Source organism: Achromobacter mucicolens, assembly GCF_902859725.1.
GTDB classification, from domain to species: domain Bacteria; phylum Pseudomonadota; class Gammaproteobacteria; order Burkholderiales; family Burkholderiaceae_B; genus Achromobacter; species Achromobacter mucicolens.
In genome coordinates, this window is record NZ_CADIJP010000032.1 from 1 (window position 1) to 41,588 (window position 41,588).

Annotated in this window: 35 protein-coding genes and 1 pseudogene; 21 read left to right on the forward strand and 15 right to left on the reverse strand. The window is 66.9% G+C overall.

Annotation, left to right across the window (positions count from 1 at the left end; genetic code table 11):
* Both HV786_RS26160 and HV786_RS26165 read right to left on the reverse strand, forming a co-directional pair.
* A partial coding sequence (locus tag HV786_RS26160; protein WP_175212039.1) for a two-partner secretion domain-containing protein occupies positions 1-6,780 on the reverse strand: 6,780 nt, incomplete at its 3' end.
* A 28-nt stretch (positions 6,781-6,808) separates the two neighbouring features.
* Complete coding sequence (locus HV786_RS26165; RefSeq protein WP_128828586.1) at positions 6,809-8,527, reverse strand: ShlB/FhaC/HecB family hemolysin secretion/activation protein; 1,719 nt, start codon at positions 8,525-8,527, stop codon at positions 6,809-6,811.
* Between the two features lie 389 nt (positions 8,528-8,916).
* Here HV786_RS26165 and HV786_RS26170 point away from each other — a divergent pair, with 389 nt between their 5' ends.
* The 7 genes from HV786_RS26170 (at position 8,917) to HV786_RS26200 (ending at position 17,086) form a co-directional block, all read left to right on the forward strand.
* Positions 8,917-9,429 (forward strand): winged helix DNA-binding protein, encoded by a 513-nt coding sequence (locus HV786_RS26170; RefSeq protein ID WP_008160698.1) that lies wholly within the window; start codon positions 8,917-8,919, stop codon positions 9,427-9,429.
* A gap of 9 nt (positions 9,430-9,438) precedes the next feature.
* Positions 9,439-11,292, forward strand: coding sequence for an ABC transporter ATP-binding protein (locus HV786_RS26175; RefSeq protein WP_217472126.1), 1,854 nt, complete (start codon positions 9,439-9,441; stop codon positions 11,290-11,292).
* A gap of 50 nt (positions 11,293-11,342) precedes the next feature.
* A complete protein-coding gene (locus HV786_RS26180) occupies positions 11,343-12,869 on the forward strand; it encodes an ABC transporter substrate-binding protein (RefSeq protein ID WP_128828585.1) in 1,527 nt (508 codons plus the stop codon).
* A gap of 167 nt (positions 12,870-13,036) precedes the next feature.
* Positions 13,037-13,960, forward strand: coding sequence for an ABC transporter permease (locus HV786_RS26185; RefSeq protein ID WP_062840610.1), 924 nt, complete (start codon positions 13,037-13,039; stop codon positions 13,958-13,960).
* A gap of 5 nt (positions 13,961-13,965) precedes the next feature.
* Complete coding sequence (locus HV786_RS26190; RefSeq protein ID WP_062840609.1) at positions 13,966-14,832, forward strand: ABC transporter permease; 867 nt, start codon at positions 13,966-13,968, stop codon at positions 14,830-14,832.
* A 39-nt stretch (positions 14,833-14,871) separates the two neighbouring features.
* A complete protein-coding gene (locus tag HV786_RS26195) occupies positions 14,872-16,611 on the forward strand; it encodes a M14 family metallopeptidase (protein ID WP_175212040.1) in 1,740 nt (579 codons plus the stop codon).
* Between the two features lie 37 nt (positions 16,612-16,648).
* A complete protein-coding gene (locus tag HV786_RS26200; protein WP_056324056.1) occupies positions 16,649-17,086 on the forward strand; it encodes an acetyltransferase in 438 nt (145 codons plus the stop codon).
* Between the two features lie 10 nt (positions 17,087-17,096).
* Here HV786_RS26200 and HV786_RS26205 read toward each other — a convergent pair whose 3' ends face one another.
* From HV786_RS26205 to HV786_RS26225, 5 genes are all read right to left on the reverse strand, one after another.
* Positions 17,097-17,279, reverse strand: a complete 183-nt coding sequence (locus tag HV786_RS26205) for an oxidoreductase-like domain-containing protein (RefSeq protein ID WP_128828587.1) — start codon at positions 17,277-17,279, stop codon at positions 17,097-17,099.
* A gap of 41 nt (positions 17,280-17,320) precedes the next feature.
* Complete coding sequence (locus HV786_RS26210; RefSeq protein WP_128828588.1) at positions 17,321-17,866, reverse strand: GNAT family N-acetyltransferase; 546 nt, start codon at positions 17,864-17,866, stop codon at positions 17,321-17,323.
* Between the two features lie 14 nt (positions 17,867-17,880).
* Entirely contained in the window at positions 17,881-19,419 is a 1,539-nt protein-coding gene (locus HV786_RS26215; RefSeq protein WP_175212041.1) for a lytic murein transglycosylase, read from the reverse strand.
* 94 nt (positions 19,420-19,513) lie between these two features.
* Positions 19,514-19,879: an SEL1-like repeat protein gene (locus HV786_RS26220; protein ID WP_128828589.1), complete on the reverse strand. Its 366-nt coding sequence runs from the start codon at positions 19,877-19,879 to the stop codon at positions 19,514-19,516.
* 39 nt (positions 19,880-19,918) lie between these two features.
* Complete coding sequence (locus tag HV786_RS26225) at positions 19,919-20,653, reverse strand: hypothetical protein (RefSeq protein ID WP_252870185.1); 735 nt, start codon at positions 20,651-20,653, stop codon at positions 19,919-19,921.
* A gap of 141 nt (positions 20,654-20,794) precedes the next feature.
* On the opposite strand from HV786_RS26225, the gene HV786_RS26230 reads away from it, so the two are divergent.
* The 6 genes from HV786_RS26230 (at position 20,795) to HV786_RS26255 (ending at position 27,812) form a co-directional block, all read left to right on the forward strand.
* A complete protein-coding gene (locus tag HV786_RS26230) occupies positions 20,795-21,730 on the forward strand; it encodes a LysR family transcriptional regulator (RefSeq protein ID WP_128828590.1) in 936 nt (311 codons plus the stop codon).
* A gap of 47 nt (positions 21,731-21,777) precedes the next feature.
* Positions 21,778-22,728, forward strand: coding sequence for an adenosine deaminase (locus tag HV786_RS26235; protein WP_128828591.1), 951 nt, complete (start codon positions 21,778-21,780; stop codon positions 22,726-22,728).
* Between the two features lie 138 nt (positions 22,729-22,866).
* Positions 22,867-24,135, forward strand: coding sequence for a carboxylesterase/lipase family protein (locus HV786_RS26240; protein WP_175212042.1), 1,269 nt, complete (start codon positions 22,867-22,869; stop codon positions 24,133-24,135).
* Positions 24,136-24,218: 83 nt separating this feature from the next.
* Complete coding sequence (locus HV786_RS26245) at positions 24,219-25,166, forward strand: Bug family tripartite tricarboxylate transporter substrate binding protein (protein ID WP_128828592.1); 948 nt, start codon at positions 24,219-24,221, stop codon at positions 25,164-25,166.
* 115 nt (positions 25,167-25,281) lie between these two features.
* The gene (locus HV786_RS26250) at positions 25,282-26,670 is read left to right on the forward strand and encodes an amidohydrolase (protein WP_128828593.1); all 1,389 of its coding nucleotides are present in this window, start codon (positions 25,282-25,284) and stop codon (positions 26,668-26,670) included.
* A 338-nt stretch (positions 26,671-27,008) separates the two neighbouring features.
* A complete protein-coding gene (locus tag HV786_RS26255; protein WP_056324032.1) occupies positions 27,009-27,812 on the forward strand; it encodes an aspartate dehydrogenase in 804 nt (267 codons plus the stop codon).
* 15 nt (positions 27,813-27,827) lie between these two features.
* Here HV786_RS26255 and HV786_RS26260 read toward each other — a convergent pair whose 3' ends face one another.
* Together HV786_RS26260 and HV786_RS26265 are read right to left on the reverse strand one after the other, a co-directional pair.
* Complete coding sequence (locus HV786_RS26260) at positions 27,828-29,663, reverse strand: ABC transporter ATP-binding protein/permease (protein WP_175212043.1); 1,836 nt, start codon at positions 29,661-29,663, stop codon at positions 27,828-27,830.
* Between the two features lie 137 nt (positions 29,664-29,800).
* On the reverse strand, positions 29,801-30,688 hold the full coding sequence (locus HV786_RS26265) for a LysR family transcriptional regulator (protein WP_175212044.1): 888 nt from the start codon (positions 30,686-30,688) through the stop codon (positions 29,801-29,803).
* Positions 30,689-30,799: 111 nt separating this feature from the next.
* Here HV786_RS26265 and HV786_RS26270 point away from each other — a divergent pair, with 111 nt between their 5' ends.
* From HV786_RS26270 to HV786_RS26290, 5 genes are all read left to right on the forward strand, one after another.
* Complete coding sequence (locus tag HV786_RS26270) at positions 30,800-31,657, forward strand: amidohydrolase family protein (protein ID WP_128828594.1); 858 nt, start codon at positions 30,800-30,802, stop codon at positions 31,655-31,657.
* Positions 31,654-32,643, forward strand: coding sequence for a tripartite tricarboxylate transporter substrate binding protein (locus tag HV786_RS26275; RefSeq protein ID WP_152384881.1), 990 nt, complete (start codon positions 31,654-31,656; stop codon positions 32,641-32,643). The genes HV786_RS26270 and HV786_RS26275 overlap by 4 nt, the downstream gene beginning before the upstream one ends.
* A gap of 133 nt (positions 32,644-32,776) precedes the next feature.
* A complete protein-coding gene (locus tag HV786_RS26280) occupies positions 32,777-33,160 on the forward strand; it encodes an RNA-binding S4 domain-containing protein (RefSeq protein ID WP_062839065.1) in 384 nt (127 codons plus the stop codon).
* Entirely contained in the window at positions 33,160-33,522 is a 363-nt protein-coding gene (locus tag HV786_RS26285; RefSeq protein WP_175212045.1) for a translation initiation factor Sui1, read from the forward strand. Before HV786_RS26280 ends, HV786_RS26285 begins: the two co-directional genes overlap by 1 nt.
* Before the next feature lie 19 nt (positions 33,523-33,541).
* Positions 33,542-33,892 (forward strand): DOPA 4,5-dioxygenase family protein, encoded by a 351-nt coding sequence (locus HV786_RS26290; protein WP_175212046.1) that lies wholly within the window; start codon positions 33,542-33,544, stop codon positions 33,890-33,892.
* 4 nt (positions 33,893-33,896) lie between these two features.
* Here the strand turns inward: HV786_RS26290 and ppk2 are convergent, their stop codons facing one another.
* On the reverse strand, positions 33,897-35,042 hold the full coding sequence (gene ppk2 / locus HV786_RS26295; protein WP_175212047.1) for a polyphosphate kinase 2: 1,146 nt from the start codon (positions 35,040-35,042) through the stop codon (positions 33,897-33,899).
* Positions 35,043-35,187: 145 nt separating this feature from the next.
* Here ppk2 and HV786_RS26300 point away from each other — a divergent pair, with 145 nt between their 5' ends.
* Positions 35,188-35,673, forward strand: a complete 486-nt coding sequence (locus HV786_RS26300; protein WP_128828596.1) for a hypothetical protein — start codon at positions 35,188-35,190, stop codon at positions 35,671-35,673.
* On the opposite strand, the gene HV786_RS26305 is transcribed toward HV786_RS26300, so the two are convergent.
* Entirely contained in the window at positions 35,648-36,838 is a 1,191-nt protein-coding gene (locus HV786_RS26305; RefSeq protein WP_128828597.1) for a trans-sulfuration enzyme family protein, read from the reverse strand. The two genes, HV786_RS26300 and HV786_RS26305, sit on opposite strands and share 26 nt — an antisense overlap.
* A 140-nt stretch (positions 36,839-36,978) precedes the next feature.
* Between HV786_RS26305 and HV786_RS26310 the strand changes: the two genes are divergently transcribed.
* A complete protein-coding gene (locus HV786_RS26310; RefSeq protein WP_128828598.1) occupies positions 36,979-38,001 on the forward strand; it encodes a hypothetical protein in 1,023 nt (340 codons plus the stop codon).
* A gap of 33 nt (positions 38,002-38,034) precedes the next feature.
* Here the strand turns inward: HV786_RS26310 and HV786_RS26315 are convergent, their stop codons facing one another.
* From HV786_RS26315 to HV786_RS26330, 4 genes are all read right to left on the reverse strand, one after another.
* Entirely contained in the window at positions 38,035-38,691 is a 657-nt protein-coding gene (locus HV786_RS26315; RefSeq protein WP_128828599.1) for a methionine ABC transporter permease, read from the reverse strand.
* Positions 38,672-39,775, reverse strand: a complete 1,104-nt coding sequence (locus HV786_RS26320) for a methionine ABC transporter ATP-binding protein (protein WP_254599523.1) — start codon at positions 39,773-39,775, stop codon at positions 38,672-38,674. Before HV786_RS26320 ends, HV786_RS26315 begins: the two co-directional genes overlap by 20 nt.
* A 6-nt stretch (positions 39,776-39,781) precedes the next feature.
* Positions 39,782-40,543, reverse strand: coding sequence for a MetQ/NlpA family ABC transporter substrate-binding protein (locus HV786_RS26325; protein WP_175212049.1), 762 nt, complete (start codon positions 40,541-40,543; stop codon positions 39,782-39,784).
* A gap of 314 nt (positions 40,544-40,857) precedes the next feature.
* Positions 40,858-41,283 (reverse strand): CopD family protein, encoded by a 426-nt coding sequence (locus HV786_RS26330; RefSeq protein WP_223576143.1) that lies wholly within the window; start codon positions 41,281-41,283, stop codon positions 40,858-40,860.
* Between HV786_RS26330 and HV786_RS27245 the strand changes: the two are divergent.
* Positions 41,282-41,588 (forward strand): annotated as a pseudogene (locus tag HV786_RS27245) (hypothetical protein); the annotation flags it as partial. The gene HV786_RS26330 and the pseudogene HV786_RS27245 overlap by 2 nt on opposite strands.

Consider the following 41,588-nt stretch of genomic DNA (forward strand, 5'->3'; position numbering starts at 1 on the left):
GATGGCGCCCTGGATCAGGCCGCCGGCCTGGTTGACGATGTTGGCGGCGGTCATGACGGTGGCGTCGCGCGCGCCGATGGTGCCGCTGTTGGTGATGTCGCCGTCGGCGGCGAGCTTGACGTCGCGGCCGGCCATGAGGGTGCCGTCGCCCTTCAGGTCGCCTTCGCGCACCAAGAGGTAGACCTGCGGGACTAGCACTGTCTCGGTGGTGCCATCGGGCAGCGTGATGGTCTGCTCGACCAGCCAGACGAGGTCAGTGGTGAGCTGGCGTTGCTGGGCGTCGGTGAGCGCGGCGCCGAGTTTGATGCCGTTGTTCAGGGCGAACTGTGCACCATTGGCGAGCAGTTGCTTGTACTGGCTGTCGTTGTCGCCAAAGCCGTCCAGGAAGCGCTGGCCGGTGGTGGCGAGGATCTGGTCGGAGACGAGTTTCTGTTCGTAGAAGCCGTCGCCCAGGCGACGGGGTTCGCCGGACGGCGTGAGGAATTTTGCGCCGGCGGGGATCAGGGCGTTCAGGCCACCGGGGGTGTTGCCCAAGCCCGTCTTGATGGCGCCGGACGCGCCCGCGTTGCCGACGGGTGCGCCGGGCTGTTGCAGGAGGCCGAACAGGTAGTCGCTGGAAACGGACTCGCGGTTGCCGATGAAACGCGGGTCGGTTGCAACGACGTAGGGGGCATCGGGTGTGCCGCTGACGGCGAAGAGCTGGCTGTCGGGAATCGTGGCCGGGTTGGAGACGGTGCGCACGACGTTGCCGCCGGGCAAGCCGAGGCTGGCAACCAGGACGGGACCGGTTGCGGTGGCGCCGTTGGCGCCAGGCGCCGCGCCGCTGAGTGAGACCGACAGGTTGCCACCGGAGGTACCGACGGGCAGCTCGATGGCTTCGGCGGCGAGGGTGCGGTTGTAGTCCTCAATGTGTTCCTTGCGCTTTCTGCCGCTCGGCTGGGACAAGATGGCGCGGCCAACGCGCGTCACCACGCGCTCGCCTCCCGCTCCAATATTGTTGATGGCCGGCCCGCTTACCGACAGCGTGCCGCCAGCCGCGATCTGGCTCTTATCGTTGGTGACGGTCCCGACGAGCGTCATGGCGCCGCCAGACAGAATCTTTCCAGGATCCGATGAGATGGTGCGGGTTTCGGTGACGGTTTCCTGGACGTCGTAGATCGTGAGGGTGTACCTCATGCGATTCTGGAAATCCAGATTGAACGCCGCTATGCGCGCATCCAGCTCATCGAACGGCACCTTGTATGCGTAATGCGCTTCTTCGTAGGCCTGCCGTCGGACTTTTTCCGCCGCATAGCAAGCGCCGTCGTTCGCGCGGCATGGAGGATCTCGCGGTACCCACTGCGGCTCCGGGCCGACCGGCGGCGTCACACCGAAGACGGCCCAGACTCGCTCATCGGTACCGTACGGGTGTGTTACCGGCGGGTACACCCAGTTGTCCCCAAACCGAGTTTCGGGCGTACAAACTTCGATGTCATTCGTGATTGAACAAAGAATTCTGCGCGGGACCTCGACCCGTGCGATGGGCCCCTCATCATCCGTAATGCCCGTGTACCAAGGCGCGTAATCGAAGGGAGGACCATATCGAGAGGCGGGATAGTTGTCGGACGGAAGCAAGAACCCGTGCTGGGAGTCGTTTTCAAGAAGGTCGACGCCCTTTTCGCACCTTGGGCGATCTTTGACGCAGAACCAGTTGGATTCCATGTCGTACATTTCGGTGGAGCCGGCCGGCGTCACGTACACCTTCGGCACGGTCAACACCGGCACAACTTCGCTGGCGTAATTTGTATTGATGTTCTGCAGCGACACCGCGGATATCACCGCGTTCCCTGCAGCCTCAATCGTCGCCGACGCATTGACGAGCGACGCAGCTTGCCCGATCGCCTTGCGATTCGCGTCCAGCGCGCTCCCGATGCGCATATCCCCGGCCGCGTAGATCAGCCCATGTTCGCGATTCACGAGCGAACCCACGCCGATATCCAGATCACCGCGGGACGCGATGACCGCACCGCCGCCGGGCCCTGCTCCGTTGACCAGTTCCCCCGCACGGATGGCGATGGAATTGCCGTAGATGCGCCCGAAGTTGTCGACGCGGCCTGCGTTGATGTTGGTCGCGCCGCCGTCGATGAGGCCCGAGTTCGTGAGGCCGTTGGTGACGTTGATGGTGTTGTTGCGTCCGGCAAGCAGCTCGCCGCTGGCTTGGTTGTTGAGCGCGTTGGCCGTGATGGTGAGGTCGCGGCCAGCGCTGACGGTGGCGCTGTTGTCCATGTTGCCGCCGACCGACATCGTCAGGTCGCGGCCGGCGGCGAGGTCGCCGGTCTGGTTGAGCGATCCGGTGTAGGTGAAGGACAGGTCTTGCGCGGATTGCAGCAGGCCCAGGCCTTGCAGCGCCTGGATCGTGACCGCGAGGCGTTCGCCGGCCAGCAACTTGCCCTGGTGGTTCTTCAGCATTGCGGCCTTGATGGTCGCGTAGCGCTCAGCGGCGATGTTTCCGCCGGTGTTGTCCAGCTCGCCGGTATCCAGCGTCAGGTCCTGGCCCGCGCTGATGGCGCCGGACTGGTTGTTGATGCCACCGGCGACGATGGTGGCCGTCTTGGCCAGCACGCCTTTGGGCGGGATGCCTGCGGCGGTCAGCGTGGCGCGGTTGTCCAGGCTGGCGGCGTTCAGGGTCAGGGTGTCGTCGGCCTGAATCAGGCCGCCTTGATTGTCGACAGCGCCGGTCGCAACCAGGGTGAGATTCGCGCCCGCCAGCGTGCCGCCGGCATTGCCGATGCGCGAGGCATCGATGCGTGCATCGCCCGCGGCGGCGATCAGGCCGGCGGTGTTATCCAGTTCGCCGCTCAGTTTGACGACTGCCTCGCCGGCAGACGTGATCTTGCCGTCTTGATTGCGCAAGTTGGCGGCGGCGATGTCGACGCTGCCGCCGTGCAGGACGGCATTGCGCGTGGTGATGTCGCCAGAGGTCGTGAGCCCGAGCTTGCCGACGGCCGAGACGTTGCCGCCGGACAGGTCCATGCCGCCTGCGGCCAGGGTCATGTCCTTGCCGGCCGCGCTGATGCCCGGGTGCGTGATAAAGGCTGCGGTCAAGTTGACGCTGCCGGGCAGGCTGAGCGTGCCGTCGTCGCCGACGCCGGCGATGAAGCGGCCGCTGTTATTCAGCGCGTTCTTCGCCGTGGCGGTGACGTCGCTACCCGCGAGCACCGAGCCGGTGTTGTTCAGGCCCGTGTCTGACACCAGGTAGGCCGCGCCTGCCGCGGACACAATGCCTGCGTTCTTCAAGAGGCCGCCGGACTGGAGGTCAATGTCCGCGGCGGATTGGATGCGACCGTTGGCCGTGGTTGAGAGCGCACCCTGGGCATCGATGGTGACGTTGCCGGCCTGGGTGGCCGCGATGCCGCCCAGCGTGGCGTCGCCGCCCGCGCGCAGCGTCATACCTTGTCCGGCGGCAGCCGAACCCATGACGTTCAGCGCGCCGCCCGCGGTGGCGGTCAGCGCGGCGTCCGCTTGCAGGTTGGAGGCCGAGCCCGTGACGAGATCGCCGTGTTCCGTCTCCAGCTTCAGGTCGCCTTCCAACGCGGCCACGGTGCCGTTGAGGGTCATGCCGCTGCCCGCGCTGAGGGTTTGCGTGATGCCGGCGAGCATGCTGCCGGCGGCAAGCAATGTGCCTTGCGCGGTGGACGTGAGCGTACCTGCGGCTTGCGCCAGGCCTGCCGCACCAACCGCGACATTGCGGCCAGTCAGGGTCAGATTCGCATCACTGGCAGCGGTGCCGTCCACGCGCGCATCGCGCGCAGCCGACAGCATCATGTCGCCCACGGACGCCAACGCCCCGGCGGCGCTGACGTCGCGTTGGGCTTGCGCCGTGAGGGTGCCCGCCGCCTGCAACTGCGCGCCCTGCTTGGCGATCACATCGCGACCGGTAACCAGCAAATTGCCCGCGCCCGCCTCGCCCAGCGCGGCCGCCGTGCCGCCCAGGCGTGCATCGCCGGACGCCGCGAGCGTGAGGCCGCCGCCTGCGACGATGACCCCGTCGGACGCCAGGTCGGCGCCCGATTGCGCGGTGAGGTTCTGCGCGGCCTGCATGCGGCCAGTGGCGCCGACGCGCAATTGCCCGCCCGCGTCGGCGGTCAGGTTGCCGGCAAGCGCCGCCACGGTGCCGTCGACGCCCAGATTGCGCTGTGCCGTCAGGCTTGCGGGCGTGCCCGCCGTGACGAGGCCGGTCACAAAGAGATCCCGGGCGGCCTGGGCTTGCAGCAGCCCTGCCTGACCCGCGGCAGGTTCCGCGGTGCCTGCGGTGCCGGCGACGCGCAGGTCCTGGCCTGCGCCTAGGAAAAGATTGGCGTTGCCTTGCGCCAGCCCGCTCTGGCCCACCGTCAGGTCCGTGCCCGCTTCGGCGCGCAGGGTGCCGTTGGCGACCGTCTTGCCGTTCAGTTCGGCGTGGGAATCTGCGGAAAGATGAATGTCGGCTTCACCGGAGACGGCGCCATTTGCGAGCAGGTTGCCGCCAGCCTGGGCAGTCAATTGCTGGGCGGCCTGAAGGGTGCTGGCCGACCCGAGCGTCATGTCGCCGCCGCTAACGGCCTGAAGCGTGCCAGCGTCGGCCAGTAGCGTGCCGTCCACCCGCAGACTGCCTTGCGTAGTGATCTGCGCGGATTGGCCCGCGATGAGGGCACCCGCCAGCGACGCGTCGCCTGCCATGGCCGTCACCGAGCCGTCCGCTTGCTGGCGTGAGGCGGAAGCTGTCGCGAGAGTTTTGCCCGCCTGCACCTGCAGATCGCCAGTCGCGAGCGTTGCGCCATCAAGCGTCATGTCGCGCGCCGCCTGCATCGACAGGTCTTTCAGCGACGTGACCTTGCCCAGGCTTTGCAGGCTGCCGCCAGCCGTCAGGCCAACGGGACCGGCCGCCGCCAACTGTGCATTCGCGCCGAGGGCGACGTCGCCGTCGGTCAAGACGGTCATGCTTCCGGAAGCGGCCGTGATCGCGCCGTCGACCGCTAGCGTCTGGCCCGCCGTCAGCGCAGTGTTGCCGTTGGCGCGGAGCGTGCCGGCCAGCGTCATGCCGGCGCCCGCCTTGGCGGCAATCTCGCCTTCGGCGTCCCACTGCGCGGGCGCGTCCATGCGCAGATCGCGCGCCGCGTCAATGCCGATGCGGCCGGTGGCGGACGCCTTGCCCGTCACCCGTGCGTCGCGCCCGGCCATCAGCGATAAGTCGCCGCGCGCGCCGACAAGGCCGCCCAGGTTCAGGTCCGCGCCCGCACGGACCTGGGCGGGTCCACCCGATTGAATCTGAGCGGTCGCCCCCGTTGTCAGATCGCCGCCAGCCCGCGCGTGCAACGCGCCCGCGGCGGTGACTTGGCCAGGCAGCACCATGTCGCGGCCCGACTTGAGCTCGACCGCGCCCGTGGCGGTGACCAGACCGCTGGAGTTCGTGCCGACTTGCGCCGCGTCGTTGGCGGTGCCCGCCGTGCCGCCGCTCCCCGCGTTCGAACCGCCCGCCGCCGACCCGGAGCCCGAGCCCGAGCCCGAACCGGAACTCGAACCACCGGAGCCCGAGTTCCCCGCGCCTGCTCCACCGCCCGGCGGCATCCCTCCCGGCGCGATCTCGCCGCCGATCCGCACATTGCGCGCGGATTCAACCCGAACGTCTTGCCCGCCCATCAGCAGCGAGCCGCCCAACGACAGATCCTGCCCGGCCGCGACACGCAGCGCGCCCTGCGTCTGCACCGCGGCCTGCGCGGCAACGCTTACGTTGCCTGCCGCGTTCACATCGATCGAACCGCCCGCGCCCACCGCCCCCGTGATCGCGGCATTGCGGCCAGCGGCCAGCGCCACGTTGTCCGCGGCTTGCGCGGCGCCGTCCACCGACACGTCACGCCCGGACGCCAGGCGCAGATCCCGCGCTGCTTGCACGGCGGCGCTGGGCGCGATGCGGACGTCGCCCGACGCGCTGACTTCCAGGTCGCCGGTCAGTGCAACCAGGTTGCCGCCCACGTTCACGCCGACGCCGGCCTCGGTGCCGATCAGCCGGATGCTGTTGGCGTACATGCCGCCCAATGCCGCGGTGTCCAGCGCCACGACGGGCGCCGGGCCCTCGCCGGTGCCAGCGGTCGCGTTGCCGCTGGCGTAGTCCACGCGCGCCGCGCCCGCCGTGACGTTGAGCCGGTCGGCCCAGACGCCAGCGTTGATCTCCAGCGTCCGGGCGATGAGGTCGACCTGGCTGGCGGCGGTGCCGTTCAGCCCCTGGCCCTCGACGCGCAGCTTGCCGCCAGCCACTTCCAGCGCGATGTTGCCGTCAGGCCCCACCTGCGGACGGCCCGTGGTCAGCGTGGCGCGATCGGCGTTCAGAAAGCCGCAACCGTTGCAGGTGATGCCTGCCGGATTGGCGACGATGACATTGGCGCGGTTGCCAGCGACTTCAAGCGTGCCCATCAGTTGCGACGGGTTGGGCGCGGTGACCTGGTTCAGGATGGTGGTGGCGCGCTGGTTGCCCAACATGACATTGCCGGCCACCTGGCCGGCCAGTTGCGTCTGGCTGGCGCCGCCGCTGTTGTTCAGCACCACGCCGGACGGTCCCACGTTGAACTGCGTGTAGCGGTTGTTGGACACGCCGCCCGCCGACGGCGGCGCGATGTTGACGACCGGTACGCCGTTGGTGACGCCCACGATCGGCTTTTGCCCGGCCACGTTCTTGTCGACGGAAATCGGCAGCGTCTGCGCCAGCACGGGCGTCCAGACCTGCGTGAAGACGATGGACCAGACAATCAACGAACGAAGCTTGGACATCATGCGCACCTGACGGGGAACAGCGGATTTAGAACTCGAACATCACGGCCATCGCGAAGACGGTGGACGCGGTTTTGAGCGATTCGGGTTTTTTGAGCGGCCAGCCGGCCGAGAGGTCGTAGCTGGCGCTGACATAGGGAATGGATAGGCGGCCGCGCAATCCCGCGACCGCGCCGACCAGCGTCCGGCCGGACAGGTACTCGGCGGACGGGCCGCCCACGCGCCCGACGTCCAAGCCGGTATAGAGCTGCTGGCCGGCAAGGCCGGTCAGATCGTCCAGGTTGAACGACAGATCGTTGCGCAGCGTCCAGCCGTCTTCGGCGGCGAGCGTCATCTGGCCATCGAAGCCGCGCACGGCGTAGCGGTTGCCGATCGTGAAGTAGTCGGCCGGCACGATGGCCGTCTTGGCGTGCTGGATCTGCCAGGTGGCCTGATAGGCAAGGGATTGTCCGGCAACCTGGAACGGCAGATACGCGCCCGCGTTGGCGGTAAGAATCGTGCTTCGCCCGTTCCAGTCCGGGTCGCCGTAGATGTAGCCGGGCTCGTCGGAGAACTGAGGCAGCGTGCCGCGCACGCCGCCGCCGATGTCCAGCACGGCCCGGCCGACGTAATGGCGATGCCCGTAGCCGATCTCGTAGCCCGTGACGTCGCGCCGCTGCACGTCGATGGCCACGTCGTTCAGGGTGCTGTCGGTGCGCTTGCGCAGCACGGTGAGCGACAGGTTGCCCTTGTAGGAGGTACCCCGGTACGGCACGACCGATACGCCTGCCTGGATCTGCTTGGTGGTGCCGCCGTAGACGATGGGTTCTTCGAAGCCGGCGACCGTCTGGCGGTATGTGGACTTGCTGGCGCCCGCGAAGACGGTCCAGTAGCCGAACGGCACGTTGTAGTTGATGGAAGCTGCGCGCGTGTGGGAGTCGGCGTCGCGCCAGTGCGCATTGCTGTTCCACGAGACCGACAGCTGGTCGTAAAGGAACAGTGGGGAATCAAGGGTGAGGCCGGCATTGATTTGATACTTGCCCACCGTATCCATGCCGCCGTTGTCGCCGCCCAGGTAGCCATGCCAGCGCTTGCCGGTGCCGGGCTTGATGAGAATGTCCGAGTCGCCCAGTTCGGGACCGGGCGCGATATCGATGGCGGCGTCGGCCTGGCTGCCCAGCCGCCTGATGTTCTCAAGCGCCTGGTCCAGATCACGCTGATTCAGTTCGCCGCCGGGGCCGGTCGGCAACGCCGTGCGCCACCAACCGATGCCGTCCTGGCTTTGGACGGCGGAGATGCGGCCTGGCAGATAACGCAGCGTCAGCGACCCGTCCGCAAGCGACTGCTCGGGCACGACGACGCGCGCGGTGACAAGGCCGTCGTCGATCAGCAAGCCGATCAGGTGTTCTTGCAGCGCCCGCAACCCGCGGCCGCCCACGCATTCGCCCAGCACGATGGCCGTGGCGCGCGCCAGGAGATCCGGCGGTTCGGGGCCTTCCCAGATCACTTCCCGCAAGACGAAGCACGGGGTTTCGGGGGGAAGGGTCAACCCGCCCGGCTGGGGCGCCGAGGGCGCTGACAGCACGTCGGGACGCTCTGCCGCCCGAGCGCGTTGAGCATCGATTTCCTGCTCCTGCCTGCGCTGGATTTCTGTCGCGCGCTGCGCGGCCTCAGGGGCGGATTGCGCCCACGCCGAACTGATGCCCGCGCCGGCGCAAAGCGCCGCCCAAATCAACCATGCTCCGTGAAAGTGATGCGATCCGCTCATACGTCTGGACGCTTCGGCCATCCGCCGTGCGTCGTCTCCTGTTGATCGATTGGGGCTGAATTTTGCCGCGCAATACCGTTTATTACAATATATATCTATTGTTTCTTTATTGAATTCTTCGCTATTGCCCCGCTTTGTCGTTCGTATGGCTCTGATTGCCGTCTTTTATTGATATTTCTTAAAGACGGAACTCGGGCACGTAACAAATCGACTTCGCACATGTGCGCTGGCAGCTACATCAGCCGCCTTTTTAAATCGCTGCCTAAGCCGCAGAAATCAGAGAACTCTGAAATATCGGGCCGGGTTAACCCGAATGCCGGCATATCTACAAATCGTCAATAATTCGCCAACGTTTTGTCGTTGATCCGTCCCTTTGCTTTGCCTTGCCCATGCCTGTATCCGTTCGGGACGCCATCGTTTCGTCTTCCCACCTCGCGTCTTCCGCGCCTGAGCTGTCGGAGGTCGAATTCGGCCTGATCATCGCGTCGCATGCCTTTAACCGGTGGATGGTGCGCTGCATGGCCTGCGCGGGGCTGCCCGAACTGACGTCGCTGGATATCCTGGTGCTCAACCACGTATTCCACCGGGGCCGGGGCAAGAAACTGGCTGACATCTGCTTCACACTCAATGTCGAAGACACCCATCTGGTGAATTACTCGCTCAAGAAGCTTGAGCGCCTGGGCGTCGTCCAAAGCGCCAAGACGGGCAAGGAAGTGATCTACACCACCACCGACGCCGGCGCGGCCGCCATCCAGCGTTACGCCGAAGTGCGCGAGCAGTGCCTCGTCAAGCCGTTCATCGACTCCCCCGCCGCCGACAACGCCAGTCATCAACTGGCCAACACCTTGCGTGCTCTTTCGGGCCTGTACGACCAGGCCGCCCGCGCCGCCACCTCGCTGTGAGAATCCACGTTGTCTAGCATTCCTGTTTCCGCCCCCGCACCGCTGCTGTCCGTGCGCGGCGTATCGGTCGATTTCAATACCGACACCGGCGGGTTTCGCGCCGTCGACAACCTGGATTTCGACGTGCGGCCCGGCCGCACGCTGGCGATCGTGGGCGAGTCTGGTTCGGGCAAGTCCGTCACGTCGATGGCGATCATGCGCCTGACTGACTACAGCGGCGGGCGCATTTCGACCGGCCAGATCCTGTTTCGCGGCGGCAACGATCGCGAGGTCGACCTGACCCAGGCCAGCGACGAACAGATGCGCGCGATCCGCGGCAACGACATTGCGATGATCTTCCAGGAGCCGATGACGTCGCTCAATCCCGTGTTCACCATTGGCGACCAGATCGTCGAGGCGATCATGCTGCACCAGCAGTTGTCGCGTTCGGCGGCGCGCCAGTCGGCGCGAAAGCTGCTGGAAAAGGTGCGCCTGCCCGATGCCGAACAGCTGCTGGACCGCTATCCGCACCAGTTGTCGGGCGGCATGCGCCAACGCGTGATGATCGCGATGGCGCTGTCGTGCCAGCCGCGGTTGTTGATCGCCGACGAGCCTACGACGGCGCTGGACGTCACGATCCAGGCGCAGATCCTGAACACCATCCGCGAACTGCAGCGCGACCTGGGCACCGCGGTGATCTTCATTACCCACGACATGGGCGTGGTGGCCGAGATGGCGGACGACGTGGTCGTCATGCTGCGCGGCAAAAAGGTCGAGCAAGGCACGGTGCAGGAAATCTTCAACGCGCCCAAGCATCCCTACACGCGCGCGCTGCTGGCCGCCGTGCCGCGCCTGGGCAGCCTGACGGGCCGCGAGCTGCCGCTGCGCACGCCGCAGACCGTGCTGGAAGGCGACACGCTGCGCGAGGTGGGCGAGACCCGCGAACAGGACACCGCACGCTACGACAAGCCCGTGCTGCGCGTGGACAAGCTGACCACGCGCTTTGACGTGGGCCACAACCTGTTCGGCCGCGTTACGCACCGGGTGCATGCGGTCGAGCAGGTCAGTTTTGACGTCTATCCCGGCGAGACGCTGGCGCTGGTGGGCGAATCTGGCAGCGGCAAGTCCACCATCGGCAAGACCTTGCAGCAGCTCGTGGCGCCCACGTCCGGCGCGGTGCGCTACAACGGGCAGGACATTTTCTCGATGGACAGCGCGGGACGCCAGCGCCTGCGCCAGGAGATCCAGTACATCTTCCAGGATCCGTACGCGTCGCTGGATCCGCGCAAGACCGTGGCCTTCAGCATCGCCGAGCCGATCCGCACGCATGGCTTGCTGAGCGGCGAAGACGCCATCGCGCGGCGCGTGGGCGAGCTATTGGAACAGGTGGGCCTGAAGCCCGAGCACGCCACGCGCTATCCGCATGAGTTCTCGGGCGGCCAGCGCCAGCGGGTGTGCATCGCGCGCGCGCTGGCCAGCAATCCCAAACTGATCATCGCGGACGAGTCCGTGTCGGCGCTGGACGTGTCGATTCAGGCGCAGATCCTGAACCTGCTGATGGATCTGCAAAAGGATCGCGGACTGTCGTACCTGTTCATCACGCACGACATGGCGGTGGTGGAAAAGGTGAGCCACCGCGTCGCCGTGCTGTACCTGGGCCAGATCGTCGAACTGGGCACGCGCCGCCAGATCTTCGAATCCCCGCAGCACGCCTACACGCGCAAGCTGCTGGCAGCCGTCCCGGTTGCCGAGCCCGGCCGCCATATCGACACTTCCCTGATCGAGGGCGAGATCCCCAGCCCGGTGCGCCGCGTGGGCGATGAGCCCGCGATCGTTCCCCTCTTTGAGTTTGCGCCCGGCCACCAGGTCGCCCGCGCCACCTGAACCCCTTTTATCCGTCGGTCCGACCCGATTTCCCGTCCCTGGAGGCGACCATGCACTTCCTTCGCACCACCCTCTCCGCCACCGCGCTGACGCTGGCCCTTGCCGCCGCGCTGCCTGTGTCGACGGCGCACGCCGCCGGCACGCTCAATGTGGCCATCAACCAGGATCCGGGAAGCTGGGATCCGATCGACACGTTCGTGACGTTCTGGGGTTCGGTCGGCAGCAACCTGTACGACGGCCTGACCATGCGCGGCGCCGATCTGAAGCTGCAGCCGGGCCTTGCCACCAGCTGGGAATATCTGGACGACCACAAGCGCCTGCGCTTCAAGCTGCGCGAAGGCGTCAAGTTCCATAATGGCGAGCCTTTCAATGCCGAGGCGGTCAAGTTCACGTTCGACCGCCTGCTGGGCGCGGAAGGCGCCAAGGGCCCGCAGAAGTCGAACTACGACTCGATCGGCGAGGTCAAGGTGGTGGCCCCGTACACGGTCGACTTCATCCTGAAGCAGCCGGACCCCGTGCTGTTGACGAAGCTGGCGGGCTACGGCGCGATGATCGTGCCGCCCAAGTACATCACGGAAAAGGGCGAAGACAACTTCAACACGCATCCGGTCGGCACCGGCCCGTTCAAGTTCGACAGCTACCAGCCCAAGGTCAACGTGACGCTGGCGCGTAACGACGAATACTGGGGCGGCAAGCCCAAGCTGGACAAGGTGGTGTATCGCTTCATCGGCGAACCCGGCACGCAGGTCGCCGAATTGCAGGCCGGCCGCATCGACATCGCCACGCTGATCCCGCTGGGCCTGATCGAAACGGTCAAAAAGTCGGGCAACGCCGACGTCATCTCCACGGGCGGCCCGGTAGCCTTCGCGCTGCGCTACAACACCAAGAACGGCATCACGCAGCATCGCGACGTGCGCCGTGCGCTGATCATGGCGGTCGATCGCGACGCCATCGTCAAGCAGCTCCTGCTGGGCCAGGCCAAGACCATCGCCAGCTTCCAGGGTCCGCAGTCGTTCGGCTACAACCCCGAGCAAAAGCCCCTGCCTTTCAATCCCGCCGAAGCCAAGAAGCTGCTGGCGGCCGCCGGCGTGAAGCCGGGCGCCACGGTGCAGATTGACGTGCGCGGCAGCGACTCGAACTTCCGCGAAGTGGCGCAGGCCGTGTCCGGCTACCTGCAAGGCGTGGGCGTGCGCGCCACCATCAAGCCGTATGAAACCGGCGTGCTGCTCAACGACATCATTCCCGGCGGCAAGACCGGCGAAATGTGGCAGAACCAGTGGGGCGGCTGGACGTACGACTACGACAACACGGCGTACCTGATGTACCACTCGGGCCAGAAGTGGAATCCGTACGACAACGATCCCAAGCTGAACGCGATGCTGGAAGCGCAGCGCACGGTCTATGACGTGAAAAAGCGCGAAGCGATGCTGCACGAGATCGCCGCGTACGTGGCCGACCAGGCGCTGGAAATGCCGCTGTACAGCCTGAACACGATCGTGGGCGTGAACAAGCGTGTGAAGAACCTGGAAGTCCCGGGCGACATCCGCTTCCGTTTCCTGGATACGGCCGTAGAGTAAGTCCCCCCCCGAGCGCTTTGCGCTTCCCCCCAGGGGGCATGCCAGCGGACCGGCAGAGCCCGGATCCGCGGCATCCCGCTTGGGGTGTGCCTCGTTGAGGCATTGGTGCGAATCGATGCCGCGTTAACACCCTATTCCCGCCACGGCGCAAGCCGTTGCGGCGCCTTATGACCGGATTTCTCATCAAACGCGTGTTGCAGGCGGTCTTCGTGATCGTGGCCGTGACGCTGCTTGTTTCTTATGCTGTGCGCCTGACCGGCGACCCTGCGCTGATGCTCAGCCAGGGGTCCGGCAGCGTGACCGAACAGGATCTGGCCAACATCCGGCAGGCGCTCGGGCTGAACCGGCCGTTCCACGAGCAGTACCTGTCGTACATGCAAGGCCTGCTGCACGGCGATTTCGGGCGCAGCTTCATGGGCGGCACTTCGGTCGCCAAGCTGATCGGCGACGCCCTGCCGGCCACGCTGATGCTGGCCTTCACGTCGCTCATCGCGTCCATCCTGATTTCGCTGCCGCTGGGCATCCAGGCCGCCATCAAGCGCGGCAAGCCCACCGATCAGGCGATCCGCATCCTGTCGCTGGTGGGGTTGTCGTTTCCCAACTTCTGGCTGGCGCTGATGCTGGTGCTGCTGCTGTCGATCACTTTCCCGCTGCTGCCGCCGTCCGGCTGGAGCGGTCCAGCCAGCCTGGTGCTGCCGTCGCTGACGATGGCGATCATCCTCAGCGCCACCAACATCCGCCTGGTGCGCACGACGATGCTGGAAACGCTGTCCGCGCAATACATCATGGTGGCGCGCAGCAAGGGGCTGAAAGAGCGCGTCGTGTTGTACAAGCACGCGCTGCGCAATTGCGCCATTCCGCTGATCACGTACCTGGGCCTGCAGTTCGGCGGGCTGATCGGCGGCATCGTGGTGATCGAGATGGTCTTCAACTGGCCCGGGCTGGGCACGCTGGCGTTCGACGCCATCTCGGGCCGCGACTATCCGGTGCTGCAAGGCACGGTCACCGTGCTGGCCACCGTCATCGTCCTGGTCAACCTGATCGTCGACATCGCCTACGGCATCGTCGATCCCCGTATCCGCACGCGCTGAGCATCATGCAGACAACCACTTCCCCCGCCGCCCCGAAGGCCATGAAGCCGCGCAGCCGCTATCGCTCGCTGGAGTTCGTGCTGGGCGCGCTTCTGACCGGCGTCATGGTCCTGCTCGTGCTGGCGTCCGGCTGGCTGTTTCCGGACGGCGGCGAATCCATGGACCTGGCCGCGCGCCTGATGGCGCCGTTCTCGTCGGCCGCCCACCCGTTCGGCACGGACCCGCTGGGCCGCGACGTGCTGGCGCGCGTGATCGTTGGCGGCAAGATCTCGCTGCTGGTGGGCTTTGCCTCGGTGCTGGGCGGCGCGCTGCTGGGCATCATCATGGGTCTCATTGCCGGCTACTACCGCGGCTTCTGGGACATGATCGTCATGCGCTTTGCCGACGTGCAACTGGCGCTGCCCTTCATCCTGGTCGCCATTACCTTCATCGCCATCCTGGGCGGCGGCCTGTTCAACGTCATCTTTTTCATGATCGTGTCGCAATGGGTGCAGTACGCTCGTCTGGTGCGTGCGCAGGTGCTGGCGCTGCGCGAGCGTGAATTCGTGCTGGCTGCGCGCGCCTTCGGCGTGCGCGACCTGGCGATGATCCGCCACCACATCGTGCCCAATCTGCTGGGTCCGCTGGTGATCCTGATGACCCTGAACGTGGCCAACAACATCCTGCTGGAAAGCAGCCTGACCTTCCTGGGTCTGGGCGTCGATCCCATGATCCCGAGCTGGGGCGGTATGCTTGCCGATGGCCGCACGTACATGCAGACGGCCTGGTGGGTCAGCGTCTTTCCTGGCCTTGCCATCATGCTGACGGTGCTGGGCCTGAACCTGCTGGGCGACTGGCTGCGCGACCGCCTGGATCCGACCGGCAAGGTCTGAAGAATCGATCCGCACCCTGGTGCGGAAGGAATATTGAGTATGTCGTTGCTGGACAAGAGTTTCGATCGCACGCTGGACGCCTGGACGCACGCCTACATGGCGCCGGCCTGGCGCGGCGCGGTCGTGGAAGGCTGGCTGTTCGAGAGCGCCCAAGCCCGCCGCGCCGCGCAAGACCGGCTGCAACAGGCAGGCGTGACGGCGCGCTTTCGCAGCGCCTACAAGCCGCTGCTGCACTATTTCCTTGAAGAGGTCGAGCACGACGGGCTGATCTCGGCCGAGATCCGCTATCCCTTGCACGAGCACGCGCAGGCCAAACGCTTCACGCTCGAAGCCTACCCCCTTGTCGCGCTGCTGAAGGACGTCCGCGTCACGATGCTGCCCGGCGCGAACGACCTGCACTACGACGTCACCCTGGGCTATGCCGACGGCCGCAAGCTCGACGCCCGCGTCTTCGCGCCCAATCAGCTTGGGCACGCGGCGGACGGCACGCCAGAGCTGTCGCCCACCGGCTGGCTGCGGGTGCGCGACGCAAACGGCGGGGTGCAGACCGATTCCGCGCAGGCCACCGAGTACCAGTTGCTCTTTCGCAGCATCATGGACACGGTGCGCACCCACACCTGGGGCGCGCACGAGCCGTACTTCGACCGGCTGGAGATTCGCGTCGACCTGCCCGGCATCGACTTCGCGCTGCCGGTGGACGAGGAAATCGTCAGCACCTTCGAGGCGCTGCACGAAGACATCTATTTCTCGCTGCTCGAGCACTTCCAGCAACACTCCGGCCGCCCGTCCGGCGACCGGGGCCTGCAACCCGGCCAGATCATTCCCGACATCCGCCGCCACGATGGCGCGCCGCGCGTGCAGATCTCGGTGGAGCCCTTTGCCCCCGTCGCGCCCGCGACGCCGGCGGCGCCTGCCGGTCCGCTGGCGCAGGTGCGCGAGCCGCTGTCGGCCGCGCAGATCGCCGGGTGCATGGCGGCCTTTGGCGGCGACACCTTCCAGGCCGTGTCCCGGCAGGGCCGTCCGGTACTGGGCACCTATGTGCGCGGCCCGGGTCCAGCCGTCTTCATTTCGGGCGCGCAGCACGCCAATGAAACCTCCGGCGTGGTGGGTGCCCTGCGCGCGGCGCAGACGCTGGCCGCGCGCGGCGATGCGCATTTTGCGCTGATCGCCTCCGAGAATCCCGATGGCTACGCGCTGTTCAACCGGCTGCGCGAGCAGCATCCCCGCCACATGCTGCACGCCTCGCGCTACAGCGCGCTGGGCGACGACATCGCCTACCGCGAGCGCGCGCCGTTCTTCGAGCGCGAAGGCCGGCATCAGGCGCATGCGATCAGCGGCGCGCAGTTGCACATCAACCTGCACGGCTATCCCGCGCACGAATGGACGCGTCCGCTGTCGGGCTACCTGCCGCGTCACTTTGAGCTGTGGACCATCCCCAAGGGGTTCTTCCTGGTGCTGCGCCATCATCCGGGTTGGGGCGACCGCGCCCGGAATCTGATCGAAGGCGTCACCGCGAGGCTTGCCCGCAACGTGCCGGGGCTGGTGGAATTCAACGCGCGGCAACTTGAACTCTTTCACGCACACGCGCTGGAAAAGGGATTCGACGTGCTCAACGGCATTCCCGTACAGGTCACGGAAACCGATCGTGAAGAATTGCCAATGGCGCTCATCTCGGAGTTTCCGGATGAAACGGTCTACGGAGACCGATTCGTTTTCGCGCATACTGTGCAGATGGAAACCGTCCTGGCGGCCACCGATCTGTATCGCGCGGGACTGTAGACGCCTGGATCCCGCCGCTTGAACCCGCAATAAAAAAATGAACATCCGAGAACGCAACCACGGCGACGATCTGGCCCTGGTGGACATCTGGCTCCGTTCGGTGCGCGCCACCCACACTTTTCTGACGGAAAAGGAAATCCAGGCCATGTACCCGAAGGTGCTGAACACGTACCTGCCGTCGGTAAGGGTCTGGGTCTGTGAGGACGATGCCGGCGAAGTCGCCGGCTTCATGGGCCTGACCGGCAACAAGGTCGAAATGCTGTTCGTGGATGCCAACAAGCGCGGCAAGGGAGCCGGCCGCCGGCTGCTTAACTTTGCGCGCTCGCTGCATGGCACGCTGCTGGTCGACGTGAACGAGCAGAATCCGCAGGCGCACGGGTTCTACAAGCACTACGGATTTCAGGACGTGGGACGCTCGGCCCACGACGACGCCGGCCGCCCTTTTCCCATCATCCACATGAAGCTGGCCGGTTAAGGCAACGCGTTCAGGCGCCGCCCGCTTCGTGCCGGGCGCGCCACGCTTTCAAGGCCTCGCGATAGCGGTCCATGGCCTCGTCATACAGGTCGTAGACGCAGGGAATGCATCCGCTGTTGCAGCATTCGCCGGGCTCGGGGCGTTCAGGCGGAACGGGCGGCGGATCGTCCTCCGGGGAATTCTTCTTGCTCATGGCGCCATGTTAGCGCTGCGCGTCATGCGCCGGCACGGCGTTCACACGCCTTCGCGCTTGCGCCAATCCGCGCGGCGGATTTCGTAACAGACCTTGGGCTCCGGCGCGTCGTTCGTCATGCCGACGTAACGCAGCCCCGTCTTTTCCATGACGCGCTGCGACGCCAGGTTTGAGCGCAGCGCCACGGCGCCCAGCACGTCCACCGGCAGCAGGCGAAACCCCAGCCCGATCAGCGCGCGGGAAATCTCCGCCGCAAAGCCTTTACCCCAACAGTCGGGATGCAGCGCATAGGCAAGCTCCACGCTGGCCCGGCCGGGCGACGCCGTCGCCTTCAGCCCGGCACGGCCAGCGGGCAGGCCCGTCTCGCGGTCCTGCAGCACATACATGCCGTAGCCATGCTCGGTCCAGTGGACGATGTTCTGCGCCACGTAGCTTCGGCTGGCCGCCGCGTCGCGCGTTCCGCCCATCGACTGCATCAGATCGGCATTGGCGTGCATCTCGATCATGAACGGCAGATGCGCCTGCGACATGCGGCGCGCGTAAAGACGCAGGGTCTGGAAATCGTCGGGAAATTCGGTGGACGGCATGGCTGACTCGCTCATTACTCCGGATAAGCCCGCATGGCGGCCGGTTGCTCGGCCTTGAGCGCATCCAGGATGCGCTTGCCCACGCGGCCGTCCTGCGGCAGGTTCAGGCGCGCCTGCTCCTCGCGCACGGCGTCGCGAGTCTTTCCGCCCGGGATGCCGTCGGCCACGCCGATGTCATGACCGCGTCCGTACAGCTGCTTCTGCAGTTCCTTGATCTGCGCACGCGACAGGCCAGGGTCGTCGGTCGGCCACGCCGTGACGAGCGCCGGACCGCCTTGCAGGCGGTTCAGCAGCAGCGACACCGCTAGACCGTAACGGCGCGACTGGTTGTAGTGCAGGATGGCGTCGAAATTCACGGTGGCCAGGAACACCGGGCCGCGTGCGCCGGTCGGCGCGAAAAGGTACGCCTGCTGGTCATTGCCCAAGGGCAGCTTCAGCACCGAGCCGTCGCCCTGCTTGACGCCGGCCTGCGCCCACTGGGCGATCGTGCGGCGATCCTGCGACCCCACGTACTCGGCGTCGGGCTCGGCGGGAATCGCGGCGGCCAGTTCGGCCGGCACGCGCACTTCCACGACGGCGGGCAGACCATGCGTCCATTGCGCGCGGCGCTTGCGCAGGTGGTTGGCTGTGGAAGCCAGCGCGTCGGGCAACGAGTTGTAAAGGTCGATGCGGCCGTCGCCATCACCGTCGGCGGCCAGTTCGTAGAACGACGTGGGGATGAATTGCGTCATGCCGAACGCGCCGCTCCACGACCCGACAAACTTGTCGGCGGGCACGACGCCGTCGCGCAAGAGGCGCACGGACGCGTAGGCGTTCTTTTCCCAGAGCGTCTTGTTTTCGGTGCAGGCGCGCGTCAGCCAGGCGTTGAGCACGTCGGTCTTGCCGACCTGGCGGCCATAGTTGGTTTCGATGCCGAAGATGGCGACCAGCGTCGCGGGATCGACCTGATACTGCTGGCTGATGGCGCCCAGTTGCGCGCCGTACTTGCCGAGCACGGCCTTGCCGTCCTGCACGCGCTCGTCGTCGACCGTCTTGGCGATGTAGTCCCACCAGCTTTCGCGGCCCTCGGGCTGGCCCTTGGCCGACGCAACGGTGGTGGGCAGCAACGTGGCGTTGGCCGTGTACTTGTTCCAGTCGGCAACGGTCAGGCCGTTGGCCGTGGCGCCCTTGCGCAGCTTGTCGATGCAGGCCTTGGTGTCGAGTTCGGTGGGGACGATGACCGTCGGGGCGGCTGCCGCGGGCGCGGCAGCCGGGGCGGCCGTGGCAGCGGGCACAGCGGCGGGCGCAGCGGAAGCAGCAGGCGCTGCCGCCGGCGCAGTAGCGGGCGCTGCAGCGGGCGCTGCAGCGGCAGCCGGCGCGGGCGTGTCGTCAAAGCTGCGCTTGGGTTTGAGCGCGGGTTGCGGCTGTTCGGGCGCGGGCGTCTGGATGCGCGATCCGGTGGCAGATCCGGGCGACTGCGCCTGCGCGGCGCCGGCGGCAGCGGCGGTCAGGGCCGCGGCCAGCAGCACGCGCGAAAAGCTGTCGATTCGAGGACGGGGGAAACTCTGGCGCATGGCTTTCCTGAAAAATCGAGGTCAGCCGGGATCGTACCGCGACCGGCGGCCGAAATCGAACGCGGCCCCTGCCCTGCCCGCGGACACCAGCCGATCATTGCGGGGCGGGCGGCGCCTCACGCAGTTGCGCTAGGCGTTGCGCGGCCATTTCATACCCTTGAGCCGCGGCGGCCTCGTACCAGCGCAGCGCCTCCTTCATGTCGAAGTGCTCCATGACGAGACCCTGCAGGTATTGCGCGCCCGGATCGCCACGCTGGGCAGCGGCCAGCATCGCCCGGTCGGCCATGCCGTCCTGGCGTGGCGATTCGCCATAGATGTAGGCGTTGCCGCCCTCGATGGTGCCACCCAGTTCGCGCATCGACGGCGGGGTCTGATCGAAGAGCTGACGCCAGAACAGCGCCACGAGTACAACGAACAGCGCGAAGAAAAAGGTCCAGGTGACGATCCGTTTAGCGGTCATGTTTCTCTCAAATAATGGGCAGGCTTGCGCCCGCGGACTTCAGGGATGATCGGTGGCGGGCGCAAACCAGTATTGGAACAAATCGCCGTCATTGGTGTACCAGGGCAGCAGCATGCCGATGCTGTCGGACTCTCGCGCCACCGTCAGCAGCAGCCCGCCCGCGTCCTTGCGCAGGATGGCCACGTGACGCCGCACGCCCATGGACTCATGCTGGCGCCAGTCATGGCGCACGCTGACCCACAGCCGGCCTTGCGTGCATCCGGCAGCCCGCCAGATGGCATTGCCGGGATGCGGGGGTTCGCCCACGGCTGCCGTATCGGCGCCTTCCTCTTGCAGGACAAGCTGCGACACCTGGCGCGCACCCTGCTCATCGCGCGCCTCTATCTGCCACCCGAGAGCATCCGGGACGAACGAGACGGTTGCGCGGGGCGACGGTTTCCATGCCGGCAAGGTGGCATGGCGCATGCCCGGCAGATCCAACGGATACATCAGAAAGCCGCGCAGGTCCTCGAGCAGGAACGCATCGGCATCGCCGGCGCGCCGTTCGCCCTGCGCGCGATAGACGCCGGCCAGGTCGGGGCATTGCGCCGGATCCGACGGCAGCACGACCGGCGTGCCTTGCTTGAAGGGCGGCCATTTGACGGCCACCTCGTCGACGCGCGACATGCTGCAACCGGCCAGCGCCGCGGTCAGCAGCACGGCCGCGGCAATCGTGCCCTGGCGCGGGCCCGCGCACTGGCCCTCACGCTGGCCGCAGTAGTCTTTTGAATTCAATGCCGCTTCTCCCGTTGCAAGCCGAAGCTGTTGCATGCCCCCGCGCCGCCAGGCGTCGAACTATATCCCGAATCCTCGCGCGCGTTGCCAAGCGGCCAGCGCGGGAGAATAATCGGCAAATCGCTTCCGCTTCCCCGCGCCATGACACCGTTCCGAGGCAAACTCCGCATCCGGCACCTGGAAATCGTGCTGACCGTCTCAGAATTGGGCAACCTGTCCAAGGCGGCGGCCCAATTGCACAGCACGCAATCGGGCCTGTCGCGCGCCATTGCAGAGATCGAGGAACTGGTTGGCGCGCGGCTCTTCGAGCGCACCGCAAAGGGCACCACCTGCACGCCGCTGGGCGACGCCATGTGCCGCCATGCGCGCCAGCTGCTCACCGGCTTTCGCAAGGCCGAAGTCGACCTGGCCGCCGTCTCGCGCGGCGAGGAAGGCAGCCTGACGGTGGGCTGCTTTTCGATGTTTGCGGGCTGGCCGGTGGCGCAGGCTGCGCGCGACTACCGCGAGGCGCATCCGCGCATCACGCTCACCATCGAGGTCGGCACGCACGAACGGCTGATCGAGGACCTGGACGCCGGCGCGCTGGACGTGCTGATCAGCCGGTTCTCCTCCACCGTCAATCCGCAGATTTATCGGTCGACCACCCTGCTGGAAGACGCCGTGGTGCTGGCCTGCGCCCCGCATCATCCGCTGGCCGGCATGCCCGGGGCCACGCTGGCCGATTACGTGGCGTATCCGTGGATCACCGCGCTGCCCGGCAGCCGCATCCGCGGCGAGCTGGAATTGTCCCTGCGCCAGGCGGGTTTGGCGATTCCGGATATGATCGGCGTCCTGTCGCTGGAATTTGGCCGCGAACTGCTGTTGGACGGTCGGTATCTGTGGATGCTGCCCGGCAGCGTTGCGGCCGTCCGGCAGGCGCGCGGCGAACTCACCGTGCTGCCCGCCCGCCCCGCCTTGCGCAAGTCTCCGCTTGCCGCCATCTGGCGCCGCGACCGTCCCAGCACCCGTCAGGCGCGCGCCTTCGCGGCCCAGCTCGAACGCACCATTCTGGCCGATGGCATTGCGCTGGCCGCCTGAGCCGCGCGCGCCTCCCGAACACGCCCCCTTTTCAATCCGGAGCACACATGTACGAATGGCTCAACGCATTGCCCAAGGCGGAATTGCACCTGCATCTTGAGGGCACGCTTGAACCCGAGCTGCTGTTCAAGCTGGCGCAACGCAACGCCGTGGCGCTGCCCTGGCCCGACATCGACGCCCTGCGTGGCGCCTACGACTACAACAACCTCCAGGAATTCCTGGATCTCTATTACCGCGGCGCGGACGTGCTGCGCACCGAGCAGGACTTCTACGACCTGACCTGGGCTTACCTGCTCAAATGCCGCGAGCAGAACGTGGTGCACACCGAACCCTTCTTTGATCCGCAGACGCACACCGACCGCGGCGTGCCCTTCGAGACGGTGCTGAACGGCATCAGCCAGGCGCTCGCCGACGGCAAGAAGCAGCTGGGCGTGACCAGCGGCCTGATCCTGAGCTTCCTGCGCCACCTGCCTGAAGAACAGGCCATGCGCACGCTGGAGCAGGCGCTGCCCTACCGCGACGCGTTCATCGCCGTGGGCCTGGATAGCAGCGAGCAGGGCTTTCCGCCGCGCCTCTTTCAGCGCGTGTTCGACCGCGCGCGCGCCGAAGGCCTGCCCGCCGTGGCGCATGCCGGCGAGGAAGGCCCGCCCGAATACATCTGGGAAGCGCTGGATCTGCTCAAGGTGCTGCGCATCGACCACGGCGTGCGCGCGGCCGAGGATCCCAAACTGATCGCCCGCCTGATCGACCAGCAGATTCCGCTGACCGTCTGTCCGCTGTCCAACACCCGGCTTCGCGTGTTTGGCCACATGCGCGAGCACAACATCCTGTTGCTGCTGGACGCCGGTGTGAAGGTCACCGTCAACTCCGACGATCCGGCCTACTTCGGCGGCTATGTCAACGAGAACTTCCACGCGCTCTACGAGCACCTGGGCATGACGCGCGAGCAGGCGCAGGCCCTGGCAGACAACAGCCTGGACGCGCGCATCGCCAGGTAGCGCCTTCCAGCCATGCGGGTTGCGCATGGCTCTGTTCAAAACCGGCATGCCCGGCGCGGCACTTTCCTCCCTACCATAGTCCGGCGGCAGCAACGCTTGCCGCCGCTGGACGATGAACAACGAGACAAGGGGCAGGATATGAGTGAACGCGTGAAGGCGGCGCTGCGCAGCGGCACGCTTGCCGGCGTGCGCGACGGCGGCGTGTGCCGCTTCGGCGCCATTCCGTATGCGCAGGCGCCCGTGGGCGAGCTGCGATTTGCGCCGCCGCGGCCGGCCAGCTGGCGGGGTGAATTCGACGCCACGGGAGCGGGCGCGGTAGCGCCGCAATTGCCCTCGCGCCTGCGCGGCGCCATGGGCGACTTCGATGCCGAGCAATCCGAAGACTGCCTGCACCTGACGGTGTGGACCCCGGCCGCGGACGGCAAGCGCCGTCCCGTCGTGGTCTGGCTGCACGGCGGCGCCTGGCAAAGCGGCGGCGGCGCTCTGGACTGGTACGACGGCTCGCGCCTGGCGCAACGGGGCGACGTGGTTGTCGTGGCTGTCAACTACCGGTTGGCCGCGCTTGGCTGGCTGTACGTGCCGGGACAGACGGCCAATGCCGGGCTGCTGGACCAGGAGATGGCGATCGACTGGGTGCTGGCCAATATCGAAGAGCTGGGCGGCGACCCCGAGCGCGTCACGGTGATGGGGCAATCGGCTGGAGCCTCGTCGATCTGCGCGATGCTGACGCGCCAGCCGCGCTTCTCGCGCGCCATCCTGCAGAGCGCCGCTCTTGGCCGCGGCTTTCGCAGCGCGGCGCAGGCCGATGCCTTGGGACAGGCCTATCTGCGCGCGGCCGGGGCCGAATCGCTTTCCGAGGCCCGGAAATTGCCGGTGTCCGCGCTGCTGGCTGCCCAACAGGCGCCCGAGGTCGTGCAGGCGTTGCAGGCCGAAGGCAGCAGCCGCAGCCTGTTTTCGCCGGTGCTCGATGGCCAGGTGCTGCCGCTGGACATTGCCCCCGCGCTGATGACCGCTGCGGGCCGCGCAGACGTGCTGGTCTGCTACACGCGTGACGAGATGGCCGCCTTTCCAGACCACGGCACCGACGCAGCCAGCCAGCAGATGGGCGACGCCGTGTTCGGCGCGCCATCGCGGCAGTGGGCCGGGCACGCCGCCGCGCAAGGCCGCGACGCCTGGCTGGCGCGCTTTGACGTCGCACCGACGGACCGCTTTGGCGCGTGCCATTGCATCGAGCTGCCTTTCGTGTTCGACACCCTGCAAGCCTTTACCGGGGCGCCCATGCTGGCAGGTCTGCCTGCCGCGCACGCAGAGCAGCTTGCGCGCCAGACGCAGACCGCCTGGCTTGCCTTCATCCGGGGCGATGCGCCGGCCTGGCCGCAAGCGCCCCACATGCAGATCCTGGCCTGAGCCAGCCACGCCACCCGCCATGCCGCATCTGGCGCCGGGCTTGCCCCCCGCGCCTTGCACACCAACAACACAAGGGGAATTCCATGTTCAAGCAATGCCTTCTTGCGCTGGCGCTCGCGCTGCCGCTTGCCGCCACCGCCTCCTATCCCGAAAAGCCGGTCAAGATCATCGTTTCCAATCCGCCGGGTGGTCCGGTCGACGTCATGCTGCGCGTCCTGGCGAGCAAGCTGGGCGCGGCCTGGGGCCAGCCCGTCGTCGTGGAGAACAAGCCGGGCGCCTCCGGCATCATCAGCACCGGCGCGCTGGTCAAGTCCGCCCCCGACGGCTACACGTTGGGCATGGTGGTCGCCTCTTCGGTGACCATCGTGCCGTTTGCCGTCGATAGCCTGCCGTTCGATACGCAAAAAGACCTGCAGCCCATTTCGCTGGTGGCGCGCACACCGTTCATCTTCATCGTCCCCAAGGACAGCCCGCTAAAAACCTGGGAAGACTTCGTGCGCGAAAGCCGCGCGCGCAGCCTGAGCGTGGGCTCGTTTTCGATCGGCACCGCGTTCCACCTGGTCTGGGAACAGACGGCGCGGCGCGCGGGCATCAAGGCGCTGTACGTTCCCTCGTCATCGTCCGGCAAGACCCAGAACGACCTGATCGGCGGACAGCTGGACGTGGGCCTGGACGCACCGTCCAGTTCCAAGGGGCTGATCGACAGCGGACGGTTGCGGGCGCTGGCGATCACCAGCCCGCAACGCTTCGGCGGTCTGCCGGACACGCCCACACTGAAGGAGTCCGGCCTGGACTACGCGCCGCAGCCGTGGATCGGCCTGATGGGGCCGGCTGGCATTCCGAAGGACCGTGTCGCGCAGATCCAGAAGGCGGTGGCCGACATCCTGAAAGACCCGGCGATGAAAGCGCAGATGGAAACGCTGGGCATGATTCCGATCGGCAGTTCGCCCGAGGAACTGGCGGCCACCATCGAGGCCGATCGCGCCGAAATGGGACCGCTGATCAAGGAGCTGGGCATCAAGCTGCAATAGCGCCGGCGCGCGTTAAATTCCGCGCAACGTAAGCACAGGAAACAGGGCCGCTTGCGCTGGGGCGCTCAGGTAATATCCTCGTCAATAACAAGTTAACTACCCCGAGGAGAAGAGCATGCCGCAACGCAATTCCCTGTTCCGCCTGGCGCCCCTGGCGCTGGCCGCCCACCTGATCTTTTCCGGCCCGGCTGCCGCGCAAGGCGCCCCTGGCGCGCAAGGCGCAGTGCAACCCGCCGCCAACCCCGCGCTCGCCGCTCAGATCGACGAACGCGCCAAGGCCATCGAAGACAAGCTCATCGCCTGGCGCAGGGACATCCATCAACATCCGGAGCTCGGCAACCAGGAGCACCGTACGTCCAAGCTAGTCGCCGATCATCTGCGCGCGCTCGGCATGGACGTGAAGACCGGCGTCGCGGGCACCGGAGTCGTCGCGGTGCTCAAGGGCGGCAAGCCCGGCCCCGTGGTGGCGCTGCGTGCGGACATGGACGCCCTGCCTGTCAAGGAACAGGTCGACGTGCCGTTCGCCTCGAAGGCCAAGGGCACGTATCTCGGCAAGGAAGTCGACGTCATGCACGCCTGCGGCCATGACGCGCACACGGCCATCCTGATGGCGGCCGCCGAAGTTCTGGCCGGCATGCAGGATGAACTGCCCGGCACGGTCAAGTTCATCTTCCAGCCTGCCGAGGAAACCCCCGCGGACTTCGAACCCGACGGCAAGAAGGTCTGGGGCGCCAAGATGATGGTGCAAGAAGGCGTGCTCGACAACCCCAAGGTCGACGCGATCTTCGGCCTGCATGTCTCCAGCGCGTATCCTGCAGGCTGGCTCGCCTGGCGCGCCGGTCCAGCATTGGCCGCCGCCGACCAGTTCTGGATCGACGTGACCGGCAAGCAGACGCACGGCGCGCGCCCGTGGTCGGGCATTGACCCCATCGTGGTCAGCTCGCAGATTATCCTGGGCTTGCAGACCATTCCCAGCCGCCAGCTCAACAGCATGCTTGAACCGGCGGTGATCACGGTGGGCGCCATCCACGGCGGCAACCGCATGAACATCGTCCCCGACAGCGTGGCGATGACCGGCACCATCCGGACGTACGACGAAGGCATGAAGAAGGACATCCACAAACGCATCGCGCGCACCGCGGACATGATCGCGCAAAGCGCGGGCGCGAAGGCGGACGTGCGGGTTGTCGAGCTATATAACGCCACGATCAATCCGCCGGCGCTGGCCGAGCAGATGGGGCCGACACTGCGGCGCGTGGCGGGCGAAGGCAACTATGGCCTGCAGCCCAAGTCGACCGCGTCCGAGGACTTTTCGTTCTATCAGGAGAAGGTGCCCGGCATGTTCTTCTATCTGGGCGTGACGCCCAAGGACACCGATGTCGACAAGGCCGCGCCGAATCATTCGCCCCGCTTTCATGTGGACGAGTCGGGCCTCATCAACGGCGTGCGTGCGCTGTCGAACCTGACGGTCGACTACATGGCGAATGCGCGCGCGGGCAGTTGATCGTTCCTATCGGCATCGCAGACGAACTCGCCGCACCCGCCCGGCGCAGCGCGTCCACGATATGGCCTTCCGTCTGTTGGCTATGCGGATGGTCCTTGAAAGCAGCCTGCGTCACCGTGAAAATCGCGTCGCAATCGGAAGGCGTTTCGGAAGAGATCTGCATTTGCCGGCCCCTTAAGTTTGGTGGAATTCGCGAGTGTAGCCGTGTGCTTGCGGGCATCCCGCATTGACGCGTCGCCAGCCGGTGGCTACAGTGGCCGGCAGCCTTGCGGCGCGCTGCCTGCCGCATTCCCGAACCACCCGCGGTCCTGCCGCGGGTCCAACTTTTTCGGATACCCATGAACAGCTACCGCGTCGGCATCGCCGGCTTCGGCGCCATCGGCCAGGCCGTGGCGCAATCCCTCGATGCCGGCCTGCCCGGCCTGACGCTCGCCGCCGTCGCCGTGCGCGATCCCAGCGCCCCGCCCGCCTTCTCGTGGAAAGACGGCGCGCCCGCCTTCACCACCATCGACGGCCTTGCCGACCATTGCGACGTGGTCGTGGAATGCGCGCCCGCCGCCGTGTTCCGCAACATCGCCGAACCTGTATTGCGCGCCGGCAAGAAGATGGTGGTGCTCAGCTCGGGCGCGCTGCTGCGCCACGAAGACCTCATCGACATCGCGCGCCAGCACGGCGGCCAGGTCATCGTGCCGTCGGGCGCCATCCTCGGGCTGGACGCCATCACCGCCGCTGCCGAAGGCGTCATCCATTCCGTCACGATGATCACCCGCAAGCCGGTGCGCGGCCTGCTGGGCGCGCCCTACCTGACCGACAACAACATCGACATCGAAGGCATCACCGAGCCGCGCCTCATCTTCCGCGGCTCGCCGCGCGAGGCGGCCGTGGGCTTTCCCGCCAACCTCAACGTGGCCGTCAGCGTGTCGCTGGCGGGCATCGGCCCGGATCGCACCACGCTGGAAATCTGGGCAGATCCCTCGCTCGATCGCAACCTGCACCGCGTCGAGGTCGTGTCCGACTCCGCCTCGTTCTCGATGGAAATCCAGAACATCCCGTCGGCCAATCCCAAGACCGGGCGCATCACGGCGCAAAGCGTGATCGCCGCGCTGCGCAAGCTGACCGGACCGCTGCGCGTCGGCACCTGAGGGCGGCGCCCTCCTTCAGGCCGCCTCCCGCCGCAACGCGTCGCCGTGGCGCGGCGCCGGCATGGGCCCGACCTGCCAGCGTCCCGTTCCGTCAAGGTCCAGCCGGTGCGTATGGAACGCATCCAACGTGCTGCGATGGCCCACGCTGACCAGCATGCTGTCCGGCAGCGCCTCGCGCAGCAGGCTGTACAGCATGTGCTCCAGCCCTTCGTCCGTGGCCGAGGTGGCCTCGTCCAGAAACACCAGCGCGGGCCGGTTGTACAGCACGCGGGCAAACGCAATGCGCTGCTGCTCGCCCAACGACAGCACGCGTGACCAGTCGTGCACTTCATCGAGCCGGCCGGCCAGATGCCCCAGGTTGACCTGCCGCAACGCATCGGCCAGCCGCGCGTCCTCGGCCGGTTGCGCCAGCCCCGGATACGCCACCGCGCCGCGCAGGTCGCCCAGCGGCAGATACGGACGCTGCGACAGGAACAGCGCGGACGCGCCCTGCGGCCGCCGCACCACGCCGTGGGCATACGGCCACAGACCGGCCAGCGCGCGCAGCAAGGTGGTCTTGCCGCTGCCCGACGGCCCCTTGATCAGCAGGGCTTGTCCGGGATGCAAGCGCAGATTCAGGTTGTCCAGCAAACAGGCGCCGTCCGGGCGCGACACATCCAGGCCCTCGATCGCCAGGCCATCGGGCAGCGTCTGGGTCTGCACCTGCGGCAGCGCACGCGCGGCCTCGTTGGCATCCAGGAATCCATTCAGACGATCCAGCGTCGCGCGGTACTGGGCGAACGTGTCGTAGGAACTGCGAAAGAACGACAGCGATTCCTGCACCTGCCCGAACGCCTGCGAGGTCTGCATGACATCGCCCAGCTTGATCGCCCCGCTGAAAAAGCGCGACGCCTGCAGAATGAACGGAAACACGACCGCGATCTGGCTGACCGACAGGTTGAAGCCGTCGAACTTCAGGCCCCGGTACACGCGCGCCCACAGATTGGCGATGTAGGACGTGAAGCGCGTCCACAGCGTGGCCCGCTCCACTTCCTCGCCCTGATAGAACGCAACGTTCTCGGCGTTCTCGCGCAGGCGAACCAGCGCATACCGGAAGTTGGCCGTCAGGCGCTCGGACAGGAAGTTCAGCTTGATGAGCGGGCGGCCGATCTTGAACGCCAGCCACGTCGCGACGATGACGTACAGATAAACCACGAACACCATGGCGCGCGGAATCTCCACGCCGCCCAGCGTCAGCGGACCCGACAACCCCCACAGGATTGCCGTGAAGGCCACCAGCGAGACGATCGCGCTGATGGCGCCGATCGCCAGCGTGCGCGACCCCGTCACGAATTGCGCGATGTCCTGTTCGATGCGTTGGTCGGGGTTGTCGACGGGTTCGGCCAGGAAGTGGCCGCGGTAGTAGGCGCCCGCGCCCAGCCAGTCGCGCGTCAGGCGCTCGTTCAGCCAGACGCGCCAATGAATGTCGAAGGCCTGGCCCACGTAGCTGTCGGCCAGGCTGCGCACCACATGCACGGTGGCCAGCACCGCGAAAATCCCCAGGAAGTGCCAGAAGACCGACTGGTCCAGCGCCTGCAAGGCACTGTAGAAGCCGTTGTACCAGAACGAAAACAGCACGGTCATGCGCACCGCGAACATCGCCAGGAACAGCAGCAAGGCCAGCGTGAGCATCGGCCGCCAGCTGCGCCGGGGCGTGAGGTACGGCCAAGCCAGCCGCCAGAACTTCCGGCCCCAGACCGTGGTGCGCGTCAGGATCAGCGTGACCACCGCCAGCGCGACGGCGGAAATGCCGAACGCGCGCGCAAGCCACAGGGCGCTTTCTGCTAGTTGCTGCTGCCAATTCAGATCCATGAGCCCGGAACCTCGCAATGACGTTCCTGGTTAGACGTCCGGATCCGGCGCAGTTCCGGCAAAACTGCCGCTTTAAGCCTGGCTTAAGCCACCGCCAAGGACATTGAAGGCGCGTTGAAAGCCGAGACGCGATTTCATCAAGTTGGACCGAGGTCCAGGTTGGCGAACAGGTCCGCCAGCGTGGGCACGCTGCGCGCGGGCCAGATCGCGCTCAGGTCGAAACTGGGCAGGCGCTCGCCATCGCGCACCTCGCAAAAGCGCACACCGCGAAAATCCATGGACCGTATCCAGCTGGGCAACAAGGCCACCCCGCAACCGCCCGCCACGCACGACAGCACCGTCAACGTGCGGCTGGCCTCCTGGTTCACGTGCGCATCGTGTCCGCCCTTGCGCATGGCATCCAGGATGTCCGCATAAAATGCCGGCAACTGTGACTGCGGGTACATGACCAGACCGGCCTGCGCGATCTGCGCCATCGACACCTGACCGTCGGGCGGCACTTCGAACTCGTCGGGCACGGCGGCCACCAGCCGGTCCCGCAGCAACTGGCGCTCGCGCATGCGGCCGCCCACGGCCACGGGTGTATGCATCAGGCCGATATCGATCTCGCCCGTCTGCAAGGCCTCGGCCTGTTCGGCGTTGCTCATTTCCCGCAGGATGATGCGAACGCCCGGCGCCTGCTGGCGCATCTGGCGCAGCGCGCGCGGCAAGGTGTCAAAGAGCGCGGAGGACACCAGGCCGACCGTCAGTTGCCCCGCGCTGCCCCGCCCGATCTCGCGGGCACGGCGGGCCGCGGCGTCGATGCGCGCCACGCTGGCGCGCACGTCTTCCAGGATGGCCTGCGCGGCCGGGGTGGGCGTCGTGCCCTGCCGCGACCGTTCGAACAGCTTCACGCCCAAGTCTTTTTCCATGCGCGTCAGCGCCTGGCTCAAGGCGGGCTGTGCAATGCCCAGCCAGTCCGAAGCGCGGCTGACGCTGCCGTGGTCCACCACCGCCAGGAAGTACCGAAGGTGCCGGGTTTCCATATTGATCCAATATATAAAAAGCGCTTTTCCACAATGGAAAACTATACATCGACTTCCTAGAATCCCGACTTACAGACCATTACATACCGGCAGTGCCGTTCCGCGAACGCCATGCCGAATCAGGAGACTGCTTTGCCCTCGCCGATTCCAGGCGCCGCCGTCGACACCCACGCCCACGTGTTTCACCAAGGCCTCGCCCTTGCCGACACGCGCCGCCACACGCCGGACTACGATGCCACGCTGGCCGAGTATCTGGACCTGCTGGATGCGCATGGCATGAGCCACGGCGTGCTGGTGCAGCCCAGCTTCCTGGGCACGGACAACAGCCATCTGGTTCAAGCGCTGCGCGCGGCGCCCGCCCGGTTGCGCGGCGTGGCCGTGGTGGCGCTGGACATCACTGACACCGAATTGCAGGACCTGGCCGCCGCGGGTGTGGTTGGCATCCGCTTGAACCTTGTCGGGCTGGACAGCCCCGCATTGCAGACGCCCGCCTGGCAGTCGTTGCTTGCCCGCGTGAATGCGCTGGGGTGGCATGTGGAAATCCATCTGCAGGCTGCGCGCCTGGAAGGCGTGATGCCTGCGTTGCTAGCGGCGGGCTGCCGCGTCGTGGTGGATCATTTTGGCCGCCCGGATCCCGCGCTCGGCGTTTCGGACCCCGGTTTCCAATATCTGCTGCGCCAGGCGGACAGCGGCCGTGTGTGGGTGAAGCTGGCCGCGCCCTACCGCAACTGGGCCGCTGCCGCCTGCGCGGCCTCCGGCCGGCTGGCCACGCAGCAACTGCTGGACGCCTACACCCCCGAACGCCTGATGTGGGGCAGCGACTGGCCCCATACCGAACATCGCCACCTGGCGTCCTATGCCGCGGCCACGCAGTGGCTGGACGCCTGGATCGACGACCCCGCGCAACGGCGGGCCGTGCTTGCCGACACGCCGTTGCAGCTATTCCAATTCAAAGGAGACGCTCCATGACCCCTCTCATCAAACGCCTGGCGCAACGTAGCGCGCTGTTTGCCGCCGCCGGCCTGCTGGCTGGCGCCGCCGGCGTCGCACACGCCGCCTACCCCGAGCGCGCGGTCACGCTGGTGGTGACCTATCCGCCCGGCGGCACCGTGGACGTGGTCGCTCGCCTGATCGGCCCGAAGCTTGCGGCCGAGCTGGGCCAGCCCGTCGTCATCGAAAACCGCGGCGGCGCGGGCGGCATGATCGGCGGCGCCGTCGTCGCCAAGGCCAATCCCGACGGCTACACGCTGATGCTGGACGCCTCCAATCACGCGCAGAACCCCGCGCTGCACAGCAAGATGCAGTTCGACACGCTGTCGGCCTTCGCGCCGGTGTCGCTGCTGCTGCGCGTGCCCAACGTGCTGGTCGTGACGCCGTCGTACGAAGTGAAGTCGGTCGCCGACCTCATCAAACTGGGCCAGCCCGATGCCAAGGAACCGGTGTACTTTGCCTCGGCCGGTCCCGGTTCGGCCCAGCACCTGGCGGGCGAGCTGTTCAACCTGCTGGCCAAGACCCAGCTGCAGCACGTCGCGTACAAGGGCGGCGGCCCGGCCATGATCGACGTGATGTCGGGCCAGGTGCCCGTCATGTTCGCCAGCATGGGCTCTGCCTGGCAGCACGTGAAGAACGGCAAGCTGCGCGCCGTCGCCGTCGGCGGACTGGAGCGTTCGAAGACCGCGCCCGACCTGCCCACCATCGCCGAATCGGGCGTGCCGGGCTACGAAACCTACGAATGGAACGCCGTGTTCGCCCCGGCCGGCACGCCGCCCGCCATCGTCGAACAGGTGTCGCAGGCGCTGGCCAAGGTGCTGAAGGATCCCGCGATCGCCGAACAGCTTGCCGGCATCGGCGCCGAACCCATTGGCTCCACGCCTGCCGAACTGGACACGTTCCGCCGCGCCGAGATCGAAAAGTGGCAGCGCGTCGTCAAGGAAGCGGGCCTGAAACTGGATTGAGTACTGCCGGGCCTGATGGGCCCGGACACCGCGTAGCCGGTTTGCGGCGCTCCATCCTGGGCGCCGTTTTTTTTTGCCGCGCGGGCGGGGCTATCATGACGCCTTGGACAGCTTTACCGCAGGAACCCGCTGGATGGACAAGATCCGACTCGACAAATGGCTGTGGGCCGCGCGCTTCTACAAGACGCGCAGCCTGGCTTCGCAGGAAATCGGCAAGGGCCGCGTGTTTGTGAACGGACAGCCCGCCAAACCCGCGCGCGAGGTCGGCGCCGGCGACGTCGTCGCGGTTCGCAAGGAAGACCCCGCGCTGCAGGTGCGCGTCGTGGCCGTGAGCGGCGTGCGAGGCCCCGCGCCGGTGGCGCGCCTGCTGTATGAAGAAACGCCCGAGAGCGTGGCCGCCCGCGAGCGCGCCGCCGAAATGCGGCGCCTGGCGCCCGAACCGGCGCTGGGCATCGACGCGGGACGCCCCACCAAGCGCGATCGGCGTCTCATCGACCAGATGCGGGGCAAGTCTTGATGAAGCGCGGCACCTCCGGCGGCCTGGTTTACTCCACGGAGTCCGGGCGCATGTGCCCGCAATGCCGCCAGCCTGTCGCGCAATGCCAGTGTCAGGCGGCCAGCCGCGCGGCCCCAGCGGGCGACGGCGTGGCGCGCGTTTCCCGCGAGACCAAGGGCCGCGGCGGCAAAAGCGTGACGCTGGTGCGCGGACTGCCGCTGGCGCCCGACGCCCTGGCCGCGTTGGGCAAGCAGCTGCGGACCGCGTGCGGTTCGGGCGGCACCGTCAAGGACGGCGTGATCGAGGTGCAGGGCGACCACTGCGACCGCATCATCGACGCGCTCACGAAACAAGGCCACCGCGCCAAGCGCGCGGGCGGCTGAACCGGATCAGGACAGAACGATGGAAATTCCCGTGACGGACGTCGCGAGCTGGCACGCCCATGTGTACTTCGACGCGGCAAGCCGCGATGCCGCGTTCGCCCTGCGCGAACGGATCGTTGCGACGTTTGACGGCAAGATGGAAATGGGGCGCTTCCATGAGCGCCCCGTGGGCCCGCATCCGCAATGGAGCTACCAGATCGCGTTCGGCCCGCAGCATCTGGCCGAGATCGCCACCTGGCTGACACTGAACCACGGCGCGCTGGATGTGTTCATGCATCCGAACACCGGCAATTCGCTGCGCGACCACCGCGACTGCGCCGTGTGGATCGGGCGCAGCCACATGTTGAACCTGGCTGCGCTGGGCGGCTGATCCCCTACAGCGCGCGTCCGACGATCAGCGAATCGATCGCCATCTGCGCGTCGTCGCTCTTGCCCTCGTAGGGCAGGCGGCTCAGCACATAGCGCATGGCGTTCAGGCGCGCGCGCTTCTTGCAGTCGGACTTGACCACGATCCACGGCGCATCGGCGGTGTCGGTGTGCGCGAACATGGCTTCCTTGGCGCGCGTGTAATCGTCCCACTTGTCCAGCGACGCCAGGTCCACCGGGCTCAGCTTCCACTGCTTGAGCGGATGCACCTTGCGCTGCTGGAAACGGCGGCGCTGTTCTTCCTGGCTGACCGAAAACCACAGCTTGATCAGCGTGATGCCGCTGCTGACGAGGTGGCGCTCGAAATCGGGCGTCTGGCGCAGAAACGCCAGGTATTCGTCCTGCGAGCAGAATCCCATCACGCGCTCGACGCCCGCGCGGTTGTACCAGGACCGATCGAACATGACGATCTCGCCCGCGGTCGGCAGGTGCTGCACATAGCGCTGGAAGTACCACTGGCCCTTTTCGGTGTCGGACGGCTTTTCCAGGGCGACCACGCGCGCGCCGCGCGGATTCAGGTGTTCCATCATGCGCTTGATGGTGCCGCCCTTGCCTGCCGCATCGCGCCCTTCGAACAGGATCACGACGCGCTGGCCGGTTGCCTTGACCCACGCCTGCAGCTTCAGCAGTTCGACCTGCAGCTTGTACTTCTGCTTTTCGTAATTGCGGCGCAGCATGCGGTGGCGGTAGGGATAGACGCCCTCGCGCCAATCTCCCGCCAGTTCTTCGTCGGGATTGCGGCGCGCCCCCGGCGCCTGCCGGTTGGCATCGAGCAGCGCGCGATGCACGGCCTGCGCGTCATCGGCCGACAGCGAATCGATGACGGTGCGCAGGGCCGCGCGCGCCTCGCCCGGTTCGCCCACCTGGTAGCGGCTGGCGATATCGGCCAGCACCGCCGCGGTCTCCTGCCGCGCCGCATCCTGACGCGCCGCCACGCGCTTGCTCAGTTCGACGGCGGGCTCGGTGGCAGATGCGGCCGCCGGGCGGGCATTCGCCGTGCGCTTGGCCGCGCCCCTGGCCACGGCGGGGCGCTTGACCTGCGCCGCCGGGGCGGCTTCGTCTTGATCGGGAGCCTGCGATATCTTGTCGGTCATTCGTCCTGTCCTTGCTGCGCCAAAAACTTCAACCCTAGCTTGCGCCAGGGTGCGCGAAATTGATTGGGATCAAAGGTTGTAACATTTTTACACGACCCCGGCCCCTTTACACTGCACCTCCCTGTTCCCTTCGATCGCGACACCCATGTGGTCATTCATCAAGCGATGGTTCGCCGGCCCCCCGGCAGCCGAAGACCCCTTGCAGGAAATCGTGCGCTTTGATGACGCCGGGCTGACGCGCTCGGGCGAACTGGCCCGCGCGATGGGCCTGCAGGAATTCTGGCCCTGGCGCGACATTCATGAATTCGGGTTCGTTTTCACGCAGGCGATTTATCCGGACCCGTGGTTTGGCGACTACATGGAAAGCCTGTGGTTCGTCCGCGTGCCCACCGACGGCGGCGGGCTGATGCGGATGGACTTCGACGAGCGCGTGCTGGACATCAACCAGTTGCCCCCCGCCCTGCTCCGCAACCTGCCCGGCCTGGACATGGACGTGTTGCGCGCGGGCCTGGCGACCGCCGCGCGCGGCCTGCGCCATTTCGAGGGCGAAGGCGAGTGGGTGGCCTGGCGGCGCGCGGACGCCGCCTCTCCCGACCTGCCCTCGGCTACACGCGATCCAGACCCTGCTTGAGGTCCGCCAGGATGTCCTCGGGCGTTTCCAGCCCCACGGACAGCCGCAGCAACCCTTCGGACAGGCCGTAGCGCTCGCGGTCCTCGGCCGAATAGCTGGCGTGGGTCATCGACGCCGGATGCTGGATCAGGGTCTCGGGATCGCCCAGGCTGACCGCAATGCGCGCCAGCTTCAGGCTGTTCAAGAGCGCCTTGCCGGCGGACAACCCGCCCTTCAGCTCGAAGGCCACCAGTCCGCCACCCGCCGCCTGCTGGCGCGCCGCGATGTCCGCGCCCGCCGTGCCGGAAAGGCCCGGATAGAACACATCCGCCACTGCCGGGTGCTCGCGCAGCAGCTTGGCCACCTTCAACGCGGATTCGCTGTGCCGCTGCACGCGCAGCTCCAGCGTCTTGATCCCGCGTAGCACCAGAAAGGCCGTGAACGGCGACAGCGTCGCGCCCGTGAAGTAGCGCAATCCCTGCAACCGGATGGCGTCGATATGCGGCTTGCGTCCCAGCACCGCGCCCGCCAGCAGGTCGCCGTGCCCGCCCAGATACTTGGTGGCCGAATGCAGCACGATGTCCGCGCCGTGCTCGAGCGGCCGCTGCAGCACCGGCGTCGCGAACGTGTTGTCGACGATCGTCAGCAGCCCCTTGCCGCGCGCGATGGCGGAAATGGCCGCAATGTCCACCAGCCGCAGGTTGGGATTGGCGGGGGTCTCGAAGTACACGGCCCGGGTCTTGGGGCCGATGGCGGCGGCCACCGTCTGGGGCTTGGTGAAGTCCGCGAACACGGCCCGCACGCCAAAGCGGGCCAGCCCCTGCGTGAACAGCGTGAAGGCCGTGCCGTAGACAATCTGGTCGACCACGATCTCGTCGCCGCTTTGCAACAGCGAAAACAGGGTGGCCGAGATGGCCGCCATGCCCGAGGCCGTCACCACGCCGGCCTCGGCGCCTTCCAGCGACGCCAGGCGTTCTTCCAGCAGCGCCTGCGTGGGATTGCGCGTGCGGCCGTAGACATAGCCTTGGGCTTCGCCAAGCCGGATCCGGTCAAAGGCCTCGATGCTGTCCTGCGTGTAGGTGGACGTCAGGTACAGCGGCGGCGACAGCGCGCCCTGTTCGTCCAGCGGGTCGTAGCCCAGGTGGATGGCGCGGGTCGCAAAACCGTGTTGCGGGTGGTCGGTCATGTCATTCACTCCTGTCATCGGTGGATGCAGACGCGCATCGCGCCTGCCCTGAAATCGCTTCCCGCCGCCGGCCCGCGGCATTGACGGGGCCCAAGCGAGTCTTTACAGTCAAACGCCGTATCCCCGTTTTCGCGCGCCACATGAACGACCCGCAAGCGCCCGCCACGTCTGCCGGCCCGGCCGCTCTGGCCACGGCTCCGCCCGAACCCGGCTGGCTCCTGAAGGCCGCCACCTGTCTGGTCTATTCCGCGATGCTGGCGTGGACCGTCTACAGCAGCCGTCCGGAAACGATGCTGGAGGTTGCGCAACTGGCCTTCGGCGGCGCCATGCTCCTGGGCGCCCTGCTGCTCGTCGTCCTGGGCGTCTTTTCCCTCTGGAAACGCTTTCGCACGCCGCGTAACCGCGTGCGCATCATGCTGGGCGCGGGGGTGTTCCTGCTGGCCGCCGTGGCCGTGCCGCTTGCCGAACGCAGCCACGACAACCGCCAGCGCGACATCGCCAACACCGAAATCCGCAAGGCCATCGACGCACTGCGCATGCAGGCCGGCGGCGGCTCCGGCGTGCCCGAAGACGTGCCCGCCATCGATCCCTCGCCCAAGGCCACGGGTCCGTACGGCGAAATGGAACGGGCCATGAAAACCGTGGCCGGCGAACGGCTTGCGCAGCATCGCGCCTACCTGCAGGAACTCAAGGAAATCGGCCTGCCCCGGCTCTTTGACGCCGGCCGGCTGGCGCGCGACTCGGGCCTGATCGAAAGCCGCCTGATTCTGGAACAGGCCGAAAAGCTGGTGCCCGACTACCGCCAGCAAAGCCTGGACGTGCTGGACGAGATGCCCTCGCTGGTGCGCTCGCTGACCATCTCCGAACCTGAAAAGGCAAAGATCCTGCAGGCGCTGACGGACTCGCGGGCGGCTAGCAACGAGAAGCTGCGGCGCGTCTGGGACCTGGAAACGCAGATCCTTCACGAGTTCGGGCTGATGATCACGCTGCTCGATGATAACCGTCAGTTCTGGTACGCGGACCGCAACGAATTGAAGTTCGGGCGCAACGCCGACCTGACGCGCTTTCACCAGCACCAGGACACCGTCAACCGGCTGGCCCGCGAGCAGGAACGGCTGGCGACGCAATCCCTGGCGGCCATGCCGCAGGCGCCGCTGCGCTGAGCCGGATAAGCCTTGCATCACGCCACGCATGCGCTAGCGCTTGTGGTCGGCGCGGCGCGATAGCCACTCGCCGGTGAACTGCACGATCGACACCAGCGCGATCAGGATCACGATCACCTCGAACATCACCCGCGTATCGTAGCGCTCGTAGCCGTAGCGGATCGCCAAATCCCCCAACCCGCCAGCACCCACGGCCCCTGCCATTGCAGACGCGTTGATCATGGCGATCACGCTGACCGTCATGCCGCCGATGATGCCCGGCAAGGCTTCCGGCAGCAGCACATGGCGCACGATGTGCCAGCGGCGGCAGCCCATGGCGCGCGCCGCCTCGACCAGGCCGTGGTCCACGTCGTTCAGGCTGACCTGCGCAATGCGCGCAAAAAACGGAATCAGGTTGGCCGACAACGGCACGATGGCCGCCCACGTGCCCAGCGTCGTGCCCACCAGGAAGCGCTTGAAGGGCAGCATCGCGACCAGCAGGATGATGAAGGGGATGGCGCGGAAGGTATTCACCGTGACCGAAAGTGCCTTATTCAAGCGCGGACGCGGGTACGGACTGCCCGGTGCGGTGACCGTCAGCACCACGGCCAGCGCCAGGCCGGCGCCGATGGCGATGGCTGCGGAAATGCTCACCATCGTCAGCGTCTGCAGAAATGCCTGCAGGTATTTATCAAGCATCGGTAGCGACATAGCCAAGCACCTTGATCTGATCGGCCACCAGCGCGGCGCGCGCGGTCTCTTCCTGTAATGCGCCCGCGGGCACCGACACTAGCAGGCTGCCTTGCGCGTGGCCGCGCAGCCGGTCCAGTCCGCCGTGCAGCAGCGTGGCGCCCGGCCCCATGGCGGCCAGCGCCTGCAGCGACACGCCGTCCGGCCGGCCCTGGCCGGTAAAGCGCAACCGCAGCACTGCAACGCCAGGACGCCCCTGCAGATCGGGCACTAGCCGTGCCGCCAGGTCCCCCGGCACATCGTGCTGCAACGGCCGCAGCAGCGCGCGCGTGGCATCCGCCTGGGGGTCGCCGAACACGCGCCACACCTCGCCCAGTTCGACCTTGCGGCCACCATCCAGCACCAGCACGTTGTGGCAGACCTCGCGGATCACGGCCATGTCGTGCGTGATCAGCACGACGGTCAGGCCCAGCTTGCGGTTGATATCCAAAAGGAGCGCCAGGATGGATTGCGTGGTCTCGGGATCGAGCGCGGAAGTCGCCTCGTCGCACAGCAGGATCTCGGGCTCGTGGACCAGCGCGCGCGCAATCCCCACGCGTTGCTTCTGTCCACCGGACAACTTTGACGGGTAAACATCGGCCTTGTCCCGCAGGCCCACCATCTCAAGCAGCGCCTCCACCCGCGCCCGCGCGGCAGCCGGCTTCACGCCCGCCACCCGCAGCGGCAACGCGACGTTTTCGGCCACCGTCTTGGCCGACAGCAGATTGAAGTGCTGGAAGATCATGCCGATGCGGCGGCGCAGGCCCACGAGCGCATCCTCGTCCAGGCTGCCCACGTCCACCCCATCCACGCACACGCGGCCCGCGCTGGGCCGTTCCAGCATGTTGATCGACCGCAGCAGCGTGGACTTGCCGGCCCCGCTGCGGCCGATGATGCCGAACACCTCGCCGCGCGCAATCGAAAACGACACGTCCGACAGCGCCGCCACCGGGCCCGCGGGGCCTTGGTACTGTTTCTGCAGCCCCTCGAACACGATGTGCGCGTCGCGCGCCGGCGCTTGCGTGGCGTGCATGACGTCCTGGGGCAGGGAAAGTTCGCGCTGCATGATTGCCTAGAAGACCGGGATCACCGACCCTTCGAACTTCGTCAGGATAAATTGGCGCACTTCCTCGGAGTGATACGCCTTGACCAGCGCGGGCACCCACGGCGCGTCCTTGTCCTTCTCGCGCACCACAATGATGTTCACGTAGGGGTTGTTTTCCTTCCTCTCGACCGCGATGCCATCGCGCGTGGCGATCAGCCCGGCCTGGTAGGCAAAGCTGTTGACGATGGCGGCGGTATCCACGTCCGGCAGCGAGCGCGCCAGCACCACCGATGCGCTTTCCACGAAGTTCAGCTTCTTGGGATTGGACGTCACGTCGGCGAGTGTGGCCGTGCCGGTCGCCGGATCAAAGCCGTCTTTCAGCGTGATGAGACCCTGGTCGCGCAGGATGACCAGCGCGCGCGTCTGGTTGCTGGGATCGTTGGGAATGCCCACCTTCGCGCCGTCCGGCAAGTCCTTGAGCGACTTGTACTTCTTGCTATAGAACGCGATGGGCGAGATCAACGTGTTGGCCACCGGCACCAGCTTGTAGCCGCGCTGCTTGATCTGGTCGTTCAGGAAGGGAATGTGCTGGAAGGCGTTCGCCTCGAGATCACCGTTGTTCAGCGCCTCGTTCGGGCTGGCGGTGCCGGTGATGACGACAGGCTCGACGGCCAGGCCATTTTTCTTGGCCACCTGCGTCACTACTTCCCAGATCTGCTCGTCCACGCCCCCGCGCACGCCCACTTTGAGCGGCTTGGGGTCGGCCGAAAAGGCCGGACCGTGGAACATGGCGGCGGACGCCAGCACCGCACCCAGCAAGCGCTTGAAGATCGGCGCCCATGCGAAACGCGCGGGCTGCGCGCCGCCGGAAACGGACGCATCCGCCGCGGCCTCGGCCACAAAAGTACGAATAGTCATGATGGAATCGCCTCTGAACCCGTGCAGTTATGAGAGGAGACGATTCTAGGGACGGGGCTCGTGCGCGCGAACGACTAGTTCGTTGAGTCGTTATTACGCGGTTGATTCGATATGGGGCGTTGTCATATCGCAGTCCAGGCATGGCGCCCCCGCCATGCGCCGGACCGGCGGTCAGGCGTGCCCGTTCAGAACGGTTTGACCACGACCAGCGTCACGATGGCCGCCGCCGCCAGCACGATGAACGGCGCCTGCAGGTCGATCAGAGGCGGCCGCTTGCCACTGCCGCCGGCCATGCGCCGAAGCGATGCGCTCTGCATGCCGAGCAAGCCGGACAGGCTGATCGCGAAGGCGACCTTGATCCAGATCCAGTTCATCGCAAACCAGCCGAACGTCATGGCCAAGTGCAGTCCGATCAACCAGGTGATGACCATGGCCGGCGTGGTGACGAACAGCGTCCAGCGGCGCAGGACGTGGAGCATCCGGCGTTCCTTGGGCGCGTCGTCGCCATGCTCCGGCTGCGACGTCAGGAGAAAAAGCGACACGAAGAGCGAGCCCACCAGCCACGCCACGGCGGCCGCCACATGGGCCATTTTCAGGAGTTGGTATGTCATGGGCGGCATTATCGCCGCTCGCGGCCAGCGCGATGCGGCGCGCTGGCCTGCAGTATTTGCGCTACGGCAAACGCGCCGGCGGTGGATGCGCCGGCGGCAACGGCGTCAATTGCCGGTTTGCGACGCCGGTGCGGGAGCAGTCGCCCCTTCGGCGGGTGAGCCCGCGGCGGGCGATCCCGTGGCGGCAGGTGCGGCCGCAGGCGATTCTGCGGCGGGCGATTCTGCGGCGGGCGATCCTGCGGCGGGCTCCCCCGAGGCGGGCGTCTTTGCCGCCGGCGTAGGCGTGGCGGGCGCTGCGGCGGGCG

What these genes read in the sequence shown, in the direction of transcription:
- HV786_RS26165 (WP_128828586.1), bottom strand. Translation starts at nt 8,527, where the DNA reads ATGAGCGGATCGCATCACTTTCACGGAGCATGGTTGATTTGGGCGGCG.
- HV786_RS26170 (WP_008160698.1), top strand. Translation starts at nt 8,917, where the DNA reads ATGCCTGTATCCGTTCGGGACGCCATCGTTTCGTCTTCCCACCTCGCG.
- HV786_RS26180 (WP_128828585.1), top strand. Translation starts at nt 11,343, where the DNA reads ATGCACTTCCTTCGCACCACCCTCTCCGCCACCGCGCTGACGCTGGCC.
- HV786_RS26185 (WP_062840610.1), top strand. Translation starts at nt 13,037, where the DNA reads ATGACCGGATTTCTCATCAAACGCGTGTTGCAGGCGGTCTTCGTGATC.
- HV786_RS26190 (WP_062840609.1), top strand. Translation starts at nt 13,966, where the DNA reads ATGCAGACAACCACTTCCCCCGCCGCCCCGAAGGCCATGAAGCCGCGC.
- HV786_RS26195 (WP_175212040.1), top strand. Translation starts at nt 14,872, where the DNA reads ATGTCGTTGCTGGACAAGAGTTTCGATCGCACGCTGGACGCCTGGACG.
- HV786_RS26200 (WP_056324056.1), top strand. Translation starts at nt 16,649, where the DNA reads ATGAACATCCGAGAACGCAACCACGGCGACGATCTGGCCCTGGTGGAC.
- HV786_RS26205 (WP_128828587.1), bottom strand. Translation starts at nt 17,279, where the DNA reads ATGAGCAAGAAGAATTCCCCGGAGGACGATCCGCCGCCCGTTCCGCCT.
- HV786_RS26210 (WP_128828588.1), bottom strand. Translation starts at nt 17,866, where the DNA reads ATGCCGTCCACCGAATTTCCCGACGATTTCCAGACCCTGCGTCTTTAC.
- HV786_RS26215 (WP_175212041.1), bottom strand. Translation starts at nt 19,419, where the DNA reads ATGCGCCAGAGTTTCCCCCGTCCTCGAATCGACAGCTTTTCGCGCGTG.
- HV786_RS26220 (WP_128828589.1), bottom strand. Translation starts at nt 19,879, where the DNA reads ATGACCGCTAAACGGATCGTCACCTGGACCTTTTTCTTCGCGCTGTTC.
- HV786_RS26230 (WP_128828590.1), top strand. Translation starts at nt 20,795, where the DNA reads ATGACACCGTTCCGAGGCAAACTCCGCATCCGGCACCTGGAAATCGTG.
- HV786_RS26235 (WP_128828591.1), top strand. Translation starts at nt 21,778, where the DNA reads ATGTACGAATGGCTCAACGCATTGCCCAAGGCGGAATTGCACCTGCAT.
- HV786_RS26240 (WP_175212042.1), top strand. Translation starts at nt 22,867, where the DNA reads ATGAGTGAACGCGTGAAGGCGGCGCTGCGCAGCGGCACGCTTGCCGGC.
- HV786_RS26245 (WP_128828592.1), top strand. Translation starts at nt 24,219, where the DNA reads ATGTTCAAGCAATGCCTTCTTGCGCTGGCGCTCGCGCTGCCGCTTGCC.
- HV786_RS26250 (WP_128828593.1), top strand. Translation starts at nt 25,282, where the DNA reads ATGCCGCAACGCAATTCCCTGTTCCGCCTGGCGCCCCTGGCGCTGGCC.
- HV786_RS26255 (WP_056324032.1), top strand. Translation starts at nt 27,009, where the DNA reads ATGAACAGCTACCGCGTCGGCATCGCCGGCTTCGGCGCCATCGGCCAG.
- HV786_RS26260 (WP_175212043.1), bottom strand. Translation starts at nt 29,663, where the DNA reads ATGGATCTGAATTGGCAGCAGCAACTAGCAGAAAGCGCCCTGTGGCTT.
- HV786_RS26265 (WP_175212044.1), bottom strand. Translation starts at nt 30,688, where the DNA reads ATGGAAACCCGGCACCTTCGGTACTTCCTGGCGGTGGTGGACCACGGC.
- HV786_RS26270 (WP_128828594.1), top strand. Translation starts at nt 30,800, where the DNA reads ATGCCGAATCAGGAGACTGCTTTGCCCTCGCCGATTCCAGGCGCCGCC.
- HV786_RS26275 (WP_152384881.1), top strand. Translation starts at nt 31,654, where the DNA reads ATGACCCCTCTCATCAAACGCCTGGCGCAACGTAGCGCGCTGTTTGCC.
- HV786_RS26280 (WP_062839065.1), top strand. Translation starts at nt 32,777, where the DNA reads ATGGACAAGATCCGACTCGACAAATGGCTGTGGGCCGCGCGCTTCTAC.
- HV786_RS26285 (WP_175212045.1), top strand. Translation starts at nt 33,160, where the DNA reads ATGAAGCGCGGCACCTCCGGCGGCCTGGTTTACTCCACGGAGTCCGGG.
- HV786_RS26290 (WP_175212046.1), top strand. Translation starts at nt 33,542, where the DNA reads ATGGAAATTCCCGTGACGGACGTCGCGAGCTGGCACGCCCATGTGTAC.
- ppk2 (WP_175212047.1), bottom strand. Translation starts at nt 35,042, where the DNA reads ATGACCGACAAGATATCGCAGGCTCCCGATCAAGACGAAGCCGCCCCG.
- HV786_RS26300 (WP_128828596.1), top strand. Translation starts at nt 35,188, where the DNA reads ATGTGGTCATTCATCAAGCGATGGTTCGCCGGCCCCCCGGCAGCCGAA.
- HV786_RS26305 (WP_128828597.1), bottom strand. Translation starts at nt 36,838, where the DNA reads ATGACCGACCACCCGCAACACGGTTTTGCGACCCGCGCCATCCACCTG.
- HV786_RS26310 (WP_128828598.1), top strand. Translation starts at nt 36,979, where the DNA reads ATGAACGACCCGCAAGCGCCCGCCACGTCTGCCGGCCCGGCCGCTCTG.
- HV786_RS26315 (WP_128828599.1), bottom strand. Translation starts at nt 38,691, where the DNA reads ATGTCGCTACCGATGCTTGATAAATACCTGCAGGCATTTCTGCAGACG.
- HV786_RS26320 (WP_254599523.1), bottom strand. Translation starts at nt 39,775, where the DNA reads ATGCAGCGCGAACTTTCCCTGCCCCAGGACGTCATGCACGCCACGCAA.
- HV786_RS26325 (WP_175212049.1), bottom strand. Translation starts at nt 40,543, where the DNA reads ATGTTCCACGGTCCGGCCTTTTCGGCCGACCCCAAGCCGCTCAAAGTG.
- HV786_RS26330 (WP_223576143.1), bottom strand. Translation starts at nt 41,283, where the DNA reads ATGACATACCAACTCCTGAAAATGGCCCATGTGGCGGCCGCCGTGGCG.